Consider the following 56027-nt stretch of genomic DNA (forward strand, 5'->3'; position numbering starts at 1 on the left):
CAAGGAAAATCATCCGCGAATTCCGTCCGGACATAGCCGTCGGGGTCGGAGGTTACGCCAGCGCGCCCATACTGTGGGTAGCCCAGAGGCTGTCCGTACCTACACTCATACAGGAACAGAATTCATACGCAGGACTGACCAACAGGCTTACCGGCAGGAAAGCGGACCGGATATGCGTGGCATACGAAGGAATGGAGAGGTTTTTCCCGAAGGACAGGCTCGTAATGACCGGGAATCCTGTCCGGAACAACATACGCCGCCCTACCTCCGGGGAGAAGGCCGAAGCATTGAAGCACTATTCGTTCGACCCGGAAAAGAAGACCATATTGGTGCTCGGAGGCAGCCTCGGCTGCGCCACCCTCAACAACACCATGAAGAAGTGGATTGCGGACGGACAGCCTGGAGGAGAAGGGATACAGATACTCTGGCAATGCGGGAAAGGATACTATGAGGGGGTAAAGTCATTCATGGAAACCGCCTCTTGCAAGGACGTGGTTTATTCGGGCTTCATCGACAGGATGGATTATGCTTATGCGGCCGCCGATCTTATTATCTCACGTTCCGGAGCAGGAACGATTTCAGAACTCTGCGTTGCGGGAAAGGCGGTAATTTTCGTACCTTCCCCCAATGTCACCGAAGACCATCAGACACATAACGCGATGGCACTCGTAGAGAAAGGAGCGGCAGGAATCGTCAAGGACTCCGAGGCTATGGAAACGCTCATGGGATACGCCACCGCCCTTGTAAAGGACGAGGCTACGGTCAGGACCCTTGAAAACAACATATCGGCACTGGCCCGCCCGGATGCCGCCTCCGCCATAGCCGAAGAAATATTTTCCGTATGTAAAAACAGAATATTATGAAATACAGGAACATATACATGATAGGGATAGGCGGAATCGGGATGAGCGCCATCGCGAGGTATTTTCATGCCAAAGGCCATGAAGTGAGCGGATACGACAGGACCCCGTCCGAAATCACCGCCTCACTGGAGGCAGAAGGCATTGCCGTACATTTCGACGAACGTCCGGAACTGATTCCAGGCGCCCCGTCCGACACCCTCGTCATATATACCCCTGCAATCCCGGCCGAAAACAGGGAACTGGTTTTCGTCAGGGAAAAGGGATACCGGCTGCTCAAAAGGTCGAAGGTACTCGGAGAGATAGCGGAAGGGAAAAAGACGATAGCGGTCGCCGGCACGCACGGAAAAACCACGACGAGCACGATGACAGGCCACATCTTCCAGGCATCGGGAACGGGCTGCGATGCCTTCCTCGGTGGCATATCGAAAAACTACGGCACCAACCTGCTGCTCGGCGACAGCGGCATAGTCGTGGCCGAAGCGGACGAATTCGACCGTTCCTTCCTGCAACTGTTTCCCGATACGGCCATAATCACCTCCATCGATGCCGACCATCTGGACATATACCATGATTACGCCCATGTACAGGAAGCATTCGGCGAGTTCGCCGCACAGACCGGAAGATGCCTGATACTTAAAGAAGGAGTGGATATCGGCCCGGCTCCCGTAAAGGCCACGGTATACAGATACTCCTACGACAATGCCAAGAGCGATTTTTACGCATCCCGCATACGCACGGAACCTGGGGGATATTTCGTATTCGACCTGAATTATCCCGGAGGGACCGTGGAAGATTGCAAAATGGGGGTTCCAGGAAGGCTCAACGCCGAAAACGGAATCGCTGCGGCCGCGGCTGCGCTTCTCAACGGGATATCCCCGGAAAAGGTAAAGGAAGCCCTCGGCACATTCATGGGCGTAAAAAGGAGGCTCGACATGCACCTCAACACCGCAAAGACGGCCTATATCGACGACTACGCCCACCATCCGAAGGAAATAGAAGCGGCCATAAGGTCGATTCGGGACATTTTCCCGGGCAGGAAGCTGACCGCCGTTTTCCAGCCGCATCTGTACACGAGGACAAGGGATTTCGCCGAAGGTTTTGCCGAAGCCCTTTCCCTTGCAGACAGGATTATCCTGCTTGACATATACCCTGCAAGGGAACTGCCTATAGAAGGTGTCACCTCGAAAATCATTTTCGACAGGATAAAAACCGGGGAGAAAAAACTGATAACACGCACAGAGCTGATGTCCTGCCTTGAAAATGAAGACATCGACGTCCTCGTGACCTTCGGTGCCGGAGACATCGACAGATTCACGGAGTCCATAACGGAAATGCTTGAAAAAAGGAGCGGAAAATGTTGAAAGCAGTAAAATACATATTCTTCGTATTGCTTGTGACGATACTCGCCGCCTATTTCGCCATAGCCGGACGTCTCAACGCTAACGAGCGGGAAGGGCTCGCCTGCAAAGGGACCGCCATCACGATAATCAACGGAGACGAATGCGACTTCATCCACGAGGACGACATCCGCGGAATCCTCGGCGAAAAATACGGGGACTGCACCGGCATGCTGATCGACGAGCTCGATTGCGACAGGATTGAAAAAGCCATCGAGGAGATAAGCGCCATCAAAAAGTGCGAGTGCCATACCGACCGGACAGGGATGCTGAACATCGACGTATACCAGAGACATCCGGTGCTAAGGCTCGACACCGGGAACGGGGGATTCTACTGCGATGCGGACGGTTTCGTTTTCCCGATACACGGCTCCAGCACCCCCGAAGTGACGACCGTATCCGGGAACATCCCTGAAATCGGGGACTCCGGGGAAACCGGCACCGCCGGAAAAAAATGGCTTGACGGAATCCTGAGGCTGAACGGATACATCACGGGCGACGGGTACTGGAAAGACATGTTCAAAAGAATCGAAATCGCCGGTAACGGGGACATACTGCTCATTCCGGAAGTCGGGGATTTCAAGATAATTTTCGGAAACCCGGAAAACATAAAAAACAAATTTTACCGTATTGAAAAATTTTACGAAACCGTTTATCCCGGCGCCGAAAGCAAGTACGGGACGGTATCCGTAAAATACAGGGACCAGATAATCTGCAAAAAGAAAAAATAAGGATATGGAAGAAAAATTCATAACGATAGTTGATATCGGTTCATACCGGACAGCTGCATGTACGGCGAAAATCGAAGGCCGGAACATCGACATCGCCGCATACAAGGAAGCTCCGTCAGACGGAGTAAGGCACGGCAGGGTATTCAACCCGCTGAGAGCCTCGACCGTGGTAAAATCATTGCTTACCGACATCGAAAGACAGTTGGGGATAAAGATTTCGAAAGTGGTTACAGGCATTCCGGGTTATGGCATAAATACGCGGAGCATTACACTGAAAAACGACAGGACCTCTCCCGACGACTTCATAACATCCGACGAACTCAATTCCATGACGGAACTCGCCTACTCCCGGACAGAGGACGAAAACGAAAGGGTATATTGTGTCATCCCGCAATCGTACAGAATCGGGGACGCCATGGAAATACCATACGATGACGCCATCGGAATGTCGGGCCCGTCAATCGAGGGGAAATACCGCATTTTCGCCGGAAACAAGGCCGTATTCGACAGTAACGAAAAGACATTCAAGGCAATAGACATAGAAATAGCGGGAAAATACCTGTATCCTATGGCAAGCGCTGAATCCACGCTGCTCGGCCAGGAAAAACAGAACGGGGTGGCATTGATCGAGTTCGGAGGAAATACGACAAACCTTGTCATATATTATAAAAACATAATAAGGTACATGTATACCCTGCCTTTCGGAGGCAAAAACATAACTGACGACATCGCCAACGAATGCAAAATCACGACTTCCCTGGCAGAAAGCATAAAACGCGACTTCGGAAGCGCAATGCCCGAAAAACTCTCGATAAATGCAGAGAAATCCCTGCAAATCAAGAGCCGTTCGCAGAGGGACATCGAAATCCCGATAAAATACCTTTCCGAAATAATCGAGGCAAGGTGCAAGGAGATATTCGACGCCCTCCTTTATAAGATAGAGGAATCCGGATATGCAGACCTGCTCAGTTCGGGAATAGTCCTTACCGGAGGTTCCGCCAATCTGCTGAACATATCGGATTACCTGAAGACCGCATCCGGCTACTCCGTCCGCAGGGCCATGCCGGTAGGAAAATTCAGTTATACCGGATTCCCGAAACTTTCAGACTTCAGTTCTTCGGCAATCTCCGGCCTGCTGGCCCTTGCCTGGGAGGACTGCATCGGTTTCGAGGATTCATACAATACCGCCGGCACAACGGTCGAAGACATCCGCACGGTGCGGGAACCTGATACTGCGGACAATGCCGGAAGCAATGAAGAAACCTGTGAAAACGGGGAAACCGCCAGAAACGACAGTTCCGAGAACAGCGGGACTACCTGGATAAAAGGGCTGTTCGGCGGCATGAAAAAAGACAAGGTTGACAAGAAAAAGGACAAGGGCGACAAGAAAAAGGAAGACAGAAAGAAAGACAACAGGTTCTCGGGGTTCTCGGGAATCCTCTTCGAAGACGACGACAACATATAAAAGGACTTGAAAATGGACAACAACGAAATAATAGCCCCTTACGATTGGGAAAAATCCACTAACATAATAAAGGTAATCGGCGTAGGCGGAGGCGGATGCAATGCCGTCGAATACATGTACAGGCTCGAAGACATAAAAGGAGCCGACTTCATCATCTGCAATACCGACAAGCAGGCACTGGACAAGAACGAAGTACCGGCCAAGATACAGATCGGGGGCGGACTGACCAAGGGTCTCGGCGCCGGCTGCGACCCTCTGAGGGGAAGAAAGGCCGCGCTTGAATCCCAGGAGACCATCAAGGCTGCTTTCGGAGGAAAGACCGAAATGGTTTTCGTTACCTGCGGAATGGGCGGCGGGACAGGCACAGGAGCGGCACCGGTAATAGCCGACATAGCCCATAAGATGGGACTCCTGACAGTCGGAGTCGTTACCGTACCTTTCGAAGACGAGGGATACGAGTCGATGTCACGGGCGATAGAAGGCATACACGAAATGGAAAAATGCGTGGACAGCCTTCTGATTATCAACAACCAGAAACTTTACGAAGTATACGGAGACCTCCCTATCCACGAAGCCTTTCCGAAGGCCGATGAAGTACTGGCCACGGCCGTAAGAGGAATCACCGAAATCATCATGGACACCGGCTATATAAACGTGGATTTTGCCGATGTAAGGAATGTCATGAAAGGCAGCGGAATGGCCCTCATGGGAAGCGGCCGCGGAACGGGCGAAAAGCGCGTGGAAGAAGCCGTGGAACAGGCCCTCTCCTCCCCTCTGCTCAATGACTTCGACCTGAAGACAGCCCGTAACGTACTTATCAACATACGTACAAGTCGCGACAAGAGCGGACTTTCGGCCAAAGAACTCGGCCATGTGGCCCAGTGCATCCAGAAATACACGGGAAACGCACAGAATTTCAAACGCGGTGTCGTCTATGACGAAAGCGGAAAACTGAACGGTGACCTGTGCATAACCATCATTGCCACCGGCTTCAGCATGAGCCTGCTTCCGCAGATTACGAAAAGGGACCGCGGCAATGTCATCATCATCGATGAGGATTATGTAAGCTCTACCCTGAAAGAATACGAAGGAAACGAAGAAGAAATAGTATCTTTGCAGCCGATAACGGTCGAAGAGGCCGGAAGGCAGATCATAGGGAAGACGGCCAATACCAGCATACGCAACTTCCATTTTGAAGAACCTCCGGTACTTGCTGTCAATACCGGCAGCGACATTTCCGAGATGGAGAACACTCCGTCGATACGCAGGTGCAACTGGACAAAGCCTGTAGAGGTAGCATGATTTTACCGGCCGCAACAGTAAATTTTTACATGACAATATGGAAAGAAGGACAAGAGTAAGATTCGCACCGTCCCCTACGGGACCCCTCCACATGGGAGGAGTGCGTACCGCATTATACAATTATCTCTACGCGAAACAGCACGGGGGAGATTTCATAATCCGCATCGAAGACACCGACTCACAGAGATTCGTACCCGGGGCGGAACAGTATATAATCGACTCCCTCAACTGGTGCGGAATCATACCGGACGAAGGTGTGGACGAAAACGGAAAGGTCGTCGAGACCCCTTCTGAAAAACACCCACATGCCCCTTACAGACAATCGCAGAGGAAAAGCATTTACAGGAAATATGCCGAGCAGCTTGTTGAAAACGGCTACGCATATTATGCTTTCGACACCTCGGAAGAGCTCGCCGCAATGAGGGCCGAAGCGGAAGCGAAAAAGGAGACTTTCATCTACAACCACGAGACAAGGGGAAGGCTCAAAAACTCGCTTACCCTTCCGCGTGAAGAATGGGAAAGACGGCTCAAGGAAGAAACTGGCTGGACAATCCGCTTCAAAATGCCGGAAAACCGCATCGTCGAAATGGACGACCTGATAAGGGGGCACATCGAAGTCAACACAGGCATTCTGGACGACAAGGTACTGTGGAAAAGCCATGACGGACTGCCTACATACCATCTGGCGAACATAGTGGACGACCACCTGATGGAAATCACCGAAGTCATCAGAGGCGAAGAGTGGCTGCCTTCACTTCCGCTGCACTATCTCCTCTATGAAGCATTCGGCTGGACGGACTCGATGCCGAGATTCGCCCACCTGTCGCTGCTCCTGAAACCGGACGGTAAGGGAAAACTCAGCAAAAGGGACGGAGACAGGCTCGGATTCCCTGTTTTTCCGCTGCAATGGATAAACCCTGAAGGGGAAATCACCCGGGGATACAGGGAAGAAGGCTATCTTCCCGAAGCCTTCGTGAACATGCTCGCAATGCTCGGATGGAACCCTGGAGACGACAGGGAAATGTTTACGATAGACGAGCTCGTTGAAACATTCTCTCTCGGGAGGGTGATAAAATCTGGGGCCCGTTTCAATCCGGAAAAGGCGAAATGGTACAACCGCGAATATTTACGCAGGATGCCGGACGAAAAGATTGCCGGCGAATTCAGAAAAATACTCGACAGCCACGGCATAGACAGGGAAAAATTCGATGACGCATACGTGCTCAAGGTCATCCGCCTCACGAAAGAGCGCGCCACATTCATAAAGGATTTCTGGGACATCGCCCATTATCTTTTCACCGCGCCGTCATCATTCAACGAAGCCGATGCAAGGAAATTCTGGAAACAGGAAAACGTGGTTCTGATGAAACAGGCGGCAGAGTTCATCGGGAACTTCGAGCCTTTCACGGAAGAAGCGCTCGAACCAGCCCTCAGCGACTACATACATTCCAACGAATGGCCTATGGGCAAGGTGATGAACACACTGCGCCTCGCACTGATAGGCTCTTCAAGCGGACTCGGAATCGCCGCCGTCGCGACCATTATCGGCAAAGAAGAAACGGCGGCCCGTGTGGCATTCGCATGTAAGACTTTAGGCGAATGACGGTGCAAACCGCTGATTTGACGGATTTATGCAACAGGACTTCCTAACCCTATCGATAAAAGACAGGCCTTCCCGGGAAATCGAAGATTTTCCGGGAGGCATTGTCATTCCTTTGGACAAACCGTATCTGTGGACATCGGCCGATGCGGTCAGGAAAATCAAATTCCGCCTCCAGCACTATTTTCAGAAAAAGAACCTCAAGGTAGGACATGCCGGCACCCTAGACCCGCTCGCCACAGGGCTCCTGCTGATATGCACAGGCAAGGCGACCAAACTCGCGGAAGAGTTCCAGGCCGGTGACAAGGAATACATAGCTGACATAGTCTTCGGCGCCACGACACCGTCATACGACCTTGAAAAGGAAATCGACATGCATTATCCATACTCGCACATAACCGAAAAGGCAGTGCAGGAAATACTTCCGTCTTTCCTTGGAGAACAGGAACAGATAGCCCCTCTGTTTTCCGCCAAATCCATAGACGGGGTAAGGGCATACGAGATTGCCCGCAAAATGCTCAAACACGGCGAGACTTCGGCAATAGCCGAAGCCAGGGAGGCAGGGATACGTTCTTCAACCATACGCATCGACAGGCTCGAAATGCTCGGGTTCGGATACACTGACGGTACCGGTATCCCTTCCGGAACCGGAATCACAGGACCGGAAGGTACTCACAGGAGCATAACCGCGAAAAGATACGGCCACGAACTGCCTTGCGTACGCCTGCTTGTCTCATGCAGCAAGGGCACATACATAAGGGCACTGGCCCGCGACCTCGGGGAAGCACTCGGGAGCGGAGCCCATCTGGCTTCCCTTCGAAGGACACGCTCTGGCATTTTCAGTGTCGACGAGGCCCTTTCGATAGAAAATGTCATGAATATTTTCAATATTTGAAACAAAATCGGATAAAAATCGTATAATATTTTGTTTGACTAATCATTCAGGGTATTATATGAAACTTTCTCAATTCAACTTCGAACTCAAGCCCGAACTCATCGCCCAGAACCCTACGTTTTTCAGGGACGAATGCCGCATGATGGTACTGCATAAGGACAGCGGAGAAATCGAGCACAGGCTGTTCAAGGATTTCATCAATTATTGCGACGAAGGGGATCTTGTCGTACTGAACGACACAAAGGTTTTTCCTGCAAGGCTTTACGGCAACAAGGAAAAGACAGGGGCCGAGATTGAAGTTTTCCTTCTGCGGGAACTGAACCGCGACCAGAGGCTTTGGGACGTGCTTGTCGACCCGGCGAGAAAAATCCGCATAGGCAACAAACTGTATTTCGGGGAGAACGACGCCCTTGTGGCGGAAGTCATAGACAACACCACATCGAGGGGAAGGACGCTCAGGTTCCTTTACGACGGGCCGTACGAGGAATTCAAGGATACCCTGTACAAGATGGGCGAACTGCCGATTCCGAAATGGGTAAAACCGAAAGTCGAGGAATCGGATTACGAAAATTACCAGACCATCTATGCGTCCAAGGAAGGGGCCGTCGCCTGTCCGGCAGCCGGCCTGCATTTCAGCAGGGAATTATTCAAGAGAATGGAAATAAAGGGTGTGGATACGGCTTTCATTACACTGCACATGGGACTGGGCAATTTCAGGAGCGTGGACGTGGAAGACCTATCGAAACACAAGATGGATTCCGAGTCCCTCAACATTCCGGAAAAGACGGCAGACCTTGTAAACAATGCCAAGCGCAACGGCAAGAGGGTTTTCGCCACGGGAGTGACAGTGCTCCGCGGCCTGGAAACATACGTGACCACTACCGAGGAAATAAGGGAATTCGAAGGATGGACGAACAAATTCATCTTTCCCCCATACAAGGTATCGATACCGACCGCACTGATTACAAACTTCCACATGCCTTGCTCCACGATGCTGATGTCGGAATGCGCTTTCGGAGGCTTCGAAAATGTAATGAAATGCTACAAGGCGGCTACGGAAGAGGGCTACAGATTCGGACCTTACGGAGATGCGATGCTTATCATCTAAGGCCGGAACAACGGAAAACATCAAAAAAACATATTTTCAATCCCCGTTCGCCACAAACGGGGATTTTTGTTATCCGTGGCGGATTCGGCAATGTATTTTTGCGGAAAAAAGACATGCCTGCATACACGAAAGACAAAACATTGTTCTGTGCGCTCAACCGTATTTTCGGCTTCAAACCGTCCGGAATAAAGGCCTTGATTGAAGACGGGGCCTCCCCTGAAAGCCTGCTTCCCGACGATGAGGCACGGAAAGGCATAATCGGATGGGCGGAAGACGAGATATCAAGATGCATCGGGCTGGGAATATCGGTAGTGACGATTGCCGACCCGGAATACCCAGCGGCACTGAAAGAATGCCCCGACGCACCTTTATTATTATATATAAGGGGTACCTGGCCGGAAGGGAAAAGGGCCCTTTCCGTAGTCGGCACAAGGCATCCGGACGAATACGGGCTGAGGATGTGCGACAGAATCATAGATTCGGTCCACAGCACCGGAAATCCTCCGGTCATCATAAGCGGCCTTGCATACGGGATAGACGTACAGGCACACAAAAGGACCTTACTGAGACAAGGGATTACCGTGGCGGTCATGGGGACGGGAGCGGACAGGATTTATCCCAAAAGCCACGAATGGCTTGCGGAAAAGATAATGGAACACGAAGGCTGCCTGATAAGCGATTTCCCTTTGGGCGAAGCCCCGCTTCCGGTCAATTTTCTGAAGCGTAACCGGATTATCGCCGGACTGTCCGAATGCACCGTGGTCATCCAGTCCCCTAAAAAAGGTGGCAGCATGGTCACTGCCACACAGGCATTTTCATACGGAAGGGACGTTTACGCAATCCCCGGAAGGCTCGACGACTGCAAGAGCGAAGGCTGCAACTATCTCATCGCGGCCGAAATGGCCGGCTGCATCTGCGACACGGACAGATTTTCCCTGTATTTCCGGGACGGGAAAGACATGACGGCCAGCCATACCGGGGCAGGCGGAAGCCACAGGCCCGGAGACTGCATCTGCTACGGAGAAGACGGAGACAGGGGCAAAATACTCCGGATATTGTCTGACAGAGGCGGAAAAAGCACCGAATCCCTGCTCTCGGAAACGGGCATGGCCATAGAAAATCTGACCGCCGCCCTCACAGAACTGGAAATCGACGGGAAAATCTGCAAGGAAGACGGTTTCAATTGGAGTATAAAAATAAAATGATTATTTTTGCGCGCCAATCAATTGCAGGATGTCCCGATTCATCGACACACACACCCATCTCTATGATGAGGCTTTTGCAGCGGATTTCGAAGAAACCGTCGCGAGGGCGGTTGCAGCCGGAGTCGTTAAAATGGTCTTCCCCGACATAGACAGTTCTTCAAGAGAAGCCATGCTCGCCTGCGCCGCAAAGTTTCCGGAAAACATTTTCTGCGCCGCGGGGCTCCACCCCACCTCGGTCAAGGAAGGCTGGGAAGAAGAGCTTGAGGCCGTAGGAAAATGCCTTGAAGACAAAAGGGACTGGGTAGCCGTCGGGGAAATCGGAATGGATCTCTACTGGAGCAAAGAATATCTGGACGGCCAGAGGACGGTCTTCGACACGCAGCTTTCGTGGGCGGAACGTTACGGACTGCCAGTAATAATACATTCGAGGGAAGCTACGGCCGAAATTTTCGACATACTCGAAGCCCATAAGGGAAGAGGGCTGCGCGGGGTATTCCACGCCTTCGGAGGAAGCATCGAAACATTCAGGAGATTCGACAGATACGGCGATTTCATGGTCGGAATAGGCGGCACCCTGACCTACAAAAATTCCAGGCTGCCCGACACAGTTGCCGGAATCGACATTTCGAGGATACTGCTTGAAACCGACTCCCCGTACCTTACACCCGTACCACACAGAGGTGAAAGGAACGAAAGTTCCTACATCCCGATCATAGCAGGGAGAATCGCCGGAATCAAAGGCATTCCGGCTGAGACCGTCGGCGAAAGGACATCGCGGAATGCAGAAACGCTTTTCGGCCTGCACACGGAAAACCACAAAGGAGGAAAATCATGAAAGACACGTCAATACTGGTCATTTACACGGGAGGCACCATAGGCATGAAGCAAGATCCGGACGACCTTGCCCTCAGGCCCTTCAATTTCGAACAGATTGTAGAGGAGGTGCCGGAACTGCGAAAATTCGGGTGCAGGATAGACACCTTCACTTTCGACCCCATCATAGACTCATCCGACGTAGACGTGGACTTCTGGAAGCGGCTTGCCGGAATCATTGAAGAAAAATACGCGGAATACGACGGTTTCGTAATACTCCACGGGACGGACACGATGTCGTATTCGGCCTCAGCTCTCAGTTTCATGCTGGAAGACCTGGAAAAACCGGTGATTTTCACAGGAAGCCAGCTCCCGATAGGAATGCCGAGGACCGACGGGAAGGAAAACCTGATTTCAGCCATAGAAATAGCCTGCGCAAAGGACGGCAACGGCAATGCGAAGGTTCCCGAAGTATGCATATTCTTCGACTCCGCCCTCATGAGGGGAAACAGGACGACAAAATACAGTGCGGAAGAGTTCAAGGCGTTCATCTCCCCGAATTACCCCACCCTTGCCGAGGCCGGAATCAACATAAAATACCACGACCCGTTCATTTACAGGCCGCAGGAATGGGGAAAAAGGCTTAAAGTCCATAAAGACCTCGACCCTGGAGCGGTCATATTGAAAATCTACCCTGGCATCGCTCCCGGAACAATGGAAAGCATACTCGGAATGCCCGGACTCCGCGGAGTCGTACTGGAAACTTTCGGTTCCGGCAACGCACCGTCCTCGGAGTGGTTCATCGACAGCATAAGGAAGGCCTCCGGAAGAGGTCTCGTAATAGTCAATGTCACCCAGTGCATGACCGGCTCGGTAAACATGGGGGTATACGCCACAGGAATAGGACTGAAGAGCGCAGGAGTGCTCAACGGGTACGACAGCACGACCGAAAGCGCCCTTGCCAAATTATTTTTTCTAATGGGTCAATATCCTGACAACAAAAGGGTTAAATGTGAATTCGAGAAAAACCTCAGAGGAGAAATTTCAAAATAATTGTTTGCATCTCAATATTAATTGCTATATTGCACGGAATTTTTGAATTACTATAACTATTTAATACATTAATTTAACATTTAAACATTCAAAAACAGTTATGAAAAAGTTTTTCATGTTTTTGGCAGTTAGCGGTCTTATGATCGTGTCTGCACAATTCGCAGCAGCTCAGGAGAACGACGGAGCTGCAGCGGCAGCTACCGATACTACTGTCGAAGCGGCAGCTACCGAAGCTACTCCAGTATCATCCGAGCCTGCAACATTGGCAGAGATGACGGCTGCTCAGCCTGAGATGCCAATCCACCAGCAGCTCAAGACAAGGTTCATCGAAGGTGGTGCAGGATTTATGGCAACAATCCTCGCCTGCTTCGTATTGGGTCTTGCACTCTGCATCGAGAGGATTCTTTATCTTGGACTTTCAAAGACCAATACCAAGAAACTTCTCAACAAAGTGGAAGAAGCTCTCAAGAACGGCGGTGTTGAAGCAGCCAAAGATGTATGCCGCAATACCCGCGGACCTGTCGCAAGCATCTTCTACCAGGGTCTCCTCCGTGCAGAACAGGGTCTGGAAGTTGTAGAAAAGACAGTCGTTTCCTACGGTTCCGTACAGATGAGCCTCATGGAAAAAGGCCTTTCCTGGATTCAGCTCTTCATCACCATCGCCCCTTCGTTGGGATTCTTGGGAACAGTCGTTGGTATGATTCAGGCATTCGATGCTATCCAGGCAGCCGGTGATATTTCCCCTAACGTTGTCGCAGGAGGTATGAAAGTTGCTTTGATCACCACCGTCGGCGGTTTGATCGTAGCCGTTATCCTTCAGCTCTTCTACAACTACATCCTTTCAAGGATCGACTCCCTTTCAATTGAAATGGAAGACGCATCAATTTCACTTATCGATATCTTGGTTAAGAACCAGAAATAATACAGCACGACACTATGTACGCTAAAATAATAAAAATCATTTCATACGTCTTGCTCGTAGTAGGTATAGTCCTGAGCTGCCTTGTCCTCTTCGGAAATGTGAAGATGGGACAGAACGAAAGCCTGGTCGACCCTCTGCTCTATTGGGCGTATGTATTGGTTGGCGTAGGTCTCGTAGGTGCGATTATCAGCTCGATTATCGGCATTCTCGACAATCCTAAAGGTCTGAAAAAATCAATTTTCACTCTCGTAGGAGTCATTGTCGTGATTGGCATCGCATACCTGCTTGCACCTGGGACACCTGTCGAGATTGTCGGCATGGAGCCAACCCAAGCTACTCTTAAAATGACGGATACCCTCCTCAACCTGACTTACATATTGCTCGGAGGCGCAATCCTGTCGATAATTGCCGGATATATCATAAACGTAGTTCGTCGATAGACATAATATTTTTTAGTATGGCAACAAGAGGACCAATGGAAATCAACTCAAGCTCGATGGCGGATATCGCCTTCCTGCTTTTGACGTACTTCCTTATGACAACCACGATGGACCAGAACTATGGTTTGCGCCGTCAGCTCCCTCCGCCTGTAACCGGCGAAGTTGAGAACCAGCAGATTAACGAGCGTAACATCATTATCGTGCGTATCAACTCTCTTGACAGGTTGTTCGCAGGTGGCCAGGCGATGGATGTCTCCATGCTGAAAGATAAAGTCAAAGAATTTTTACTTAATCCTACCGACGACCCTAAGCTTCCTGAAAAGAAGATGACTTACATCGAAGGGTACGGTGACTACCCCGTTTCAAGCGGTGTGATTTCCTTACAGAACGACCGCAGTACCACATATAAAGCCTATATCGAGGTACAGAACGAGATAGTCAAGGCCATAAACGAAATCCGCGACGATTTCTCAATCAAGAATTGGGGAATGCCTTATGCACGTCTGGACGAAGAAAGACAGAGAATCGTCCGTGACGCCATTCCTCAGCAGATTTCCGAGGCCGAGCCTAAGGATGTAACAGGTGGAAGATAATAGGAGGTAACAGCATGGCAAAATTTGGAAGAAAAGACAAGAACAAAATGCCAGGGGTCAATACTTCGTCACTCCCGGACATCGTATTCATGGTACTGTTTTTCTTCATGGTCACTACGTCCATGAGGACTACCGAAATCAAAGTACAGGTACGTCTCCCGGAAGCAAGCGAAGCAGTGAAGCTGGAAAGGAAGGACCTTACATCCTATATTTACATAGGAACTCCTATCCTCAGCATGCAGGCCCAGTATGGTAATGACGTTCGTATACAGCTCAACGACTCATACAAAACGGTGTCGGATATCGGTGACTTCATCGCATCCGCACGTGAATCAATGAGCGAAAGCGACAGGCAACTCATGACTACTGCCCTCAGGGTGGATGAATATGCCCGCATGGGTACGGTAACAGACGTGAAGCAGGAGCTTCGCCGCTGCTACGCACTGAAAATCCTTTACTCTGCAAGAAGGGTACAGTAATCTAAATTGTTAATCCGTATTATAAAAACGGCCCGGGATTCTGACTTCGGGCCGTTTTTATTTTTATACACCTCCTTATTTTTCTGCACCTCTTCATTTTTTTGCACCACCCGCCCTCCCTGGTGCAGGCACTCGACTTTGCCCGCATGCAGATGCGGGCGCACAGCACACAGATGTCCCGGGTTTGTTTGCATTGCTCCCGGCTTCTGCGTATTTTTGCATCCGAATATATTGTTCAGGAAATTTAATGTCACATACGCTTTAATGTAATAGGTACATGCTTACTTTCGTCATATCTATCGCGCTTCTTGTCGCGGCATATTTCATTTACGGAAAATTCGTGGAACGTTATTTCGGGGCCGACCCTTCGAGGCAGACACCTGTGCAGAAACTTGCGGACGGTGTCGACTACAAGGAAATCCGTCCCTGGAAAGCCTTTGTGATACAGTTTCTGAACATTGCTGGCCTGGGCCCGATATTCGGAGCCATTCTCGGTGCGGCATACGGCCCGGCGGCTTACCTGTGGATAGTATTAGGATGCATTTTCATGGGAGCCGCACACGATTATTTTTCCGGAATGCTGTCGATGCGGCACGATGGAATGAGCCTTCCCGACATAGTCGGGCAATATCTCGGCAAAACTGTGAAGAAGATACTCCTGTTTTTCGTGAGCCTCATGCTGCTTGCCGTAGGAGTCTCTTTTGTCGTCGGCCCGGCGGACTTGCTCGCAACGCTTACATCCTGGCCTAAGGAAGTATGGTTGTACATAGTTTTCGTTTATTACCTGCTTGCCACTTTGCTCCCTATAGACAAGATAATAGGCACCATTTATCCATACATGGGAGCAGCGCTTCTGTTCATGGCTGTCGGAGTAGGCGGAATGATGATTGTCAAGGCGGTCTCGGGTGATATAACCATGACCGAACTTACCTTGGAGACATTGAAAAACTACCATGCCGATCCGGAAAACAATGTGCTTGTCCCAATGCTTTTCATCGTGATTTCATGCGGGGCGATTTCCGGTTTCCATTCCACACAGTCCCCTCTGGTCGCCCGCTGCCTTGTGAACGAGCGCTACGGACGCCCCGTATTTTACGGAGCCATGATCTGCGAAGGCATAGTCGCAATGATATGGGCAACGGCGGCCATGGCATATTTCGGCGGACCGGAAGGACTGAATGCGGCCGCGACCGAAGGGATAATGATTGATGGCGTACTTACCAAGGTTACACCGGCCATAGCCGTGGATCTGATTTGCCGTTCATGGCTCGGGAAAATAGGTGCTGTCATAGCCATCATCGGAGTGATTGTGTGTCCTATAACTTCCGGCGACACCGCTTTCAGAAGTCTTCGCCTCACATTGGCCGACGGGCTCAAATACAGGCAGAAGCCGCTGCTGAACAGACTGATTGTGGCAATCCCCGTTTTTATAGTAGCATATATCATGTGCAAAGTGGAGTTCTCCACAATATGGAATTACGTTGGCATAGGCAACCAGGTCCTTGCCATGACGACTTTATGGGCGGGGGCGGCATATCTTGTCAAGGCAGGAAAGAATCATCTGATACTCTCGTATAATCACAAAAACGAAATGCGACAAAATTAAAAACGAAATGTGATTATTTGTTAAAAAACGAAATGCGACAAAAAAAACGCACTCTCATATAGTGCGTTTTTTTAATATCCTCAATCAACCACCTTTTCCCCACCGTATGTCTTATTATACAGTATCTGCTTTCTTTGAGCCCCATTGAGTTTGTGTGAAAAATGCACGAAGGTGGGATAAAGTATCATTTGGTCGTATGGAAGTCCGAGATCGTATGCCAGCTGCGCGAGTTTTGCCGGTTCGGCACAAGCGATATCGGCTGCTTCGCCTTTACAGTGCTGACTGGTAGCCACGCCACCGACGGCCTCATTCAATTTCTGGCATCGGTATCCGGAATTTACATGAAGCGGCTCACCCCAGGCATCCCGCAACGGTTGCAGCACATCAAGTACAAGAGCCTTGATGCCGTCCCTTATCTCTGATGTGCCGATTACATTAATTATCCCGAGCCTTTTTGCGGTGTCGGATTGTTCGAATTCTCGATAATCGAAGTTCTTGCTAATAGTTCCCATATTTTATGCGTTTAATCTGTGGTAAAAATCAAGTTTGATATTGTCATAAACGGCTTTCACATTCGTATAAGCGCGACCGTTGTTCTCGCCTGCCTCGTTGTAGAGTTCCCCCTCGACGACATCGGAAACCCATTCTATCCATTCGGGATTGGTATAGGAAGACAACGATTTCCCTTTATATTTAAAGCCATCGAAACGGCTGTTCCTGTCCTCGTGGATGTTGGTCAGCAACGTGTGTATCTTCTCCGCCGTAGCCTCACGGTCCGCTATGTGGTTCTCGCTCCTGACTTTCTTGATGATGCGGCACACCTTCTCCACTGCAAGGTCGAAAAAGGCGGAGGACATGTTCTTTATCCGCAACTGAGTTTCCGGAATCAGCCCCTCCGCTATGCGTTCCATCACCCTGTTGTTCTCCTCCAGCTGACTGTTCAGGTTGCCCATCTCCCCGGTAAACTTCAGCAGGTCGTCAAGCGACTTCTTAAACCACTTGAAGCAGGCTATCATCAGCGATGCCGACAGCAGCAGGAACACGGCGCATATTATTATCATTATGCCGTATTCGCTTATCCCCTGCGCCATTTGCAGGGCTTCGTTGGCAGTATCCATTTTATCCATACGTTTATGCGCGTTTCACTCCTCCGAGCCTGTCGGCCCATTTCTCGGTAAAGAACCGGTAGTATCCGTGAGGGTCCGACGGGTCGTACCTGTAGAATGCGGCCCATATTAGGGATGGCAGCCCTACTACTATCAGGTACAGGGGCCCGAGCATGTTCGACTGCCTCGTATGGCCGTACTCATGCATTACGGTCTTCGTGTCAGTGTCCCCTACGTACACGTAGAACCCGAGCGATATCCCTCCCGGAAAACGCGGACAGTAGCGTATCTTCCTGTCCTTGTGCCGTATCGTCCTGTCCTTCCTGTAAAAGGGCATGATTGCGAGGCCCATGAGGTTCTGCGGCAGCTGCCATATCCACAGCAGCACATCCATTATCCTTTTCATGATTTCGGTTTTAAACAGGGGAGGGACACGCCCTCCCCTGAAGAAGATGAAAACACTTACAACCCTAAGCCTGCCCCTTCTTGAACAGGCCCGCGATTGCCTTGACCACATCGTAGAACCCGCATCCGGACAGTCCCGCCGCCAGGCCGTACAGCAGCACCTGCCACCATGCGGAACCGACAAGAAGCGGCGATATCTTAAGCCCCCAGGCGGCGAAGCATACCACTATGCCGACACCTGCCGAAATGCCTATTTTCGCCAGCTTGCTGCCCTGTATCTTCGGCACCAGCTTCAACAGCTGCGTTACGATTGCGGAGATGAGCGCGACGATTCCCGTGAAGGTGGTAAGGTCTATTACGAAGCCAGACCCTTCAACGGGTGTCTCCCCGGTCTGTGCCATGAGCGTTACGGCGCCCATGGCGAGCATCAACAACGATGCGATGATAAAAACGATTCTTTTCATACTAACCAATGCTAATTCAATAATTTAAAAACTTCAAGTCCTTTTCAGAACGAACGTGCCCAAATTAATGGAATTGCCTCCGGCATCCTGAGGGGTCCAGCCGAACACGTACGATATGTCCTGCGGTCGTAGCGACCCAGGCAGTGCCGGCACGAGCAGGCGTATTTCCCACTCGTAGGCCTCGTACCTGCCACGGTATGAGGCTATGTTGCCGATTTCAGCATTTCCCGGCTCCCATTCCAACGCCTCCTCGCCGTTGATGAGCATCGTGGCGGATGGCGTTGCGGAGAGTGAAACATACCGTATGAACACGCAGGTTGAATTGCTCCTGCCCTTGATGGATATCGTACCCTCCTGCAACTTCGGGAAGCTGTACGTCGGAAGCACTTCCGTCTCCACTTCGCAGAACTCCTGCGCACCGCCCTGCGACAGCTGCGGCCCTTCTACGTTGGTGTCGGCATCGCCGATGAGCCATTTCCCGCTCTTGTCGGACCAACCGGTATTTTCCGGCCATTGCTGTATAAGGAGCTCCCATTCGTAGGCTTCGTCCACCCCCGGGTCGTCGGGTATGGGGTATACCTTCCCCGACTCGGTCAGCTCTACCGTCTTCACCGTACCGCTCGACTTGCCCGTCACCGTCAGGGTCGCCTTCATCGCGGCGCCGGAAGTAAAATTGGAGCCAGAGGCCGGCAACAGCCCGATGCCTCCAATGTTGCCCTCCCCGTACAATCTGGCCGGGTACTTCCCGTTGGCATTGATGCTCAATGACGGCACTTTGTCGGCGCGTGTGATGAACGGCGAGGCGCCTTCCTGCGACAAGCGGACAAGACCGCTTTTGTTGGAGGAAGGTATAATCGCCGCATCGGCTACGGAGAGCGTGCCCCGGATTTCGGCCCTGCCGAGACGTTCCGGGAACGTCATGCCGTAGCGGAATACGTATTCGGCATCCGCACCGGGGTCGCCTTCGATTTGTACTGGATTGAAAGGGTCCTCCAAATCGGTGCTGTAGCTGTCCGCAAGAAGGTTCACGCGGGATGGCTCGGGCATTGCCCCGGACTCAAGCTGAAGCATCAGCGCAACGGCATTGGACATGCCACCCAACGCCACACTTCCACCGGAAGCAGGGACCGTCAGTACTCCGGAGGTAAGCACGGACACGTAGGCGGACTTGCCCTCCTGAATGACCTCCAGCGTATCCGGAGTCCCGCCATCGGGCGTGCCGGAGACTGTAGCGGACCGTGCCTCCCGCCCGGTATGTTCCTGGGCGGAAAGTTCCAATACCGCGTCCCCTTCACCCGATGTGGGAACGATTTCAAGCCATTCCGGAAGAGCCATGATACGCTACGATATGTTCCAGGTGGTATTGGATTCGATATTGACGGATACGTTGCCTCCGGCTTGCGGTATAGTGATGCTTTCCTTCGCGAAACGGAAGTATGCATCTCCTGCCGCCTGCTTTATGACTATCTGCTTCGATATCGACCCCCCGTTGTTTACCTGGAGCGTGAATTCCCTTTCCTCTATCGTGCCGTTCTCCGGAAGTGTCACTTTCACGGAAAACTCGTATTCGGCAGAGGCACCGGGGTCTCCGGCTATGGCCTGCCCGTTCGCCGTGGACTTGCCGCCGGCGGTGTAGTTCTCGGCGATATCCAGTTCGCCACTGCCTCCTACCTGGGAGAAAGAGAGCTTCGCGGAGTTGGATTTTCCCGTTACGGTGACTTCGCCGCCGTCTTTCTGTGCAGCCATTTCGGCTCCGTCGTTAAATTGTATGAACTCGGCCTTGCCGGCTTGTTCCACCTGATAGGTATCAGGGGTCTCCACACCCGTCGCGGTACCGGTGACGGTCGTTTCACGCGACTCTCGTCCTGTGTGCTCCTGTGCGCTGTTGTTCAGCGATTCGTTTCCCGAGCCCGACATCGGGCTCACGGTCAACCATGATGCTTTTGCCATAATTGTAAATAGTTAGTGGTTATTATTAGTGGTTATTAAATATGGTTAAAAATCAATTGCAATCAATGTGTCTCATTCTATATTCCAGTCCGTATTGCTCTCGACTTCGTTTGTCGCCGTCGAGCCGTTGGTTGGCGCGAGCCATACGATTTTTCTTTTGAAACGGAAGTATTTCTTTTCCGTCCTTGGCCATACCAATGCGCCTCCCACGTATACCCTCGACACCTTCCGCGTGCCGATGCGTATGTCCTTAATGTTGTCCAGCAGCATCCCCCGTATCCTCCGTTATAACGTACATCGTGTTCCCGTCCTTGACCTCCAGCGCATCGTATTCCGACTGTGTGAGGGGAAGAATGGTGCGGATTTGCTTAGATAAAACATATTGTTCATTCATTCTTATCCATTCTTCCTCTGTGCCTTCGTAACCGTGCAGTACCGCTATCTCGTATGCTGAAAGCCCGTTTGCGGGAACTACGATGTTGCTTTTGACCGCAAGCGTGTTGTCATTGCAGGTGTCGACACACCCGTACGTAAGACAAAAGGCATCGCATGCCTCTATTGTAACCATTCCCTCCCCATCCTGATTTTCAATTAGCTTCAGTCCGTATTTCCCTGCTATTTTTTGTGCTGCGCCTTCAAACACAAAGCGGATCACGTTGTCCTGCACAAGGTAGTCTTTGATTTCCGTGTCCCCGTAAATGTTAGTCAGAAAGACCTTCAACTCTTTCCCAGCCAGGGTTTCGGGCTTTCCAAGCCGCTTAACGGTCCATTCTATAGGGAGGTCGTTTTTTATTCTGAATATCTTCATAATATAATGGCGTAAAATTATTATAAAGAGCTTCAAATTGTGTTCAAACGTGTTTCGAACGTTGATTGAATACCAGATGGAAGCAGCAATCCCAGTTCCGGCACGTCTGGAGCTATCTGCATCTTCATACTCACGCCGTCATCCGAGGACGACAACGATATCACAAGCGGCACCACGTATCCTCCAATATTGCCTATTTCTATCGGCTGTGACAGGGCGAGCGGACAATAGGTCTTCCCCGCATTGATGCTGCCGGATAACAAGGCCGATTTGTCCTTGTCTTCAAGGACGATATTGACATTGTCCGCCAGGATGCTTGTCACCGCCGTTGTCGTCCTGAAGGAAGCAGTGATATGATACGCCCCGTTCTTTCTTGTGATTTTTCCCGCCATGCTGACCCCGGACACATCGGAGACGAACGTCGCGAGCTTCTTTTCCCCAGTGTTCATGCGCGGGAACTCGGATGAATATCGCCATTTGGACAATACGGTCGTAAGGACTGCTTCCCTTTTCTCGTAGCAGTTGTGTGACTGTCCGTCCTTGAATATGCGTTCTCCTTCCTGCGGATATGATTTTTGTACGTGGAAGTATATGTTAGGGAGATGGGGAATCCGGATGCTGATGCTTCCAGATTTTATCGGCAGTATTTCCCCGTCAAGTGCCACCACGCCGTCCGTCCATGCATATGTGGGTTCCTGCACGGAACTGCCGGATACCGACACCTCGCATCCGGAGAGGATGACGGAATCGTATCCGGTCATCGCCCTTACGAGGTTTTTCAATGTGCTTCCGACAGCTTCTTGCATGAAGTCGAAATCCCCGAGCCACATAGGCTGCAAGCCTTCGAAAGTCAAAAATTTATCCATTTCAATATGTTTTTATTATGTATTTCACCCCTGCGAACTTGTAATAGTCCACCCATTTGCCGATGTCTCCTGTTTTTCCCGAAAGGGATTCCGGGATATTTACTATGAATCCTCCAGATATCCTGTCAGGTTGTTCTGAAGACAAATACACCGGAGGGTCGTATCCTTCTTCTCCTGATATTCCGACATAGACCGTGTCCAATGTCTCGTCTTTGTACGACATGTAGAAAAAATCCTCGTCGGCATAATCCGTTATGTATATTCCGCCTCCGAACAATTCGTTCAGGAACCGTTCGAGATAGTTCGTGAACGCGTTGTAGCTCAGTTTGCGAAGCGTGCCGTCCGCATAGGAGGACATCCTGTCAGACAGTGAGGACAGCGGCATTGCGAGCGCATCAATGAGCGCCAGCAGGCCCTTCCTCCTCAATATCGGCGGAAGCAGCCACCTTGCGAGCTTTGACGTATCAAAGTTGTAATACATACGTGATTCCCTCCCTCAGTTTTTCAGTTTTGAACGCCCCTCCGACGGCGGTATAGTTGTTCCCCGATATCGACACATAAGATGCCGATGCGGCCGGCCTCACGGCGACGTCCTGCAGCAGTACGTCCACCACTCCATCGGCGGACTGTACGGCATCCACGAGTTTTGTCTTGTTGAAAGTGCCGCCGTACTTGATGGAGGACAGATATCCCTCTATCGCGGTTTCCACCGGATAATCCGTGCCGCTTATCCTCTTTCCGTCCGTCTCCAGCATGAGAGGGTCGTATTGCACATACAATGACATGCTGATGCAGTCGGGGTCATAGCTGAACACATCGACCAGCACCCCTGCCGGTTTGCGCCTTCTGATGTACTCCTTGAATGCGTCCAGGATGTCGGAAGAAAGCGCTTCCGGTTTTCCTTCACCGTCCATGCCCGAGACCAGGATCAGCACGCCCCCTCCGCGGTCGCTGCATGCGGCGAATTTCACCACCCTTTTCGAATCGTCCTCGTCAGGGTAACGGTAGGTTTTTGTGGTGTCGTCGTATACGAGTTCGTCCCCGTGCTGGTATTCAAGGCAAATGGAATAATACCACGGCAGCGATGCCACGACCGCGGTCCTCGACTTTTCGTCCACTTCGGACCTCAATGCATCGAACATCGATTCGAGCACATATATGGTTGAAGCGACGATGAAGAACAGTATGTTCTCGACACTTACTTTCGAAAAGACGTCATCGAAAGCCCCGTCCCCTTCAATCCCGTACTTTTCCCTTATGTACGGATCGGAAATGAACATGTCCGTCATTTCCCTTTTTATTTCACTGATGCTTCGTGCCATGATTATGTGTTATAAGTTGTCCTCTGTCGCCGTAGCGGGCGAAACCTTTTGATTTCTCACGTATTCCTGCATGTATTTGTCGAAAACCGTTTCCGGACATTCCAGCATCGTCCCGGCAGGGACGTCATGCGTTAGCGGCAGATTGTTCGCATCCGCCAATGTGACGATTGCCCGTATGTCCCCGTACACCTGCATCGCCATGTCGGCCAACGTCTGTCTCGGCATCACTTTCGTCTTCATCTTCCTGACCGTTTTAATATTATCGCCATTGCGGCGGCCGTTGCGGCACACGCAATCAGGATCCATGTCAGTCCGCCGCCTGTCGCAGGCTCCCTGCTCGCATCCATGGATGACTCCTCGGACACCGTTTCGTCCGTGGCCGACGTACGTCCGGACAGGCTGTCCGTCCTTTCCGAAACCGTCCCGGACTTTGCAGACATTGAGCCGTAGGCCCCCGTCTCCTCCGTCTTTATTTCAGCCTGTATCCTTTCAGTCACATGCTGGCTTCCGCTACTGTCGGGTTCGGAATATTTTTCCTTTCTGAATATGATGTCGCGCGACTTCATGAGCGCAAAAGCCTCTGAGGCGTAATCGTCCATGATGCGCCTTATTTCTCGCTGCAGCATGGTGGAATCCTCCTGCAACGCAAGTGTCCGGGACCGGGCCTCCTGGGACGACGAAATGTTCTTATGTGCGCCGCAGGAGTGCAGTCCCATGCAAACAAAAACAATTATGATGGTAACTATTGTCTTATTCATAGCTCGCTTCTATCGTTATGCCTTTGTACGTAATTGCCACGCCGGTGACGGTCTGTCCGTCAAGTTCCATCTGTTCCCGAATCTCGCGCTTCCACAGTTCGAGGTTCTCGTCAAGGAGCATGTCGCTGATGCCAACCCCTATCGACGGGTCTTCCTTCCACTCGCCCTTGTGCGTTTGCAGTATGAGTGCCTGGTTCTGCGACAGGATGTCCCCGATGACAAAGCCGGAGGCTATTTTCCCGTAACCGTCTTTCATTACATGTATGTCGATGTCGTACTCCGACAGCCGTATCCCGTTCATTTCCTCAATGTCTGATGTTTGTGTCCTCATAGTCGTCCTTGTCGAACCGGTCCGCCTTGCCTGCCGTCGCGGCCGCCGTGCCGGTCTGCGATGCGGCGGTTCCGGTAGTGGAAACCTGGTGCGTATGCCTGTTGAAGGCATCTACGAGGGCGTTCAGTTTTTCGGTGAGCGTTGCGATGTTGATCAGCCCTCCGAGTCCCCCGCCGTTCATCTCTATGCGCTCCACTTCGTCCACCTGCAGTACTGCGAGCGAGGAAAGGTCGCCCGACAGGCTTCCGACTATGACCGCGCTGCCTATGCGGGGAATGATGAGGGCCTGCCTGTCCCGTTCGGACAGCGATGCCCGCAGACGTATGCCGGATACCTCGGTACTGCCGAAACGGCAGGAGCATGTGGGGCCGTCTTCGTCTACGGAGGTGACTATGCCCTGGTATAGCGTGATTGACATCGGCGCCATGACCTTTTTCAGGTTTTCGAGCAGTCTTCTGTTGTTGTCCATGTTTTCTACCTTAACTTAAACGGAATCCGAGTGTCACCTTCCTTGTAGCGCCGCCGCTGCCGAACTCGGTATCGACAGAAGTGACGAAATATTTTCCATCCTTGTATCCATAGTCCCTGTCGTGCAGTACCGCACCGTCCCCTGCGGCCACATGCGGCACGAGCCACGTGGTTATGTCCCCGTCGTAGCCGTCGAACGACAGGCGCTTATGCTCGCTTTCGCCACGCAGCCGCATCGATTCGTCATCGGAAGCCGCAGCCCTGACCTCGACCTTGTCGCCTCCGGTGCTGCCTATCTCCATTTCCTTTACGGAGCCGTCGGGAAGCAAAGCCTTGACCACTACCCGCACTTTCCTCTCATCGGCGTTCCTGTATTCGAGATTGCAATCCTGCACGTTCAGGGAGAAATCATACAGCACGTCCTTGCCGACCTTTTCCCCTGGAGCATGCACATGCAGGGTTTTCCCTTTCAAATAGACGTCGGCCCCGCATTCCTCCTGTATCTTTTTCAATACGTCGTATGCCGTGGCCGTGCTGACAACGAATTTGTCGTATGTCCACGAGTAGCTGCATTCGAGTGAATATCCCCCGCCCGTTTCCTCCAGCACGCCCTTGAGCAGGTCGGACAGACGGACGTTTTTCATTTCCCTGTCGGCAAGCGGGACACGCAGTTTGAAAAGGTCGTCCTCGCATTCGACCGTGATTGCGCCGTTGTCCGTACCGATGCGCTGCACCCATCCGGAGAATTCCTCCGCGAGCCCTGTTTCCCCGTAGCCGAGACGGATGGACACCCTGTCGCCGCGTTTTATCTTGCCTTCGACATCCAATGCGGAATTGTATTGAGTGCCAGGAAGGGTGATGACCGCCGTATCGGCCAGCAGCTCAACTGAGCTGTGTATCTCGACCTTTTCCATCATACCGACCTTGTAATCGCCTATTTCTATGTCATAAAGCAACGTGAACATCTCTCATAACTGTTTTAAATCGTCCTTTTTCAAAAGCAGCCTGTATATGTCGTCGGAACTGGCGGCAATCCTGTACGCCTGGTTATGACGTCCCGAAGTGAAGGGGAAGGAATAATCCTCTATCACCATCCTGTTGATCGAGAAGACCTCGAAAAGCGGGCATGCGACTTCGACCGATGCAGCTTCGCAGTGTTCCTTCAGCCTTCTTACGTCGTCATACGGGTAATCATTGCCGGAAAAATCAGTGAGTATGCCTTCGATGCTCAGCTGGTAGTCCCCTTGTGTCCATCTCTCCTTTATCGATCCGCGCACCTTGCCTTTTGAAACCTGCTTCTTAGTGATGACGTTTGTGCCGTTGATGGTAATCAGCGGTTCCAGCGGCAATGTCCACCAGTCCTTGCCTTGCATCCTGAGCTGTAGTGGGAACACCATCGGCACGCCGATTGCGTTTGTCTTTACGAGCTCTTCGAGCTCGCCGTAGTCCATCGACTCGATGTCCGTGAACCGGTCCGGCGGAATGTCGGCCACGGCGGTGTCGTCGAACAGGAAATACGGAGGGAGCTTTCCCGGAAGCACCCTTGAAAGTATGTTGCCCAATATGAACTTCGTAATCATCTTGCCGCGCTTGTCGCTATTTCAAGCGATCTGTTTATTGATTCAATTATTATCCTGCTCAATTCGTTCATACCGACCCCGTGCTCGTTTGTCACATTGATATTGTCGAAAAACTTCCCTATGTTCAGTGTTATCTGCGTGTTGCGCGTTCCCCCGGTCGTTATGTCGTTCGCTACTTTCCCTGGAGAGGTGCTTGCCGCCGAAGCATCCAATGCGGGGCCGATGAAATCATCGGCTACACCTGCCGCCGCCTCGGGCTCCTCGATGGCATCCTTGGCCGCCTGCTTGGCGCGTTCCTGCGCAAGCCGGGACTGGTAGTTGCCGGATATGCCTCCGAAAAGCTCTTTGGCCTGTTGAATGTTCCTCGCCTTTCCTTCTGTGTCGATGAACGCCTTGCCTGCATCCTTGACAGACTGCCACGCCCCGTCGAAATCGCCTCGGAAGAGCTTCCCGATGGCCTCGCCGACCTTGCCTATGGCATTGAGCAGCGACATGATGTTGCCGACCACGACGTCTTTGATCAAAAGGGCGAAACCCTTTATCGTGTCCCATACGGTGAGTATGACGGCACGGAATCCGGCGAACTTGTTCCAGCACACGATAACGGCAGTGACAAGAGCCGCTATTCCGGCTATTATGAGTCCTATCGGGTTTGCTGTCATTGCTGCGTTGACGAGCCATTGGGCCTTCTCGACGAGCAGCAACGCCGCATAATGCGCAAGTTCCGCTATCTTCCATCCTTTCAGGACGGTCGTATTGATTGCCATCGCCACGGTATATGCTCCGATTGCGGCCGCAGCGGCCAGGACGACGGGATTTCCTTCCCTGAAAAGGTTGAAAAGCCAGTTGAAGGCGGCCGCAATGCCCTGTACGACAGGAATCAGGACTTTTTCCATTATCGAAGACAACGCGTTGAATGCCGGGATCAGGAGAGGTTTCATTATCTTGTAGATTTCGAGCAGTACTTTTGAGGCCACGCCCAGCATTTGCTGGAACGCCCCTCCCGAGGTTTGGGCAAGTTTGTCCGTCATGCCGTTGAACCGTCCTCCCGCCGAGGTGGCCTTGATTATTGCCTGCCTGAAAATCTCGTAGGATATGGTCCCCTTTGACATCTCCTCCCTTACTTCGGCCATGGTCTTCCCTGTGAGTTCGGCGATATCCTGGAGCGGGTTGTATCCCGCATTGATGAGCTGCAACAGGTCCTGGCCTTGCAGCTTCCCGGCCGATGCCACCTGCCCGAATACGAGCGCGAGCGACTGTAGCCTCTGCTTGTCGCCCATGGCTATGTCGCCGAGCCTTTGAAGGTCCGAGACGACCGTGTCCGCCGATACGCTGTAGCCGAGCATGGTCTTCGAGGCTTCGAGTATCTCCTTACGGCCCCAGATGGTATCGTCCGCGTATTTGTTGAGTTTCTCGAGCATCGATGCCGATTTCTCTTCCGAGCCTACAAGTACCCCGAACGAAGTGGCTGTCATGTCGGCCTCCATGCCGAGCTTGGCCACCGTGCCTATTCCTGCAGTCATCGCCACTATCGGGTTGGTGATGAATTCCGCACCTGGCAGCGACATGAAAGCGGACTTCAGCCGTCCGCCCACGCTTGATGCGAGGCGTGCCGCGGACGAATCCGCGGCATCGAGCCTCTGCTGGAGGGCTGCCGCCTGTGCCGCCACGGCGTTGCCGCCTTTCGCGGAAAAGTTTATTATGAATTGCAGGACCTTGTTCATTTCCTTTTACCTGATTCCCTTTGCCTGATGTCTCCAAGTTGCGCCAGCATCGTCGCCCATTGCTGGTCCGACAAGGTGTCCGGATCCACGTGCAGGTAATACCTGAGCAACGTGTCGGAATATCCGATGAAATCCGCCCCCGGCGAGCCGTCGGCCAGCTCTACAGCTTTTTTATTTCCGCCTTCTTCGTTTCCGCAAGCGCCTCGAGCGTAGGGACTGCTCCGAGGAAGTATTCATCGTCGTCCATTATCTCCTTGTCTCCGTCCACCCAGCATTGCCGCAGCAGGATTTCCGCGAATTTGAGAGCATCCTTGCCCTGCGAACTGCCGGCCGTGGCGAAGGACAGGTCCTTGCGGCCCGGCTTCCTGACTATTGCCAATTTGTCTTCCACCTTGATTTCGAAAAGCATCCCGTGCTTTTCCTTCCATTTTGAAAGTTGTTCCTTTGTGTATTCGAACATGTCCGTAATTTTAAATGTAATTCCTTTTGACATCCATCATTATGATTGGAATCTCTATTTCCATGAATTTGTCGTTCTGCGCCATCCCTTTCGGAATCTCGGTGATTTCGACCCCGACGAGGAGGTCCGTCTTTATGACATCGCCCCTCAGGGGGTTCCCATAGGCTACGACGACGTTGAAAGATATGTCGAGCGCATCACCGCCTGCGGCCGTCTCCAGGGCTTCGAGCTCCGATTGCAGCAGGGTGATGGTCCCTGAGTACGACTTGTTGCCCCGCTGTATGCCGTGCGGCTTGTTACCCTTCGCATAAAGCGGCTCCTTCTCCTGCGAGGGAGAGTATTTCACGGCGCGTATGCCGGTTACGTCGCGCCCTGCCATGATGACTGATACGTCAGCCCATTCGTATTCCCTTGAATTGAACATACAACTTTAGTTTGATGAAGACAATAAAAATCCTATCGACACGTTGATGAAACGTGCGTATCCGTAGGGCCTCACTTTCAGCGTTACGTTTATTCTCGAAGTGGATACGACGTTCTGCGAAGGGTCTATGCTGCATTTGCATCCCGACCCGTCCGTCCCGCTCAGTTCCCCTGCCGAGGTCATCTGTGTGTCGATTGCGCCTTCCACCTCTGCCTGCCAGCTTTTGATGACACCCTGCTGCATGGTGCCGTCTTCGTTGGTATCGATCTCCCCGAGCAAGTAGTCGAGCAACGTCGAATACGCTATCCTTGCGGCCTTATCGATGGTGCGCCTGTTCGTGAGGTGCGCATAGTCGTCCGTAGGATCGCACGCCATCCTGTCGTCGGTGAAGAAATATCCGGTACGTCCCACATACGTGCGCGGACAGATGTAGCCCTTGTCGTATATGGCGGTTATGTCGTCAACGCACTCGTCGACCGGCTTGCCGCCGACATACATCTTTTCAGGGTATAGCGCCCCGTCGGCAACGCGGCCTATGTTCCGATGCACGGGTACGGATGCGACCTTGCCGGCGAATATGCCCATCGCCGCTCCGTCCCCGTCGTCGGACGTGCCCCCTATGACCACGCAGCACCTGTTGTATCCGAGGTCGCTCAGGTCCTTGAGGTCCGCGGCATCGGTGAACCCCTTCCCCTCAAGCGCCACGAATATCGGGGCGTACAGTTCCGAGGCCGAATAATCGGCAAGCTCCTGCGCCTTGGGCAATGCGGAAAACACGTCCGCATCAAGGCCTTCAGCACCTTCCTCCGCTTCGACCGCCGAAGCGAGCACTATCCCCCTGAGCTCCCCTTTCTGGGCTTGCAATAGGGTACGGAGCTTGCCGGAAGTCTTGTCGCAAAGCCCGGACATGGTATCCGTGGACGGATAGCCGACGACCACGAGCTTCGTGCCTTCGTCGGCCGTGGAATAGAACTGCGACACGAGCGAATGCAGGCGCGCATTGTTTTCCTGTGTCACGCCGAGCCCGTCGAGCGACTGCGGACGGTATATCGTGTACGGATTGCCGAGTGCGAAAGTTGCGCCGGCCGCCGTAGCCCCTATCACGGCAAGGGCGAGAAGGCCGTCCTGTGATTCAGGCACGGTCCCGAGCTGGCCGTTAAGGTATTCTATCGTTATCTTTGGCAGTGCCATGGCTTTTGTTTTTTTAGTGATTAGCCTGCCGACACTGCCGACTGAACCAACGCATATACTCCTTTCTTGTCGTTTCGGCGTATCGCTCCGCCGCACCTAACAAGGAAACTGTATATGTCCCCGTAATAGAGAGGGTTGTCCATTGAATCGAACATCTTCACTTCGCCGAGTGCGCGCGACACGGAAGCTTCGTACCAGGCGAGTCCCGCCGCATTGTCGGCGGCCGCACCGGCCTTGTCGAATTCAAGCAGGGCGTTGGAGGAGTTATACCGGAGCACCTGGCTTCTTTTCATGACCTCGAAGCCGTACAGGCCTCCCACTATGCCGCGTTTGACGTCCGCCGCCTGGAAGAAGCCTATGGCATCCGTCTCGGTCATGTCCGAGAGCAGCTGCGCGTACATCTGCGCGTCAAGGAGAAGGTACCTTCCGCGCTGCGGTATGTTGTCCTTGTCGAACTGTGTCATCAGGGTCAGCACGTCGGCCTTGGACAGGCCCTTCCTGTTTCCTGTAGCCAAAGCGGTGTGTGCTGCCACGCTCTTTCCCGTCGTAGGCACCATGTGGTTCGAATCGGGGGCCCATCTATATAGCAGGTTCTGCCTTGCCACTTCGAACAGTTGAGCCCTGTCCTGCGATATCACCGAATTGCGCTTGTCATACGACAGCTCTATGGTCTCGGCATAAGGGATGTGTACCGGGTCCGTGGTGAACTCGTCCAATGCGTATTCTACATCCGTGTCCGTCCTCTTTGACACCGTTGCCGGAACAGTACTCCTGTTTTTCTGCACTTTGGAAGGCGCGCCGGCGTTGGGTATGTGTACTTTCTTGCCCTCGTTCACGTACTGGTCGTCGTTGACGGCCTTCGCCGCGAAGGTGTCGTCGGCGAAAAGGTTTTCGACTATCGTCCTTAACCAGATTTCTTTCTGTATAGCCATATCTGTACTGTTTTATTTGGTTGTCATTTACTGAAAGTCTCCTTGAACTTCCTGTCATAAAGTTCGGGATGGTTCTCCTTGAGCTCCGCGAGCCTTCCGGCCTTGTCGATTTCGTCCCAGGTCATCCCCGCAAGTTCCGCGGACCTGTCAGAGCCGCTACCGATAAAGTCGTTTATGCGCCCCTTCTTTTTAGGTAACGAGTCAATGAGTTTTCTCGCATTCGCCTCGTCTGATTTCATGAGGGCCATGAACGTTGCTGTCTGCTCCTGCGTTATCCTGCCGTCCGCCACGGCCGAGTCTACGAACGCCTTCCTTGCGGCCTCTGCGGCCTCGTCGCGTTCCTTTTCGAGCGTGTCCACCCGTGCCTGCAATGCCGGCACCTTGGCCGCATCGTTTTCCAGTTCCGCCACGCGCCGCATGACTTCGTCGTCGTTTGCGACATTCTTGAATGACGGCCTTTTCCTGATTTCTTCTAAAAGTCCCATGTCTTTATCATATTTTGCACGCCTGTCAGCCAGGCTGTTGGTTAATTCGTAAATTTCCTCCGCGGAAGGATTGTCATTGCGGTCGGCCCCTTCCATGTCATATATGGAATCGGCCAGGCCCATCTCCAACGCTTCCTGCGCGTTTATCCAATGGTCGCCGCCTGAAAAATACCGTGATATTACGTCCTGCACGTCCATCTTGCACTTCCCGGCTATGATCTGTGCAAGTATGACCTGCGCCTGTTCGGCCTCCTGGGCCGCGCGGCGTATCTCCTCCGATGTGCCGTATGCGCCCCCGGACACCTGGTGCAACATGAGGCGGGCGAAGCGGGACATGTGCAGCGGTTTCCCGCACAAGGCTATGACGGAAGCTATTGAAGCCGCTATGCCGTCCACGTATATGTTGATTTCAGAAGCGGAATTCCTCAGGGCGTTGCAGATAGCGATGCCGGAAAAGACCTCCCCTCCGTAGCTGTTTATGCGCACGTCTATGCTTCCGTACTGTTCCTGCAGCGACAGCAGTTCCGCCACCACGTCGGAGGCGTCGACCCTCTCGTGTGTCCCGATAGGTCCGTAGAGCAGTATGCAGGCGCTCCCTCTGCCTGGTCCCGGTATGACATTGAAAAATTTCCTTTCCATCCTTGAAATGTTTGTGCAAAGATGACCGATTGCCGCAAACCGTCAAAAACTTGATTTAATGACACTTCGATTTTTGAAGTATCACACTCCGATTTTCGCAGTGTGATAAAAACAGAATTTCACGCACCGCCCGCAACGGGTGATATTTGCAATAAAAAAAAGCGATGGCGCCATTGAAAAATGAACAGAAGAAGTCCCTTGCGAGGGAAATATACCTCCTCGGCTCGTACACCCTTGAGGAGATTGCCTCCAAGGTGGGCACGACGAGGCAGACCGTGGGCCGCTGGGCCAAGTCGGAAGGGTGGGACGAGCTCAAGGCGGGCATGACCATAACCCGCGAACAGATACTCAAGAACATGTACCGCCAGATTGACGAAATCAATTCCGGCATATTGCAACGCGAGGCCGGGCAACGCTTTGCCAATGCCAAGGAGGCAGACGTGCTTGCGAAGCTCGCGGCGGCCATCGACAAGATGGAACGCGAGGCCGGACTTGCCGACATGGTGTCGGTCGGCATACGCTTCTGCGAATGGGTCCGCAAGACGGACATCGATATGGGGAAACAAGTGGCCTCCCTATGGGATGCCTTCATCAAGGATGCGATAAACTGACCATGGCATACGGAATACCATACAAAGGCTCGAAGAACAAAATTGCCGGATGGGTGGTGTCCCATTTCCCAGAGGCGGAGCATTTTTACGATGTCTTCGCCGGAGGGTGTGCGGTCGCCCATGCGGCAATGCTTTCCGGAAAATTCAAGTCGTTCCATTTGAACGACATCCAGGAACAATATCCCCGCATGTTCGTCGATGCCGTACGTGGCAAGTTCAAGGACGGCGCGGCTGCCGTCACCAGGGAGGAATTCCACCGCATGAAAAACACCGACCCATACGTGGCGGCATGCTGGAGTTTCGGGAACAACTGCAGGAATTACCTGTGGGGGAAGGATATCGAAGAAATAAGATATGTGGCATGCGACATGGTGCTGAACCCTTCATGGGAACGGCGCTTCGAGTGCTACAAAAAACTGATGAAAACTCCCGGGCCTTTGCCCAAGTTGGATCCCGTGCAGCGTTTGAAGCGCCTGCAGGTTTCCGGGGTTCCGCCGGTGGAAATCACGGTTACCGGGCTCGATTATGCGGATATCGCCTTTGAGAAAGACAGCGTGGTATATTGCGATCCCCCTTATTCGGGGACCGATGGCTATGGGATGGAATTCGACCACTGCCGGTTTTACGACTGGCTCCGTGAGCTTCCCTGCCCCGCATTCGTGTCCGAATATTCGATGCCCGATGATTTCACCGAAATAGGCTCGATAAGCAAAACATGCTCATTACCAGCGCATGGGGGGGGGTAAGATGACAATAGAGAAGTTATTCATCCATAAAAAATGGAATCCATGACAGCCGAGGAAAAATTAAAGATCAAAGAGTGGGAGGCATACCTTGAAGGCATCCGAAACAGCACTCCTGTGGAAAACGGGCTTGACGAGGCCGCAAAAAGACGGAAACTCGCATGGCTCGAAGCGCACCCGCTTGAATGGATAACGTATTTCTTCCCCGTATACGCCAGGTATCCGTTCGCGGAATTCCATAAAAGGGCGATAAGGCGCATCCTGTCCAATGACGAATGGTACGAGGTGCTCAGTTGGTCGCGCGAACTCGCGAAAAGCACCGTGGTGATGTTCTGCGCCATGTTCCTCGCGCTGACCGGGAGGAAAAGGAACTTCATCCTCGCTTCGGCCACCGAGACGTCGGCGGAAAAACTGCTTGCGCCGTACAAGGCCAATTTCGAAGCCAACGGAAGGCTGAAGCAATTCTACGGGGAAACGGCCGTTCCCGGAAGCTGGACATCGACAGCCTTCAAACTGAGGAACGGCGCCGCTTTTTATGCGATAGGCGCCGGGAACGCCCCGCGAGGCATGCGCAACGAGTCCGTCCGCCCTGATGCTATCATAGTGGACGATTTCGATACAGACGAGGACTGCCGGAACACTGTGACGTTGGACAAGAAATGGGACTGGTTCGAAAAGGCCCTGTACCCGACCCGTTCAGTCAGCAAGCCGACACTGGTGATATTCTGCGGGAACATCATAGCCAAGGACACGTGCGTGGCCCGCGCCGGAAAGATGGCCGACCACTGGGACATCGTGAACATCGTGGACAGGGACGGGAACAGCACGTGGCCGGAAAAGAACACCCCTGAGAAAATAGACAGGATAAGGATGTCGATATCGAAAAAGGCGTTCCAGGGCGAATACATGAACAACCCGGTAAGCGAGGGGAAGATATTCAAGAACCTGCCTTACGGCAAGGTGCCCGCTCTCAAAAAGTTCAAGTTCCTCGTGGTTTACGGCGATCCGGCCTATTCGAACAGGAAGGACAAGAGCGATTCGATGAAGGCCGCATGGCTCGTGGGCAAGATTGGCGGGAAATACTACGTGATAAAGGGCTTCCTCGCAAGGGAGACGAACGCGAACTACATAGGGTGGTTCTACGAGCTCAGGGATTACGTGGGAGGGAGGACGGCGGTCTATCTCTACCAGGAAAACAACAGCCTCCAGGACCCTTTCTTCGAGCAGGTGTTCAAACCGCTGATCCGGCAGGCGAACGGGAAAAGGCACGACAGCCTGTTCATCAGCCCCGACAACCGTGCCAAAATCGACAAGGCCGCGAGGATAGAGGCGAAACTCGAACCCCTTGACAGGAACGGCTCGCTGGTATTCAACGAGGAGGAGAGGGACAATCCCCACATGGCGGAACTGCATGACCAGTTCGGCCTTTTCGAAATGTCGCTGCCCTACAACGCCGACGGCCCGGACTGCATCGAAGGAGCAGTGAAAATCATAGACGACAAGATGCTGGAGGCTTCTTCGGCAATAGACACCATGCCGTTTTCATCGTTCAGGGACAAATCAAAAAGGATGTGAAATGGAAAACTATAATTTTATAACATTGAGGGATTACGACGCCTCGATACACAGGGACATACTCGATTCGCTCCTCCGCGGCGATGCCGCTTCGGACGGGGCAATAATAGAAGTGTGCGAGGACCGGGCGGTAATGGAGATGCGCTCGTACCTCGGAAAATTCTACGACTGCGACAAGATTTTCTCGCAGACCGGGGAGGGGCGGCACCAGCTGGTGCTGATGATGGCCGTGGACATCGCGGTGTACCATCTCTTCTGCATCCACAACCCGTACAAGATGTCGCAGGTCCGGAAGGACCGTTACGACAGGGCGGTGGAATGGCTGAAGGCCGTATCGCGCGGGGACATCACCATCGACGGCGCGCCCAGGCTTCCGGACTACACACAGTCGGCCAACAGCCCGTGGCAGATAACGGGCAACCCGTTAAGGGAAACGCATTTTTAACCGTTCAAACAGCGTTCAAACACCAGACATACCATGAATGAATACAGGAAAAAAGGCCGCCCGGCAAAAGGGCGCAAGATAACTTCCGGGGGCGTAACGCAGCTCTCGGAGGAAAGGACGAGGCTGGACATCGTGCTCCAGTCCCCCGAAATATTCCATTTCGACATGCAGTCGTACATGTCGTCGCTGTCATCCGCCACGGCCATAGACTTGTACAGCCGTTCGAGGCTTTACGACATATACGCCTCCGTCCTGCTCGACCTGCACCTGACGGGGGTGATCAACAAAAGGCTTGCCGGCGTGTCCCGGATGCCGATAGAGTTCCGCAGGGACGGGAAGCCGGACGACGGCGTGAACGCGCATCTCCGCTCGCCGTGGTTCAGGCGTTTCGTGAAAGACCTGATGTGGTCCAAATTCTGGGGGTTCACCCTCGTGCAGTTCCGCAGGGACGGCAGGGGATGGATAGACTACGACCTCATAGACCGCAAGCATTTCGACCCGGTGAAAAGGGAGGTGCTGCGCTACGAGTCCGACACGTCCGGGGTGCCGGTCGGGGAATTCTCCGATGTCCTGTACGTGTCCGAGGGCGACAGGGAACTCGGGATGCTCGCAAAGATAGCACCGATGGTGCTGTACAAGAGGGGGAACATGGGAGACTGGGCCGAGTTCTGCCAGGTGTTCGGAATGCCCATACGCGAATACACCTACAACGCCGGGGACGAGGAAGCGAGGCTGAGGCTGTTGAAGGATGCCAGAAGTCAGGGCGCGAACGCGGTGTACATACATCCCGACAACAGCACCCTGAACCTCATTGAATCCTCGAACAAATCCGGCACGGTGGACCTGTACGAGCGTTTCGCGAACATGTGCAACACCGAGATATCCATAGCGGTCCTCGGCAACACGCTGACGACCGATGCCAAATCGACCGGGACACAGGCGCTCGGCACCGTGCACAAGGAGGAGGAAGACCAGCTCAAGGAGGACGACAGGGATTTCATACTCGACGTCCTTAATTACGACATGGCGGACATCTTCGCCTCCCTCGGGGTGGATGTGGCCGGAGGGGAGTTCTGCTATGTCGAAAAGAAAAAAATAGACAAGACCGTACAAATCAACGTCGTGGAGAAACTTTCCGCAATGGGCCTGCCGATATCCGACGGCTATCTGTACGAGACCTTCGACATTGACAAGCCTGAAGACTACGAGAAGCGCAAGGCGGACATGGAGGAGGAAAAACGCCTCAAGGCCGAACGCGCCGCACTGTTGGAGAAGCGGCTGAAGGACGGCGGCGTTAAAGGGAACGGGGGTGAAGGAAAATTCATTGACAGGCTCAAGGGTTTTTTCGCCGCGGCCCCGCAGGACGGGGCTCCCTTGAAGTACTGATCGACTCCCTTTACGGCCACAGGTGCGAATCTTGCGGCGGACTGTACGGCGATGCCCGGCAGGAAATATCGTTCAGTCCCGAAGCACTGGCCAAAGGGCTCAGGGAGATATGGTCCGGCATGGATGTGCGCAGCCGCATACAGCGGGACATCTTCGAGGAGACCCTGAGGCTGTTCGACAAGGCGGCGGCCGAGGGGCTTGCCGAGTCCGGGAAGGCCGCCGACGACATGTTCCTTGACGAAATCAGACGGAACAACGCCGTGTTCTCGGCGTTCCGCACGCACAGGATGCAGAACGACCTGGCATCGAGGCTGCTGGACGGGGACGGCAACCTGAAAAGCTTCGACCGGTGGGTGCGCGACGTCCGGGGCATGACGTCGCACTATTGCGGAAGCTGGCTCCGGACCGAGTACGACACGGCCGTCATCAGGGCGCACCGCGCCGCCGACTGGAGGCACTTCGAGGACGAGGCGGACGTGTTCCCGAATGTACGATGGATGCCCACGACCTCGCCGAACCAGGACCCGCTGCACCGCCAGTACTGGGAAGCCCGGCTCACCCTGCCCGTGAACCATCCGTTCTGGAACGACCACCGTCCGGGCGACAGGTGGAACTGCAAGTGTTCATTGCGGCAGACGGACGAACCGGCAGACGATTCCGTGATCCGCAAGTTCTACCCCGTCAAGGCGCAGCCCGGCCTTGACAACAACCCCGCAACGGACGGCAAACTGTTCTCGGATTCGCACCCTTATTATACCAAGGCTTACCCTGGCGCGGAAAAGGCCGCGGAAACCATGGCGCTTAAAAAGCAAATCAAGGGAATCATCGTACAGGTCAAGGAGACATTCCCGACCGGACAGGCCGTCAAGATAGGGAATCTCGACAGGTCCGTGCTGCGTTTCATTGAAAAACGTGGGATAACCCCGGTATCGGACGAAATCTTCGTGACCGACCATAGGATAAAACATGCCATTCGCGAGAATAAGACAGACAAAGGGAAGACTGTCAATCCGGATCATTTGGCCGATGCCCTTTCCGACCTTGGCAGGCTGGAAGTGTATTGGGACGAGAAGCAGAAAGGCCTGTGGTACGTGGAGACAGTGGACGGTATCACGAACAAATACGTGTTCAGAATAAACGAGAAAATAAAAGCGGACGGACAAAGAATCACTGTGAATTCATTCGTCACAGCCGGAATCATAGATAAAAGTACCTTGAAAATGATTGAACTTATAAAAATAAAATGATTCTCATACGGTAAGGACTCGAACCTTACAATATAAGGGGTTTTAAACCCTTCCGCCTACCTGATGGCGGCATCGTATAAGAATCATTTTATAGCGCGAATATATTAAAAGTTTTTTACAAAACAAAAAATATCATAAAAAATGTCACCGGAACTTGAGAAATCAATAAACCTGCTGCTGAAGAAACTTGAACGCGTGCGCGACAGGGAACTCCCGGTGCGTGTCGGCAGGGCGGTCGTGAACGGGATCAGGGACAATTTCAACCGGGGCGGATTCTACGGCAAGCCGTGGAAAACGCCGATAAGGTCGAAAGCAGGCTTCAGGGGAGCCACGGGGCGGTACGGGCCGCTGCTGTCCGGTACCAACCACCTGAGGGATTCGACCGACTACATCCCAGGTACCGGGCGCGTGGCAATCCGCAACACCGCCCATTATGCCGGAACGCACAACGATGGGGCGGACATCGCCGTGACCGCCAGGATGAAGAAGTTCTTCTGGGCGAAGCATTACGAGGCCGCAGGGGATGTCCCGGTGCTGAAAAGCGGCAGGCCGTCGCGGAGCAGGAAGGCCGATTCCATACGCGGGGAAGCCGCTTTCTGGCGCAACATGGCCTTGAAGAGGACAGGCAGCAAGATAAAAATACCGCAAAGGAAATTCATGGGGGAATCCCCGGAAGTGGGAAAGGCCGTAGAGGCCGAAACCATGAAGGCGCTGCAAAGGATTATCGACAACATAAAATGATTGGAATATGGAAGAGACATTGCTAATGCCGCTGATACGGCATCTGTCCGAAAACATGAAAGGCGTGGAACTCGTCGATGAGGATTACGGACAGCTCGAGATGATAGACGATGAAAACCGGGACACATACCCCCTCGTGTTCCCGTCCGTACTCGTGGATGCCCCCGACACCTCATGGGACAACATCAAGGGGCTTTCGCAGAAAGGCCTGGCCACGGTCAGGGTACGGCTCCTCGTCGACTGCTACGACGACACGCACGCATCGTCCGGGACTGTCAGGAGGATTGAGGAACGGGAAGTGCTGAGGCGCAGGCTGCACTCGCTCGTGCAGGGGTTCCGGGCCGAAAGCTGGACTACCGGGCTCGTGCGCGTTTCAAGCAGGTTTTACACCTACAATCATGGAATCAAGGTGTACGAGGCCTCATACACGGCCGAGGTCACGGAAATGCTGCGGCCGGACACGGCGGCAATTCCCGGATCGTCAGTCAGGATAACAATTGAAAATGGACGGATGCCGTGAAGGTTCCGTCCATTTTCAATATATTCCGCCTATGTCAGACATCCTCTTTCCCTGACAGTTCCCGTGTGAACAACGCCAGCTGTTCCGCCGTGATCTTCGGGCAACGGGGACGGCGTATCTTCACGGGAACGCCTGTGCGGGACATCTTTTTAAGAATCTGCAATATGGTGCTCTCGCTCAGAAAGAACTCGTTTTCCGCCAACTGCCTTATGGCATCGTCCGTCCGGAGACGTTGCTGTTCCGTCCAGTAGTGGAACCTTACCGCGACCATGCGGTCGCGGCGTTCCAGCAGTCTTCGCGAGCGCCCCCGTGACATGGCTACGCCTCCGTCATGCCGAGCGGGATGCAGACCCACTCGTTGTTGTCGCCCTTTATTTCCGCCTTGATGTAGGTCTTTGAAACGGCGGGCTGGTATGCCTCCTCTATGATGCGCACGCCCTCGATGAAACGCGGGTCTCCGTTTTCTTCGGCTATTTTGCGCAGCTGGAGGATGCGCGAAGCCTTCAGCGTGCCCTTGTTGTCGCGGGACAGCAGCTTCATTACCATGGACACCAGGGAACGGGTCCTGTCGTCCCCGGCGAGCGACTCGATGTATTCGCGCACTATACGTACCCCGTCCTCGGCAGTGTCCCTGTAGCCGTCCGTGGTGTAGACCCCGAGGGTTATCCTTTTGTTCCCTTCGGAGTTGGTGAAGGTGTGCGACCTCTGGTCGTCCTTCGTCAGGTGGAGGATTTCGGATTTCATTTCAAGTATGGCCTTGAAGTTCTCCAATACGGTCCTTTTGACCGTCTTGATGTCCCTGGACACCTGCAGCAGTTCCGGTATCGCCGAGTCGATTTCATTGTCAACCATCTGCCTGTAGGCCTCCCTGTCGGATTTGGCCTTCTCGGCAGCGGCCTTGCGCTGCCTTTCGGCCTGGAAAGCGCGGAACTCGGCAAGTTCCGCCTCGCTGATTTGTAATTGTCCCTTTTCCATTTTTACTCCTGTTTATTGAATTTTTTCCTCAATGATTCTATGTGTTTCCAGAATTCTTCCGCCGACATGGTCAGAAGATCTTTTTCGTGATTATGCCTGCCCCCGTCTCCCGATTCCGGCGTTATGATACCGAAATTCACCACCGCATTGTTTATCCTGTCCATCACGAAAGCCATTTGCTGTCCTTGTAGAAAACCGGCATCACGGCGATGTCGCGCCTTTCCGGCCGTTCCTGCTTCAGCCCGCCCTTGTGCAGGATGCTTTCGAGTTTCTTGACGAGCGCCTCCAGCTCGTCGGTGCCGAGCTGCGCGAATTTCTTCCCCGCTATCTTCGGGGACATGCAGAAGGCGTCGATGCCGTCCCAGTTGTCCACAGTGTCCAGTCCGAGCCTCGCAAGCCTCAGCAGCACAGCCGAACGTGCCTTCTTCAGGCGTGTCCGGTCTTCCGCCCCGTGAGGGCTCGTACCCCTTTCAAGGTCACGGCACATGGCCTCGTATTCCGCCGAACTCATCTCCCTTAGGGAGGAAGTGCGCCCGTCGGTGTATTGCAGCACCAGGGATTCCTTGTCCGCGTAAGGGTTGGCCTTCAGCAGCGAATAGAACCATGCGTAGTTTTTAGTTTTCTTTTCCATGATGACAATGTTTTATTCTTCTTTTCCCCAATATTTTTCCGCCCCTTTCGCCCAAATGACGGCCTTCCCGGTCTCGCCGATGAAACGGCCCTTGCTGAATGCCACATGCCCCTCGACCCATATCTTCAGCCCGGCGTCGTACTCCACGCTCCTTGCCGCACGCCCGGCCGGCCTCTTGCCGTCCGCGTGGCTGACGAATATCAGCATCTTGTTGCGGTGCCTGTCCCTGAACGCCGAGTACTGCCTGTAGCTGAGGTGCATGTACTGGAAGGAGTCCACCACTATGAATTCCGGCGACCTCGGGCGCGAGAGCCTTTCGTCGAGCTCGTCAAGGGTGCAGGATTCCAGCAGCTGGAACCTCGGACCGCACTCGGCCATGTTGAACCGCCTCAGCGTGTTCTGGAGGGAAAGGCTGTAGCCTTCCTCCAGGGACAGGTACAGCACCTTGCCGAACGCCGTGAGTTCCCGGCAGAGGCTGACGACCGCGGAAGTCTTCCCGTTGCCGGAGTTGCCCCACACGAACACCACGCAGTGCCGGTCGATGTCCCCGAGGCATCCCGCCCATTCCCCGCCGGGGGATATCTTCTCCCTGCGGATTTCAAGCACCTGCCTTGCCGATAACGATTTTGCCATTTGAACGATGTTTGAACGGTTTTCAGTTGTTTCTCAATGAAAGTTTCTTCAGCTCCTTGTGTACCGACTTCTTGACCCTGCGAAGGTCGTTCCCGCATTCGGCCGCCTCCTTGCGGACGGTGCGTATCGCCGCCTTGTCGGAAAGCCCGTTGGCGACGCATATCGCCTCCACCTCGTCCCCGCTCACCAGGTCGAGCTGGACGAACCGGCGGCAGATGCGGCTGTCGAGTTCGTCATACCCCTTTTTCGCCCTGCCGAGCCCCTTGCGCATCCTCTCCCTTATGTAGTTGGTGGAGAGGAACACCATGCCGCATTTGTCCTCGAGGGCGTTGTACAGCGATATGTAGTAGTACAGCACGCTGTCCGTCAGCTTGTCGCCCTCGTCGAATATCAGCAACGGGGATTCCATCTTCACAAGCGAGTCTATTATCGCGGAGAGGGTCTCCCTTACCGTCATCCCGGTCGCCCGCACGCCGATCTTGGCCGCAAGCTCCTTCACGAAATCGGACTTGTGCATGTCCTCCGAGCATGTCAGCAGGAACACGTTGCGGTTCGACTTCGAGAACTCCCCGGCCGCGGTGCTCTTGCCTATACCGGCGGGGCCGACAACCCACATGACGTTGCTTTCGTCCTTCGCATCCTTCATGTACAGCATGAGCGAGTTGTAGGCGGAAGTGCCGCACAGCCTCCAGCCGCCGGACATGTCCAGCTGGCTTTGGATTTTCATCCACATGTCGTCGCTGATGCTGTCCCATTTGCCGTTCAGTATCGACGACACCGTGCCTTGCGAAGTTCCCTTGAGGGAATTGACCGCCTTGTTCTGGGAGGGGTAGCGCCTTACGTATTCTTCAAGCTTAACCCTGATGAGTTCTTTCTGTTGTAGTGTCACCATATCGTTTTTGTTTTGTTTGTGTTTACAGTTTGTCGTATGCCGCTATCTGGTCGAAGGTGGAGTTGCTCTGTGCCTTGTTGAACTGCCCGACGGTTCCCGGGGCGGGTTCCGCGGCGGCCGTTTCATTTGCCGCCTCTTCGGCCATTATGATGTCCGCGTAATGCTCGTATTCCTTGTCGGTGATGCCCTGGGGCCTCGGCGTGACGAGGCCGTGCTGTTCCGGGGCGGTGCCGTACTTCATGTCCAGCCTCATGCCCTCGAGGTGCCTGCGGACACGTTCCTTCTTGTTTGCATCCTCCATCTGCCGAATGAACGCGCGTTCGCCTTCCAGCTGGTCCTGCAAGGCCCTGTGGACGACGGCGTAGGTGGCGGCTTCCGCCACGAGGCGGTACCCGTACCCGTCCTTGGTGCAGAGCCGCACCCTCGACATGTCGTGCGGGTCGTACTGCACATGGAACTTCTCGCCGGTATGGTCGCGCCTGAAGGCCATGTCCGGAAGCCCGTCCCTGCCATAGACGTCGTAGGTGTATTCCTTTCCCCTGACGGTGATTTGCAGCCCCCTTGCCGTGAACCGGCATTCCTTCGGGGAGGTTATCCAGAACAGTTCGCGGAACGCCGCCTCGCCGACTTCCGGGGATTCCGGATTGGACGAGGACTCGTACAGCTCGATGCGAGGCCTGCCGTATTTAGGGTGCGGCATCGAGTTCCATTCGTCGCGCATCCCTGCGTACAGGGCAAGGGCCTCCTCGTATGTCGGAAGGTTCTCGAGGTTGGCCATGACGAACTCCATGTTGGGCCTTGAGGATGCAGACTTCGTCGTGACGTTCATGCCAGTGAAGGCGAAATGCCCGTGCATCACGCCGCTCTGGAAACGGTTGAAGATGGACTCGATGGTCTTGGATGCCGCGTTGTACGGGGCTGTCGGGCGGCTGCACCGCACCGACACCTTTGCGAGCCATTCCTTCGCATCCGCCCTTTTCGTGCCGCCCTGGTTGTCATATACGAGTTCCACTGGAAGGTGCCGGTTGTTTGTTATCGCCATGCGCACCGCCTCGTACATGGACTCGAAGCATTCCGTCTCCGATACGTGGTAGCCGATGAGGCACTCCGAGTACGCGTCGACGACCTCCACGACCTGCACCGACGACAGGACATATCCTTTTTGCGTGTATCTCTTGAAATAGAGGTTGAGTTTCGTCCCGTCCATGTACCAGAGGGCATCCCGTGTCTCCGGAAGGACGGTGACGTGCTGCCAGTTGTAAAGCCTCTTCGCCTCCAGTTCCCCGTGCGCCGCCGCGTACCAACGCCCCTTCACGTCCGGGCGGTTCAGGAACTGCGTGAGCATCGTAAGCGATTTGAGCGGCTTCCAGCCGGTCTCCGCGCATTTGGCGTTGTATTCCGCCAGTATCTGGGAGTTGGTATAGACGGGGACCATCGACCGCTTCAGGGCTATGATGTATTCCCCGGCCTCCGGGGTGATCTTCTGCGCGTTGGTGTTCAGGAGCCTTCCGGACACCAGGCATGCGTAGCCCTCGCGCCTGTACTGCCGCATCTTCTCGCGAAGCCTCGCGGCATTATGCGGGAGGGTGTGTCCGTATGTGTCCCTCAGCGACTCGCACTCCGCATGGATGCCCTTCCAGTTGATCGGGGTGGAGTTGCCGCACCGGTGGCGCGCCGCCCTCTGCTCGTCGGCGCGGCGCAGAAGCAGGTTCAGTACCGAGGCGTTCATGACGAACTCCGACTGCTTGCCCGACTTTATCCCCTTCCCGTCCGGAAGGATGTACTCCGCGAAGAACTCCTTCGCCTTCATGTCGTATTCAAGCATGCCTTCGTCCTTTTTCAGCATCTTCTCCGGGTCGCCGTATTTTTCCATGAACCTTTCCTTGAACCTCGCGGGGATGGAAGACCATTCTATCAACGCATAGCTGCCGAGGCCTCTGCCGGCGCGGACTATGTTGATGCGATGGCGAGAGGCTAACTTCTGGTAATTGTCGTAGCTCATCACCTGCACCCCTCCGTCGTCGGCCGTCAGTTCGGCCACGGTCACGCACAATATGTCGTTGAATATTTCCATCCTTCGCATTCCTGGCTCCCGCATCCGGACTCGAACCGGAGACACTTCCTCCTGCAAGGGCAGGGTTGGATTGCTCTGCCAACTGAGCTATACGGGAAATCGCTAAATTTGTACTTGAAAACTTTAAATATTAGCGTTATGGTACCTGCATGTTTCAAATTCATTTTTCATCTGCCGAATCGCCTCTTGCTTGACGATGCAAGAAAATCTTTCGGAGCGATTCTGAAGAAACTGAACCTGAGATACAGAAGCGAGACGAATTGGAATCCGTATGGATCAGTATCGAATGGCAACGAATGCCATTGGGAACTTGAATTCTCATTAACCCTGCAAGGACGGCAGATAAAAAATCATTTGGAAACAATTCGACATCTGATAATGACAGTCGTTCCTGAATTTGAAACATCTCATCCCGAACTGGGAATGGTAACCATTTGTAGGAATGTGATAGATTATCCTGGTCTATGTCTATTAACGTCGGATTGGTGGCAATGATCTTTTGCTCTAGGGCACTATATTTCAGGAACAAGTCCGACAGGGTGTCTATATCCCTGGATTTGTCCGACTCAAAATGGTCTGACCATTCCTTGAACCCTTTTTTCTTACGTTTCATGGCCTACTGCATTATGGTTTCGATTTCGCCGGTCTCCGACAGCCGCTGCGCCCTGTCGAGGATGTTGCCCCACGTGCGGAGAGTGACACCTGAGTAGGACTCCATCTCGTTCCCATGCACGAATATTTTCGCCGTGTCCCCCTCGAGCAGGACCGCCACGCCGTTTGAAAATGCTTGGCTGATCTTGCCTTTCCCGAGGTGTTCCGTGCGGCAGTTGGGCACGAAGCCCTCCTCGATCAGCAGGCCGCCCCATTTGAGGGCGTCCCTCCTGATGCCTTGGGACCTCTCGTTTTTCGTGATGAATGACAGGGCCTCCCATACCGTCTTCTTTGTCACCCCGTACTTCCCGGACAAGCGTGCCCGGATTTCTTTCGTTACCTGGATATACCTTCTCATAATTGTGATGTTATTGATTTTGTTCTTAACTTTGCCCGTAACTGTATTACGGTTTTGCAAAAGTAGGGAAAATTTTCCCTACTTCAAAATTTTATGAAGAAAATTTTCTACTATTATGAATGATATTTTAAATAGAATTCAGCAGATAATTAATAATGAGCATATTACTGTTGGTAAAATGGAACAATTGATAGGAGCAAGTAAAGGTGTACTATCAAAAGCTTTCATAAAAAAAACCGATATTCAAACCAAATGGCTACAGCGTATAGTAGAAAATTTTCCCCAATATTCGGGTGATTGGTTGTTGTCCGGAAATGGCAGTATGCTGAAACAGGCAGCCGATGTTCAACTTGCAAATACCTTTCTTTTGCGAACTGATAGAAAGATAGAGGTTCAGGACATACCTTTATATGACACGAGTGCGACTGCCGGACTGTTGGCGATTTTCAACGAAAGCAACATTAGCCCAGAAGACTACTTGCGGATTCCGAATATCCCTCCCGTCGATGGGGCAATCTATGTCAGGGGAGAGTCGATGACACCGCTCCTGAAAAGCGGGGACATTATTATATATAAGAAACTGGAACTGTCGTTAGACAGCATCCTCTGGGGGCAGATATACCTGTTGTCTTTCGTCGCAGGGGGCGACACGTTCACGGTCGTCAAATACATCCAGAAATCGGATCAGCCGGAATGCATACGCCTTGTCAGTCACAACGACCGTTTCGAGCCCAAGGATATCCCCCTCGGCAGCATACGCGCCCTCGCCATAGTCAAGGCATCCATCACCTTTCATACCATAGAATAAAAAAGGCCGACACCTCCCATCGTGCCGGCCTCACAGTCCTATATAAAAACTTTAGAATTTTGTATTGTCCATCAAATCTTTGATTATATCATCAACAGAATCCTTATATCGTATCGCATTGATGGCAGTATAAATCACATATACCAATGCAGCTATCCAGCATAGAAAGAAAAATGTCGAAATCTGATCGGCGCTTACTTCCAATCCGAAGATAGGTTTCACTGAAAATTCCGACAGAAAATAGGTTAATGTAAACGGCACAAAGAATATCAGTGCATTAATCCATTCCTTACTCTTTTTTACCTTGTGCAAATGGTGATTTAAAATGTTTCGCGCACTGCTTTCTGGGATTTGAATAAGAGTAACGATCACTTCATTTTCCACTGAAATGGTTATAGGCTGTTTTATTGTTCCCATCTCATTCTCCCCCTTTTATCTGATACTGGACATTTGTCTGATATGTCAATTTGCCATTTGACTGAACCGGCATTACTTCAAACGAAACATACAATCCCGTATTTTCACCCGCAACCGATGATTTTTTGCCGTATGTACCTATCTTTATCGGAGGCGTTCTTCTAACCCCCGAACCTTTCTTTATGGTCAAAATGAGCGTGCCATGAGCATTATCCTCTGGTACAAATTTTATTGTGCCGTCACTGTCATCAGATTCCTTAATGAGAAATTTGAAATACATATCCACATCGCCACTATCCTCTATGAACATCTGCTCAGATGCTTTGAAAGGTTCCAGCCTTAATCTAAAATCCTTTAAAATGCTAAACTTGTTATCGCACATACTAAAAATAACCAATTTTCATACAAAATTACGCAAAAATAGTGCAATTAATGGCGCACACACACTTTTTTCGCGTGTATTTTGGGGTAAATACACGAAAATCAGACAGTTAATTTAAATTTAATTGCCTTTTTTCATGTCATAAGGGGTGTCTTAACCGCCTAAAATCAGCATTTTTTAGCCTTTTTATGTCATTATCCCCCTATCCAAAGGGGTATTTTTTTACAAAAAGTGTCCGCCCTAATGTCCGCCCTACGCGCACATTTCGTTTTTTTGTCACACTATTTTGTCCGCCCTAATGTCCGCCCAAGTGTCCGCCCTAACTGATTTTCCACAATTTTATGATTTAACAAAAAGGGTGTGAGAAGGGATGCGATATAGGCACAAAAATAAACCGCCATAAATGGCCAAAATAGCCTTTATAGCGGTTTTCAAGCGCGATTTATGTGCATTTGATAGTTTCTTTGTGCCGATGTTAAATATTCATTGAACAGCGCGTTCAAAATCGGGCTAAATGTTAAACGAATGTTATGTTTATGCGCATTTCGTTTTTAACCTCTTTCTGCCTTCAAGGATGTTTAAAGTTCGTTTACTCATGAAGTTATACCACTCATCACTTTACTCTAAAAAATCACATTTCGTTTTTACCCCCTTACTCGTTGCCGGCGACGTTCCTGACTTTTGTCTGTGTGAGTTATTTTCTGATTGCACCTTATCCGAGCGGAGGCCTGGATTTGAATCCTGTCATAGGCTACGTTGCCGGAACGGTTGCGGCCCTCGCGCTGTTCGTATGGAGGATAGTTTCGGCAAGAAAGGCTACTGGCTATTGCGCCACGAAACGATAGACGATTTCTCCGGTCTGCTTGGAAGGAGCCGACTCGGAAGCCTTGAAAACAGACCTTTTCGCCGCCTGTACGGCGTATTTCCACAGGCATTCGTCCGGTTCGGAAACTTCGGCGATTACGTCCGCATCTATTACCCGGCCTGAACGGTTTACCGTAATGACGACGGAGACATCCCCGCCCCCGATGCATTTGTAGGCCGGAATTTCCAACGTCACCGCCTTCCTTCCGTCCAGACTGTAGGATACGACGGAAGGGCCTTTATAAGATATTTTTTCCTCGCTGTCATCTTTCCTGCTCCTGCCTCCACTCAAATCAACGGCGTCCTCTTCGAATTGCTCTTCGAGTGCGGCATTCCTTGACGCATCCAATTTTCTTTGCAGTTCCCTTGCCTGATCGTATACGTCATTGGCACCACGGTCGTCGCGCAGCTGTTCTCCCGTACGCGTATCATTGGCATCCACTGCTATGTTACGGATATTGGACCGGTTCTGCGACGCCGAGGCACTGGCAATCATTTCATCAAGCTGCGCACTTATGTCCGCCTTGAATTCCTCCTGCCTACGCTGTTCTTCAGCTTCTTCCAGACCGGTAAAATCGAGGACGAATGACTGCTCTCCTACTGTAAGTCTGGTGATTTTGCAGGAAAGCAGCACTATGACCGCCGTAAGATGGATAATTACGGTGAGGTATAGTCCGGCCATGTTTTCTTTCCTGAATCTCATCTTTCAAGCAAGACGTCTTTTCTATTTTGCAAGCGTTTTTTCTATCATGGCAGTGAGGACGTCTATTGCCACTTTGTTATGCCCTCCCTGCGGAATGACTATGTCGGCATATCTCTTGCTCGGCTCTATGAACTGCAAGTACATGGGTTTTACCGTCTTGGTATACCGCTCTATGACCTGTTCGACGGTCTTCCCCCTTTCCTGGATGTCCCGCGTGATTACCCTCATGAGCCTGTCATCGTCATCGGCATCGACGAATACCCGTATGTCCATCAGATCACGCAAGGCCTTGCAGGTAAAGATAAGTATACCTTCGATGATTATCACGCTTGCAGGACGTACCGTTATGGTTTCAGTTTTTGAACGGGAACATGTCAGATACGAATATACCGGCTGCTCGATGCTGTTTCCCCTCTTCAGCTCATCTATCTGCTCTATCAGCAGGTCGAAATCTATCGATTCCGGATGGTCGAAATTGAGTTTCTGGCGTTCTTCCAAAGCAAGATGGCTCGAATCCTTATAGTAAGAATCCTGAGGAATAACGACTACCTGCTCTTTCAGGTTTTCTGTTATGTTTTTTACAACGGTCGTCTTGCCTGAACCCGAGCCGCCGGCTATGCCTATCACGAACATGACGGAAAATTTTAAAAATCAGCGTTTTTAGGTGTTCTCGGGAATGGGATGACATCCCTTATGTTAGCCATTCCGGTGACGAAGAGCAGCAGCCTTTCGAAACCCAGGCCGAATCCGCTGTGCGGCGCCGAACCGAATCGTCTCGTATCGATGTACCATTGCAGGTTCCTTGTGTCCATTCCCAGCTCGGCAATCCTCCTGTTGAGCTTGTCCAGATCTTCCTCACGTTGCGAACCTCCTATGATTTCTCCTATTTTCGGGAAAAGCACATCCATGCCCCGCACTGTCTTGCCGTCATCGTTCTGTTTCATATAGAAGGCCTTTATGTCCTTAGGATAATCGGTAACTATGACAGGCCTCCTGTAGTGCTCCTCGACAAGGTACCTTTCGTGCTCGCTCTGCAAGTCGACTCCCCACGATACCGGGTATTCGAAATCCCTTCCGGATTTGAGAAGGATGTCGACTCCTTCGGTGTAGGTAATCCTCGCAAACTCAGTGTTTATCACGCCCTGTAGCCTGGAAATCAGTTCTTTGTCGAACATGTCGTTCAGGAACCTGAGGTCGTCCATGCAGTTGTCGAGCGCGTATTTTACACAGTACTTGATGAATTCTTCGGCAAGATCCATGTTGTCCTGGATTTCGTAAAACGCCATTTCAGGCTCGATCATCCAAAATTCGGCAAGATGCCTCGGGGTATTGGAGTTTTCCGCCCTGAATGTCGGGCCGAAGGTATAAATCTGCCCCAGGGCCATTGCCCCAAGCTCGCCTTCGAGCTGTCCGCTTACCGTAAGGGAAGTCATCCTTCCGAAGAAATCCTGCGAATAGTCGATGCTTCCATCGGCATTGCGAGGCGGATTGTTCAGATCCAGGGTAGTAACCTGGAACATTGCTCCTGCGCCTTCACAGTCGGAAGCCGTAATCAGCGGAGTATGAAGGTATACGAATCCTTTGTCATTGAAAAATTTGTGTATGGCGAATGCCATGGCGTGCCTGATTCTGAGGACTGCTCCGAAAGTGTTGGTCCTCGGCCTCAGGTGCGCTATGCTTCTAAGAAATTCGAGTGTGTGCCCCTTCTTTTGCAGAGGATAGGTATTCGGATCCGCCGTACCGTACACGAGGATATCCTTCGCCTGTATCTCCACTGCCTGGCCGCTGCCGACGGACTCCACCAGATCCCCCTGCACCCTCAGGCAGGCTCCGGTAGTGATTTTCTTCATCATCTCCTCGTCGAATGCCTTCATATCGCACACGACCTGTATGTTATTGATGGTAGAACCGTCATTCAGAGCTATAAAGTTTATATTCTTGTTCCCTCTCTTTGTCCTGACCCAGCCTTTTGCCACGACTTCCGCTCCCGGCTGCATCGAAAGCAGCTCCTTGATTTTGGTTCTTTTAATCTCTTTTTCCATCTTATTGATTTTTTTGTTCAAGATGCAAATTTACGAAACTTGCATTGATAAAATGCAGAAGCTGTTTAAAATTTTCTGAGAAAAAAATTTCAAGCAACTTCGCAAATTACTGTAAAAATTCACGGCAGATGCGTCCACACATCCGCCGTTTGTCTTTCATTATTCCAAGCAAATCAGCATACTTGGGAGACTTCGTTTCAAAATAAACGCGCCTGCCTTCAGATTCATAAGTGTACCCATATTCAACTGTTCCGCTGATTGTCCCATCCGTCCAGAACTCAAATACCTGTGCTTGGAAGATAGTCTGGAGCACACCACCGATAGAACAATCTATTTATATACAGCTGTGTATCAATCGATTAACAATAATATAAAGAAAACACGGTGTGGATTCTGAGGTATTTAAAACCCGGCGAAATCCACAGCCCTGTCTCACATCGCCGGTATAACGTATTATATATCAATAAATTACACAATAAATTCAATTTTCAAGTGTGCGCGCAACTGCATCATACCTGCCGCATAACTGCATCATACCTGTCATCGCAACCACATTCCGCCTGCCACCTTGCCACTGCTTGCCGGCATCCGTCACCATCCGCTGTCCTGCACTGCCTGGGAGAACCACATTCCGCCTGACACCGCGCACCGGCATCATACCGCCACCGCACACCACTCCACACCTGCCGCTCCGCACCAAAACAAAACAAAACAAAACAAAACAAAACAAAACCGCTGCACCCGGGATGGCCTCCATGGTACAGCGGCTGTATTTAATTATGGCTTACAAAATTCGTTGCAAAGATAGTCCGGCCGACGGCCGCCCGCAATAGCAATAAATAGGTAAAATTCCGGTTAAAAGCCAAAAACCGTCACAATATATTACTACTCGGCCCCATACGGCCACCCTACCCCTTGCAACAGCAGACTATCTTGCAAGCCTTTTGTAAGACTCAAGCCTTATTTTGGCGTACTCCTCCGTCTTTGCGAAAAGTTCTTCAGCCTCGGCAGGGAAAGCTTTCATCAGCGAAGCATAACGCACTTCGCCCCTGATGAACGCCTGGAACTTGCTCCAGTCAGGCTCCTTGCTGTCGAGAGTGAACGGATTTTTGCCCTGTCCGGACAGTTCCGGATTGAATCTGTAAAGATGCCAGTATCCGCACTCGACTGCCGCCTTTTCCTCCGCCTGGCTCTTGCCCATGCCGGCCTTCAGACCGTGGTTTATACATGGGGAGTACGCTATTATCAGCGACGGGCCGTCGTATGCCTCAGCCTCTTTTATGACGGAGAGGAACTGTGCTTGATTCGCGCCCATGGCTACCTGCGCCACATATACATAGCCGTAACTCATGGCCATCATTCCGAGGTCTTTCTTGCGGACACGTTTTCCGGCCGAAGCGAATTTCGCTACTGCGCCGGCAGGAGTCGACTTGGAAGACTGGCCTCCGGTGTTGGAATATACTTCGGTATCAAGGACAAGGATGTTCACATTCTCTCCAGATGCAAGCACATGGTCGAGTCCGCCGTATCCTATGTCGTATGCCCAACCGTCACCGCCGATAATCCACTGCGAACGGGCCGGGATGAAATGCTCATACTCGAGAATCTTACGGCACACATCACAACCGCACTCCCTCATCATCGGCACGAGTCTGTCGGCAATCTTTCGCGTTGCCTTGCGGTCATTCTTATTTTCAATCCATTCGGCAAACAGGGCCTTCATCTCTGCCGTACAGCAATCGCATGCAAGGCCTTCCTTCATCAGCCTTTCCACATAATTGCGCACGCAATCGGAACCGATTTTCATTCCAAGCCCGAATTCGGCATTGTCCTCGAACAGAGAATTGGCCCAGGCCGGACCATGTCCGTCCGCATTGGTACAATACGGAGAAGAAGGGAACGAAGCGCTGTATATCGAAGAACAGCCTGTCGCATTCGCCACCATCATGCTTTCCCCGAAGAGCTGCGAAATAGCCTTCACATACGGAGTTTCACCGCAACCGGCACATGCCCCGGAGAACTCGAAAAGCGGCTGCGCGAACTGGGAAGCCTTGACATTCTGCTCCTTAGGAAGAATATTGTCCTTGTAACCGACTACTCCATGCAGATAATCGAATGATTTCTGCTGCTCCGTCTCGGTCTCGAACATGGACATGACAAGGGCTTTTTCCTTGGCAGGGCAGACATCGGCGCAATTGCCGCAGCCCGTACAATCCATAGGTGAAACCTGCATCGTGAAGAAATAATCTTTCAGCTGAGCCTTTCCAGCCGCCTTTTTCACGGAAGCAGGAGCTTTTGAAGCCTCCTCAGGAGTCATGACGAACGGACGGATTGCAGCATGAGGGCAGACGTATGCGCACATATTGCACTGGATACAGTTGTCCGGAATCCATGAAGGGACTTTTACCGCCACTCCCCTCTTTTCGTATGCGGCGGTACCCGAAGGTATGGTACCGTCCACACCGTCACCGGCGAAGGCGCTTACAGGAATCCTGTTTCCTTCCTGCGCATTGCATACATCGGCTATGTTTTTAACGAAATCCGGAGCGAGCCTGTCCTGGTTAGGATTCACGAATCTGTCGGAAGCTATATTTTTCCAAGACTCCGGAATTTCCACCTTTACATACTCGGAACCCCTGTCCACGGCGGCATAATTCATCTTGACGACCTGTTCTCCCTTCTTGCCGTAGCTCTTGTCGATTGCCTGTTTCATGTATTTTACCGCATCCTCATACGGAATGATACCGGTAATCTTGAAAAAGGCCGACTGGAGTATCGTATTCGTACGGCCTCCGAGACCTATCTCTGCCGCAATCTGTGTCGCATTAATTATATAAAGCGTTATGTTTTTCCTTGCAATGACTGCCTTTACATTGTCCGGAATCCGTTCAAGCGTATCCTCGACAGACCAAAGGCTGTTGAGCAAAAACGTTCCGTTCTGCTTTATCCCGCTCAGCACATCGTATTTTTTCAAATACGAAGGCACGTGGCAGGCTACGAAATCAGGGGTCGAAACCAGATACGGGGCCTTGATCGGAGAATCTCCGAAACGGAGGTGCGAACAGGTATAACCTCCAGATTTTTTTGAATCGTAATCGAAATATCCCTGGCAAAATTTGGATGTATGGTTGCCGATGATTTTAATAGTGTTCTTGTTGGCGCCTACCGTACCGTCGGAACCGAGGCCGTAGAATTTACATTCCGCAGTACCCTGCTTGACGATACTGATTTCTTCCTTGAGCGGCAACGACTTGAAGGTCACATCGTCCACTATGCCGACAGTAAAACCGTTTTTCGGTTCCGCCAATTCAAGATTGTCATAGACAGCGACAATCTGTGCAGGGCTTGTGTCCTTAGAAGACAGTCCGTAACGGCCACCTACGATGAGAGGGGCGTTTTCCTTCCCTTCGAAAAGCGCCTTGACATCCATGTACAACGGCTCTCCGAGAGCTCCCGGTTCTTTCGAACGGTCGAGAACGGCGATTCTTCTGACAGATTTCGGGAGGACCTTGAGAAAATATTTTTCCGAGAACGGACGGTACAACCTGACCGTAACGAGTCCGTATTTCCTGCCCTGGGCATTGAGGTAATCGATTGTCCCTTTGATTGTCTCGCACACGGAACCCATGGCGATTATAATGTTCTCGGCCTGAGCGTCTCCGTAATATTCGAACGGCCTGTACTCACGTCCGGTTTCTTCGCTTATTTCTCCCATATAACGGGCCACTATGTCCGGAAGTGCATCGTAGTAAGCATTGGAAGCCTCGCTGGCCTGGAAATACACGTCAGGATTCTGGGCCGTACCCCTTATCACCGGAGCATCCGGATTGAGGGCACGTGCGCGGAATGCGGCCAGGGATTTTTCGCTCAGCATAGAGCGGAGTGCATCCTCGTCTATGAGTTCTATCTTCTGTATTTCATGCGATGTCCTGAATCCATCGAAAAAATGCACGAAAGGGACACGCGACTTTATGGTTGCAAGATGGGCGACCGCCGCCATATCGAGAGCCTCCTGCACACTTGCGGAAGCCAGCATCGCAAATCCGGTCTGCCTTACGGCCATCACGTCCTGGTGGTCTCCGAAAATCGAAAGCGCCTGTTTTGCAAGGCTGCGGGCCGAAACATGGAAGACACATGGCAGAAGTTCGCCAGCTATCTTGTACATATTCGGAATCATCAGCAGGAGTCCCTGCGAAGCCGTGAAAGTGGTTGTCAGCGTACCGGCCTGCAAAGAACCGTGCACGGCACCTGCCGCACCGGCCTCGCTCTGCATCTCAGTCACCTTTACGACCTCACCGAAAAGGTTCTTCTTTCCGGCAGCGGCCCACTCGTCCACATATTCGGCCATCGTAGACGAAGGCGTAATAGGATAAATCGCGGCATGCTCGCTGAACAGATAAGCTATATGTGCGGCGGCATAGTTGCCGTCGCAGGTAATGAATTTTTTCTCTTTAGCCATAATATGTAAAGTACACGTTATTATAAAAATTTATGCAATCGAAATCGCATTTGCACCCGGAATGATTTTCTTTACCAGCCCCTGAAGGACGGTTCCAGGCCCGAGTTCTATAAATTCGTCGGCACCTGCGGCTGCCATGTTTTTGACAGTCTGGGTCCATCTTACCGGAGAAGTGAGCTGTGAAAGCAGATTGGCTTTTATGACAGCCGGATCGGTACTCGGCTGTGCGTTCACATTCTGGTATATCGGGCATACAGGAGACGAAATCGAGGTTTTTTCTATAGCCTGGGCAAGTTCGGCCCTCGCCGGTTCCATTAGCGGGGAATGGAAAGCGCCGCCTACCGCAAGCATTACCGCCCTTTTCGCTCCGGCAGCCTTCAACTTGTCACAAGCCCTCTGTACGGCCTCAATATCACCGGAAATTACGACCTGCCCGTCGCAATTGTAATTTGCAGGGACAACGACACCGTCAGTCTCTTCCTTGC

The 56027-nt window shown here is 52.3% G+C and carries 66 protein-coding genes and 1 tRNA gene (2 of these 67 cut by a window edge); 26 read left to right on the forward strand and 41 right to left on the reverse strand.

Features of this window, described 5'->3' with window-relative positions; translation table 11 throughout:
• From murG to B5F83_RS00940, 16 genes are all read left to right on the forward strand, one after another.
• Nucleotides 1-863, forward strand: partial view of an undecaprenyldiphospho-muramoylpentapeptide beta-N-acetylglucosaminyltransferase gene (gene murG, locus B5F83_RS00865; protein ID WP_087275835.1) — the 3' portion only. The gene continues 250 nt to the left of window position 1, outside the view; the window shows 863 of its 1113 coding nt (coding positions 251-1113); its start codon lies off the left edge, out of view; the stop codon is at nt 861-863.
• Nucleotides 860-2224 (forward strand): UDP-N-acetylmuramate--L-alanine ligase, encoded by a 1365-nt coding sequence (gene murC / locus B5F83_RS00870; RefSeq protein WP_087275837.1) that lies wholly within the window; start codon nt 860-862, stop codon nt 2222-2224. The genes murG and murC overlap by 4 nt, the downstream gene beginning before the upstream one ends.
• Nucleotides 2218-2991, forward strand: a complete 774-nt coding sequence (locus tag B5F83_RS00875; RefSeq protein WP_087275839.1) for a hypothetical protein — start codon at nt 2218-2220, stop codon at nt 2989-2991. The genes murC and B5F83_RS00875 overlap by 7 nt, the downstream gene beginning before the upstream one ends.
• Nucleotides 2992-2995: 4 nt before the next feature.
• The gene (gene ftsA / locus B5F83_RS00880; protein WP_087275842.1) at nt 2996-4456 is read left to right on the forward strand and encodes a cell division protein FtsA; all 1461 of its coding nucleotides are present in this window, start codon (nt 2996-2998) and stop codon (nt 4454-4456) included.
• A 12-nt stretch (nt 4457-4468) separates the two neighbouring features.
• On the forward strand, nt 4469-5758 hold the full coding sequence (ftsZ, locus tag B5F83_RS00885; RefSeq protein ID WP_087275844.1) for a cell division protein FtsZ: 1290 nt from the start codon (nt 4469-4471) through the stop codon (nt 5756-5758).
• Between the two features lie 37 nt (nt 5759-5795).
• Complete coding sequence (gltX, locus tag B5F83_RS00890) at nt 5796-7361, forward strand: glutamate--tRNA ligase (RefSeq protein WP_087275847.1); 1566 nt, start codon at nt 5796-5798, stop codon at nt 7359-7361.
• 28 nt (nt 7362-7389) lie between these two features.
• A complete protein-coding gene (gene truB, locus B5F83_RS00895; RefSeq protein WP_087275850.1) occupies nt 7390-8253 on the forward strand; it encodes a tRNA pseudouridine(55) synthase TruB in 864 nt (287 codons plus the stop codon).
• Between the two features lie 58 nt (nt 8254-8311).
• Nucleotides 8312-9361 carry a tRNA preQ1(34) S-adenosylmethionine ribosyltransferase-isomerase QueA gene (gene queA / locus B5F83_RS00900; RefSeq protein WP_087275853.1) on the forward strand — a complete coding sequence of 350 codons (1050 nt, stop codon included), beginning with the start codon at nt 8312-8314 and terminating at the stop codon, nt 9359-9361.
• Nucleotides 9362-9474: 113 nt separating this feature from the next.
• On the forward strand, nt 9475-10566 hold the full coding sequence (gene dprA / locus B5F83_RS00905; protein ID WP_158094117.1) for a DNA-processing protein DprA: 1092 nt from the start codon (nt 9475-9477) through the stop codon (nt 10564-10566).
• 28 nt (nt 10567-10594) lie between these two features.
• Complete coding sequence (locus B5F83_RS00910) at nt 10595-11401, forward strand: TatD family hydrolase (RefSeq protein ID WP_087275859.1); 807 nt, start codon at nt 10595-10597, stop codon at nt 11399-11401.
• Complete coding sequence (locus B5F83_RS00915) at nt 11398-12432, forward strand: type I asparaginase (RefSeq protein ID WP_087275862.1); 1035 nt, start codon at nt 11398-11400, stop codon at nt 12430-12432. Before B5F83_RS00910 ends, B5F83_RS00915 begins: the two co-directional genes overlap by 4 nt.
• A 100-nt stretch (nt 12433-12532) precedes the next feature.
• The gene (locus B5F83_RS00920; RefSeq protein WP_087275865.1) at nt 12533-13354 is read left to right on the forward strand and encodes a MotA/TolQ/ExbB proton channel family protein; all 822 of its coding nucleotides are present in this window, start codon (nt 12533-12535) and stop codon (nt 13352-13354) included.
• Between the two features lie 14 nt (nt 13355-13368).
• Complete coding sequence (locus B5F83_RS00925; RefSeq protein ID WP_087325198.1) at nt 13369-13794, forward strand: hypothetical protein; 426 nt, start codon at nt 13369-13371, stop codon at nt 13792-13794.
• Nucleotides 13795-13811: 17 nt separating this feature from the next.
• Nucleotides 13812-14387 carry a biopolymer transporter ExbD gene (locus tag B5F83_RS00930; RefSeq protein WP_087275871.1) on the forward strand — a complete coding sequence of 192 codons (576 nt, stop codon included), beginning with the start codon at nt 13812-13814 and terminating at the stop codon, nt 14385-14387.
• Nucleotides 14388-14401: 14 nt separating this feature from the next.
• The gene (locus B5F83_RS00935) at nt 14402-14866 is read left to right on the forward strand and encodes a biopolymer transporter ExbD (RefSeq protein WP_087275874.1); all 465 of its coding nucleotides are present in this window, start codon (nt 14402-14404) and stop codon (nt 14864-14866) included.
• A gap of 277 nt (nt 14867-15143) precedes the next feature.
• A complete protein-coding gene (locus tag B5F83_RS00940; RefSeq protein ID WP_087275877.1) occupies nt 15144-16472 on the forward strand; it encodes a carbon starvation CstA family protein in 1329 nt (442 codons plus the stop codon).
• An 80-nt stretch (nt 16473-16552) separates the two neighbouring features.
• On the opposite strand, the gene B5F83_RS00945 is transcribed toward B5F83_RS00940, so the two are convergent.
• From B5F83_RS00945 to B5F83_RS01055, 23 genes are all read right to left on the reverse strand, one after another.
• Nucleotides 16553-16984, reverse strand: coding sequence for a D-Ala-D-Ala carboxypeptidase family metallohydrolase (locus B5F83_RS00945; RefSeq protein ID WP_087275880.1), 432 nt, complete (start codon nt 16982-16984; stop codon nt 16553-16555).
• A 3-nt stretch (nt 16985-16987) separates the two neighbouring features.
• On the reverse strand, nt 16988-17599 hold the full coding sequence (locus tag B5F83_RS00950; protein WP_239383789.1) for a hypothetical protein: 612 nt from the start codon (nt 17597-17599) through the stop codon (nt 16988-16990).
• Between the two features lie 4 nt (nt 17600-17603).
• Nucleotides 17604-17984: a hypothetical protein gene (locus tag B5F83_RS00955; RefSeq protein ID WP_087275886.1), complete on the reverse strand. Its 381-nt coding sequence runs from the start codon at nt 17982-17984 to the stop codon at nt 17604-17606.
• A gap of 64 nt (nt 17985-18048) precedes the next feature.
• On the reverse strand, nt 18049-18447 hold the full coding sequence (locus B5F83_RS00960; protein ID WP_087275888.1) for a hypothetical protein: 399 nt from the start codon (nt 18445-18447) through the stop codon (nt 18049-18051).
• Between the two features lie 33 nt (nt 18448-18480).
• A complete protein-coding gene (locus B5F83_RS00965) occupies nt 18481-19782 on the reverse strand; it encodes a BACON domain-containing carbohydrate-binding protein (protein ID WP_087275891.1) in 1302 nt (433 codons plus the stop codon).
• A 6-nt stretch (nt 19783-19788) separates the two neighbouring features.
• The gene (locus tag B5F83_RS00970) at nt 19789-20397 is read right to left on the reverse strand and encodes a BACON domain-containing carbohydrate-binding protein (RefSeq protein WP_087275894.1); all 609 of its coding nucleotides are present in this window, start codon (nt 20395-20397) and stop codon (nt 19789-19791) included.
• A gap of 72 nt (nt 20398-20469) precedes the next feature.
• Complete coding sequence (locus B5F83_RS00975; RefSeq protein ID WP_087275897.1) at nt 20470-20667, reverse strand: hypothetical protein; 198 nt, start codon at nt 20665-20667, stop codon at nt 20470-20472.
• Nucleotides 20648-21205, reverse strand: a complete 558-nt coding sequence (locus B5F83_RS00980; protein WP_087325201.1) for a hypothetical protein — start codon at nt 21203-21205, stop codon at nt 20648-20650. The genes B5F83_RS00975 and B5F83_RS00980 overlap by 20 nt, the downstream gene beginning before the upstream one ends.
• A gap of 32 nt (nt 21206-21237) precedes the next feature.
• The gene (locus tag B5F83_RS00985) at nt 21238-22071 is read right to left on the reverse strand and encodes a hypothetical protein (RefSeq protein ID WP_087275903.1); all 834 of its coding nucleotides are present in this window, start codon (nt 22069-22071) and stop codon (nt 21238-21240) included.
• A gap of 1 nt (nt 22072) precedes the next feature.
• Complete coding sequence (locus B5F83_RS00990) at nt 22073-22552, reverse strand: hypothetical protein (RefSeq protein WP_087275906.1); 480 nt, start codon at nt 22550-22552, stop codon at nt 22073-22075.
• Nucleotides 22536-23393, reverse strand: a complete 858-nt coding sequence (locus B5F83_RS00995) for a hypothetical protein (RefSeq protein ID WP_087275909.1) — start codon at nt 23391-23393, stop codon at nt 22536-22538. The genes B5F83_RS00990 and B5F83_RS00995 overlap by 17 nt, the downstream gene beginning before the upstream one ends.
• A 9-nt stretch (nt 23394-23402) precedes the next feature.
• Nucleotides 23403-23633 (reverse strand): hypothetical protein, encoded by a 231-nt coding sequence (locus B5F83_RS01000; protein ID WP_087275911.1) that lies wholly within the window; start codon nt 23631-23633, stop codon nt 23403-23405.
• Nucleotides 23630-24151 (reverse strand): hypothetical protein, encoded by a 522-nt coding sequence (locus B5F83_RS01005; protein WP_143822428.1) that lies wholly within the window; start codon nt 24149-24151, stop codon nt 23630-23632. Before B5F83_RS01005 ends, B5F83_RS01000 begins: the two co-directional genes overlap by 4 nt.
• Nucleotides 24144-24482 carry a hypothetical protein gene (locus tag B5F83_RS01010; protein WP_239383790.1) on the reverse strand — a complete coding sequence of 113 codons (339 nt, stop codon included), beginning with the start codon at nt 24480-24482 and terminating at the stop codon, nt 24144-24146. The genes B5F83_RS01005 and B5F83_RS01010 overlap by 8 nt, the downstream gene beginning before the upstream one ends.
• A complete protein-coding gene (locus tag B5F83_RS01015) occupies nt 24457-24951 on the reverse strand; it encodes a hypothetical protein (protein WP_087275918.1) in 495 nt (164 codons plus the stop codon). Before B5F83_RS01015 ends, B5F83_RS01010 begins: the two co-directional genes overlap by 26 nt.
• Nucleotides 24952-24961: 10 nt before the next feature.
• Nucleotides 24962-25915 carry a hypothetical protein gene (locus tag B5F83_RS01020; RefSeq protein WP_087275921.1) on the reverse strand — a complete coding sequence of 318 codons (954 nt, stop codon included), beginning with the start codon at nt 25913-25915 and terminating at the stop codon, nt 24962-24964.
• Nucleotides 25916-25918: 3 nt separating this feature from the next.
• Complete coding sequence (locus tag B5F83_RS01025) at nt 25919-26530, reverse strand: DUF6046 domain-containing protein (RefSeq protein ID WP_087275923.1); 612 nt, start codon at nt 26528-26530, stop codon at nt 25919-25921.
• Complete coding sequence (locus tag B5F83_RS01030; protein WP_087275926.1) at nt 26527-28254, reverse strand: tape measure protein; 1728 nt, start codon at nt 28252-28254, stop codon at nt 26527-26529. Before B5F83_RS01030 ends, B5F83_RS01025 begins: the two co-directional genes overlap by 4 nt.
• 160 nt (nt 28255-28414) lie before the next feature.
• Nucleotides 28415-28714 (reverse strand): hypothetical protein, encoded by a 300-nt coding sequence (locus B5F83_RS01035; protein WP_087276206.1) that lies wholly within the window; start codon nt 28712-28714, stop codon nt 28415-28417.
• Between the two features lie 10 nt (nt 28715-28724).
• Nucleotides 28725-29138 (reverse strand): hypothetical protein, encoded by a 414-nt coding sequence (locus B5F83_RS01040; protein WP_087275929.1) that lies wholly within the window; start codon nt 29136-29138, stop codon nt 28725-28727.
• Between the two features lie 6 nt (nt 29139-29144).
• On the reverse strand, nt 29145-30329 hold the full coding sequence (locus tag B5F83_RS01045; RefSeq protein ID WP_087275931.1) for a DUF2586 family protein: 1185 nt from the start codon (nt 30327-30329) through the stop codon (nt 29145-29147).
• 20 nt (nt 30330-30349) lie between these two features.
• Nucleotides 30350-31261 (reverse strand): hypothetical protein, encoded by a 912-nt coding sequence (locus tag B5F83_RS01050; RefSeq protein ID WP_087275934.1) that lies wholly within the window; start codon nt 31259-31261, stop codon nt 30350-30352.
• Between the two features lie 23 nt (nt 31262-31284).
• Nucleotides 31285-32385, reverse strand: coding sequence for a head maturation protease, ClpP-related (locus B5F83_RS01055; RefSeq protein ID WP_087275937.1), 1101 nt, complete (start codon nt 32383-32385; stop codon nt 31285-31287).
• A 164-nt stretch (nt 32386-32549) separates the two neighbouring features.
• Between B5F83_RS01055 and B5F83_RS01060 the strand changes: the two genes are divergently transcribed.
• The 8 genes from B5F83_RS01060 to B5F83_RS01095 all read left to right on the forward strand — a co-directional run bounded on the left by B5F83_RS01060 (nt 32550) and on the right by B5F83_RS01095 (nt 39653).
• Nucleotides 32550-32996 carry a DUF1804 family protein gene (locus B5F83_RS01060; RefSeq protein WP_087275940.1) on the forward strand — a complete coding sequence of 149 codons (447 nt, stop codon included), beginning with the start codon at nt 32550-32552 and terminating at the stop codon, nt 32994-32996.
• A gap of 2 nt (nt 32997-32998) precedes the next feature.
• Nucleotides 32999-33742, forward strand: coding sequence for a DNA adenine methylase (locus B5F83_RS01065; RefSeq protein ID WP_158094118.1), 744 nt, complete (start codon nt 32999-33001; stop codon nt 33740-33742).
• Between the two features lie 33 nt (nt 33743-33775).
• A complete protein-coding gene (locus B5F83_RS01070) occupies nt 33776-35314 on the forward strand; it encodes a hypothetical protein (RefSeq protein ID WP_239383791.1) in 1539 nt (512 codons plus the stop codon).
• 1 nt (nt 35315) lies between these two features.
• The gene (locus tag B5F83_RS01075; RefSeq protein ID WP_087275943.1) at nt 35316-35759 is read left to right on the forward strand and encodes a phage protein Gp36 family protein; all 444 of its coding nucleotides are present in this window, start codon (nt 35316-35318) and stop codon (nt 35757-35759) included.
• A 33-nt stretch (nt 35760-35792) separates the two neighbouring features.
• The gene (locus tag B5F83_RS01080; protein WP_087275947.1) at nt 35793-37145 is read left to right on the forward strand and encodes a DUF935 family protein; all 1353 of its coding nucleotides are present in this window, start codon (nt 35793-35795) and stop codon (nt 37143-37145) included.
• 119 nt (nt 37146-37264) lie between these two features.
• Nucleotides 37265-38392, forward strand: coding sequence for a hypothetical protein (locus B5F83_RS01085; protein WP_087275950.1), 1128 nt, complete (start codon nt 37265-37267; stop codon nt 38390-38392).
• Nucleotides 38393-38533: 141 nt separating this feature from the next.
• A complete protein-coding gene (locus B5F83_RS01090) occupies nt 38534-39133 on the forward strand; it encodes a phage virion morphogenesis protein (protein WP_087275952.1) in 600 nt (199 codons plus the stop codon).
• A gap of 7 nt (nt 39134-39140) precedes the next feature.
• Nucleotides 39141-39653: a hypothetical protein gene (locus B5F83_RS01095; RefSeq protein WP_143822429.1), complete on the forward strand. Its 513-nt coding sequence runs from the start codon at nt 39141-39143 to the stop codon at nt 39651-39653.
• 34 nt (nt 39654-39687) lie between these two features.
• On the opposite strand, the gene B5F83_RS01100 is transcribed toward B5F83_RS01095, so the two are convergent.
• From B5F83_RS01100 to B5F83_RS01140, 10 genes are all read right to left on the reverse strand, one after another.
• A complete protein-coding gene (locus B5F83_RS01100; protein WP_143822548.1) occupies nt 39688-40008 on the reverse strand; it encodes a transposase in 321 nt (106 codons plus the stop codon).
• Nucleotides 39972-40628: a DUF3164 family protein gene (locus B5F83_RS01105; RefSeq protein WP_087275961.1), complete on the reverse strand. Its 657-nt coding sequence runs from the start codon at nt 40626-40628 to the stop codon at nt 39972-39974. Before B5F83_RS01105 ends, B5F83_RS01100 begins: the two co-directional genes overlap by 37 nt.
• Before the next feature lie 2 nt (nt 40629-40630).
• Nucleotides 40631-40804: a hypothetical protein gene (locus B5F83_RS10605; RefSeq protein ID WP_158094119.1), complete on the reverse strand. Its 174-nt coding sequence runs from the start codon at nt 40802-40804 to the stop codon at nt 40631-40633.
• Nucleotides 40792-41259, reverse strand: coding sequence for a hypothetical protein (locus B5F83_RS01110; RefSeq protein ID WP_087275964.1), 468 nt, complete (start codon nt 41257-41259; stop codon nt 40792-40794). Before B5F83_RS01110 ends, B5F83_RS10605 begins: the two co-directional genes overlap by 13 nt.
• 12 nt (nt 41260-41271) lie before the next feature.
• A complete protein-coding gene (locus B5F83_RS01115; protein WP_087275967.1) occupies nt 41272-41892 on the reverse strand; it encodes a hypothetical protein in 621 nt (206 codons plus the stop codon).
• Nucleotides 41893-41914: 22 nt separating this feature from the next.
• Nucleotides 41915-42784 carry an AAA family ATPase gene (locus B5F83_RS01120; RefSeq protein WP_087275970.1) on the reverse strand — a complete coding sequence of 290 codons (870 nt, stop codon included), beginning with the start codon at nt 42782-42784 and terminating at the stop codon, nt 41915-41917.
• Nucleotides 42785-42806: 22 nt separating this feature from the next.
• Entirely contained in the window at nt 42807-44858 is a 2052-nt protein-coding gene (locus tag B5F83_RS01125) for a Mu transposase C-terminal domain-containing protein (protein WP_087275973.1), read from the reverse strand.
• 12 nt (nt 44859-44870) lie between these two features.
• Nucleotides 44871-44955, reverse strand: a tRNA-OTHER gene (locus tag B5F83_RS01130).
• Nucleotides 44956-45018: 63 nt separating this feature from the next.
• Nucleotides 45019-45471 (reverse strand): hypothetical protein, encoded by a 453-nt coding sequence (locus tag B5F83_RS01135; protein WP_087275976.1) that lies wholly within the window; start codon nt 45469-45471, stop codon nt 45019-45021.
• 3 nt (nt 45472-45474) lie between these two features.
• Nucleotides 45475-45867, reverse strand: coding sequence for a hypothetical protein (locus tag B5F83_RS01140; RefSeq protein WP_143822431.1), 393 nt, complete (start codon nt 45865-45867; stop codon nt 45475-45477).
• 367 nt (nt 45868-46234) lie between these two features.
• Between B5F83_RS01140 and B5F83_RS10515 the strand changes: the two genes are divergently transcribed.
• Nucleotides 46235-46675 carry a S24 family peptidase gene (locus B5F83_RS10515; protein WP_143822432.1) on the forward strand — a complete coding sequence of 147 codons (441 nt, stop codon included), beginning with the start codon at nt 46235-46237 and terminating at the stop codon, nt 46673-46675.
• Nucleotides 46676-46726: 51 nt separating this feature from the next.
• Here the strand turns inward: B5F83_RS10515 and B5F83_RS01150 are convergent, their stop codons facing one another.
• Together B5F83_RS01150 and B5F83_RS01155 are read right to left on the reverse strand one after the other, a co-directional pair.
• Nucleotides 46727-47092, reverse strand: coding sequence for a hypothetical protein (locus tag B5F83_RS01150; protein ID WP_087275984.1), 366 nt, complete (start codon nt 47090-47092; stop codon nt 46727-46729).
• A 1-nt stretch (nt 47093) separates the two neighbouring features.
• On the reverse strand, nt 47094-47474 hold the full coding sequence (locus B5F83_RS01155; protein WP_087275987.1) for a hypothetical protein: 381 nt from the start codon (nt 47472-47474) through the stop codon (nt 47094-47096).
• 689 nt (nt 47475-48163) lie between these two features.
• On the opposite strand from B5F83_RS01155, the gene B5F83_RS10610 reads away from it, so the two are divergent.
• Complete coding sequence (locus tag B5F83_RS10610) at nt 48164-48319, forward strand: hypothetical protein (protein ID WP_156455340.1); 156 nt, start codon at nt 48164-48166, stop codon at nt 48317-48319.
• Here B5F83_RS10610 and B5F83_RS01165 read toward each other — a convergent pair.
• From B5F83_RS01165 to fabD, 6 genes are all read right to left on the reverse strand, one after another.
• Complete coding sequence (locus B5F83_RS01165) at nt 48298-49041, reverse strand: hypothetical protein (protein ID WP_087275993.1); 744 nt, start codon at nt 49039-49041, stop codon at nt 48298-48300. The genes B5F83_RS10610 and B5F83_RS01165 overlap by 22 nt on opposite strands.
• Nucleotides 49042-49062: 21 nt before the next feature.
• Nucleotides 49063-49674: a uridine kinase gene (udk, locus tag B5F83_RS01170; RefSeq protein ID WP_087275996.1), complete on the reverse strand. Its 612-nt coding sequence runs from the start codon at nt 49672-49674 to the stop codon at nt 49063-49065.
• Nucleotides 49675-49685: 11 nt separating this feature from the next.
• A complete protein-coding gene (gene asnS / locus B5F83_RS01175) occupies nt 49686-51083 on the reverse strand; it encodes an asparagine--tRNA ligase (protein WP_087276214.1) in 1398 nt (465 codons plus the stop codon).
• Between the two features lie 481 nt (nt 51084-51564).
• On the reverse strand, nt 51565-51798 hold the full coding sequence (locus tag B5F83_RS10615) for a hypothetical protein (protein WP_158094120.1): 234 nt from the start codon (nt 51796-51798) through the stop codon (nt 51565-51567).
• A 213-nt stretch (nt 51799-52011) separates the two neighbouring features.
• A complete protein-coding gene (gene nifJ / locus B5F83_RS01185) occupies nt 52012-55542 on the reverse strand; it encodes a pyruvate:ferredoxin (flavodoxin) oxidoreductase (RefSeq protein WP_087276002.1) in 3531 nt (1176 codons plus the stop codon).
• A 30-nt stretch (nt 55543-55572) separates the two neighbouring features.
• Nucleotides 55573-56027, reverse strand: partial view of an ACP S-malonyltransferase gene (fabD, locus tag B5F83_RS01190; protein WP_087276005.1) — the 3' portion only. The gene runs 454 nt beyond the window's last position; 455 of the gene's 909 nt are visible here — the last part of the coding sequence; its start codon lies beyond the right edge, outside the window; the stop codon is at nt 55573-55575.

Origin of the sequence: Muribaculum sp. An289, assembly GCF_002159555.1 — a bacterium.
In the GTDB taxonomy this organism is placed as follows: domain Bacteria; phylum Bacteroidota; class Bacteroidia; order Bacteroidales; family UBA932; genus Merdivivens; species Merdivivens faecigallinarum.

Bases quoted from the DNA above. Each gene is read 5' to 3' on its own strand.
- B5F83_RS00920 (WP_087275865.1), top strand. From the start codon at position 12,533: ATGAAAAAGTTTTTCATGTTTTTGGCAGTTAGCGGTCTTATGATCGTG.
- B5F83_RS00950 (WP_239383789.1), bottom strand. From the start codon at position 17,599: ATGGATAAAATGGATACTGCCAACGAAGCCCTGCAAATGGCGCAGGGG.
- B5F83_RS00875 (WP_087275839.1), top strand. From the start codon at position 2,218: ATGTTGAAAGCAGTAAAATACATATTCTTCGTATTGCTTGTGACGATA.
- B5F83_RS01105 (WP_087275961.1), bottom strand. From the start codon at position 40,628: ATGGAAAAGGGACAATTACAAATCAGCGAGGCGGAACTTGCCGAGTTC.
- B5F83_RS01110 (WP_087275964.1), bottom strand. From the start codon at position 41,259: ATGGAAAAGAAAACTAAAAACTACGCATGGTTCTATTCGCTGCTGAAG.
- B5F83_RS01000 (WP_087275911.1), bottom strand. From the start codon at position 23,633: ATGAAGACGAAAGTGATGCCGAGACAGACGTTGGCCGACATGGCGATG.
- B5F83_RS01015 (WP_087275918.1), bottom strand. From the start codon at position 24,951: ATGGACAACAACAGAAGACTGCTCGAAAACCTGAAAAAGGTCATGGCG.
- ftsZ (WP_087275844.1), top strand. From the start codon at position 4,469: ATGGACAACAACGAAATAATAGCCCCTTACGATTGGGAAAAATCCACT.
- B5F83_RS01045 (WP_087275931.1), bottom strand. From the start codon at position 30,329: ATGGCACTGCCAAAGATAACGATAGAATACCTTAACGGCCAGCTCGGG.
- B5F83_RS01150 (WP_087275984.1), bottom strand. From the start codon at position 47,092: ATGGGAACAATAAAACAGCCTATAACCATTTCAGTGGAAAATGAAGTG.
- B5F83_RS01010 (WP_239383790.1), bottom strand. From the start codon at position 24,482: ATGAGGACACAAACATCAGACATTGAGGAAATGAACGGGATACGGCTG.
- B5F83_RS01030 (WP_087275926.1), bottom strand. From the start codon at position 28,254: ATGAACAAGGTCCTGCAATTCATAATAAACTTTTCCGCGAAAGGCGGC.
- nifJ (WP_087276002.1), bottom strand. From the start codon at position 55,542: ATGGCTAAAGAGAAAAAATTCATTACCTGCGACGGCAACTATGCCGCC.
- B5F83_RS01060 (WP_087275940.1), top strand. From the start codon at position 32,550: ATGGCGCCATTGAAAAATGAACAGAAGAAGTCCCTTGCGAGGGAAATA.
- B5F83_RS01040 (WP_087275929.1), bottom strand. From the start codon at position 29,138: ATGTTCAATTCAAGGGAATACGAATGGGCTGACGTATCAGTCATCATG.
- B5F83_RS01020 (WP_087275921.1), bottom strand. From the start codon at position 25,915: ATGTTCACGTTGCTTTATGACATAGAAATAGGCGATTACAAGGTCGGT.
- B5F83_RS00995 (WP_087275909.1), bottom strand. From the start codon at position 23,393: ATGGCACGAAGCATCAGTGAAATAAAAAGGGAAATGACGGACATGTTC.
- B5F83_RS00955 (WP_087275886.1), bottom strand. From the start codon at position 17,984: ATGAAAAGGATAATGGATGTGCTGCTGTGGATATGGCAGCTGCCGCAG.
- B5F83_RS01135 (WP_087275976.1), bottom strand. From the start codon at position 45,471: ATGAAACGTAAGAAAAAAGGGTTCAAGGAATGGTCAGACCATTTTGAG.
- B5F83_RS10605 (WP_158094119.1), bottom strand. From the start codon at position 40,804: ATGGCTTTCGTGATGGACAGGATAAACAATGCGGTGGTGAATTTCGGT.
- B5F83_RS01050 (WP_087275934.1), bottom strand. From the start codon at position 31,261: ATGGCTATACAGAAAGAAATCTGGTTAAGGACGATAGTCGAAAACCTT.
- B5F83_RS00910 (WP_087275859.1), top strand. From the start codon at position 10,595: ATGTCCCGATTCATCGACACACACACCCATCTCTATGATGAGGCTTTT.
- B5F83_RS01070 (WP_239383791.1), top strand. From the start codon at position 33,776: ATGGAATCCATGACAGCCGAGGAAAAATTAAAGATCAAAGAGTGGGAG.
- B5F83_RS00925 (WP_087325198.1), top strand. From the start codon at position 13,369: ATGTACGCTAAAATAATAAAAATCATTTCATACGTCTTGCTCGTAGTA.
- queA (WP_087275853.1), top strand. From the start codon at position 8,312: ATGAAACTTTCTCAATTCAACTTCGAACTCAAGCCCGAACTCATCGCC.
- B5F83_RS00915 (WP_087275862.1), top strand. From the start codon at position 11,398: ATGAAAGACACGTCAATACTGGTCATTTACACGGGAGGCACCATAGGC.
- B5F83_RS00945 (WP_087275880.1), bottom strand. From the start codon at position 16,984: ATGGGAACTATTAGCAAGAACTTCGATTATCGAGAATTCGAACAATCC.
- B5F83_RS01055 (WP_087275937.1), bottom strand. From the start codon at position 32,385: ATGGAAAGGAAATTTTTCAATGTCATACCGGGACCAGGCAGAGGGAGC.
- B5F83_RS01005 (WP_143822428.1), bottom strand. From the start codon at position 24,151: ATGAATAAGACAATAGTTACCATCATAATTGTTTTTGTTTGCATGGGA.
- truB (WP_087275850.1), top strand. From the start codon at position 7,390: ATGCAACAGGACTTCCTAACCCTATCGATAAAAGACAGGCCTTCCCGG.
- B5F83_RS01090 (WP_087275952.1), top strand. From the start codon at position 38,534: ATGTCACCGGAACTTGAGAAATCAATAAACCTGCTGCTGAAGAAACTT.
- udk (WP_087275996.1), bottom strand. From the start codon at position 49,674: ATGTTCGTGATAGGCATAGCCGGCGGCTCGGGTTCAGGCAAGACGACC.
- B5F83_RS01120 (WP_087275970.1), bottom strand. From the start codon at position 42,784: ATGGTGACACTACAACAGAAAGAACTCATCAGGGTTAAGCTTGAAGAA.
- B5F83_RS00930 (WP_087275871.1), top strand. From the start codon at position 13,812: ATGGCAACAAGAGGACCAATGGAAATCAACTCAAGCTCGATGGCGGAT.
- B5F83_RS01140 (WP_143822431.1), bottom strand. From the start codon at position 45,867: ATGAGAAGGTATATCCAGGTAACGAAAGAAATCCGGGCACGCTTGTCC.
- B5F83_RS00990 (WP_087275906.1), bottom strand. From the start codon at position 22,552: ATGTATTACAACTTTGATACGTCAAAGCTCGCAAGGTGGCTGCTTCCG.
- B5F83_RS00975 (WP_087275897.1), bottom strand. From the start codon at position 20,667: ATGCTGCTGGACAACATTAAGGACATACGCATCGGCACGCGGAAGGTG.
- B5F83_RS00960 (WP_087275888.1), bottom strand. From the start codon at position 18,447: ATGAAAAGAATCGTTTTTATCATCGCATCGTTGTTGATGCTCGCCATG.
- B5F83_RS00935 (WP_087275874.1), top strand. From the start codon at position 14,402: ATGGCAAAATTTGGAAGAAAAGACAAGAACAAAATGCCAGGGGTCAAT.
- B5F83_RS01155 (WP_087275987.1), bottom strand. From the start codon at position 47,474: ATGTGCGATAACAAGTTTAGCATTTTAAAGGATTTTAGATTAAGGCTG.
- B5F83_RS01125 (WP_087275973.1), bottom strand. From the start codon at position 44,858: ATGGAAATATTCAACGACATATTGTGCGTGACCGTGGCCGAACTGACG.
- dprA (WP_158094117.1), top strand. From the start codon at position 9,475: ATGCCTGCATACACGAAAGACAAAACATTGTTCTGTGCGCTCAACCGT.
- B5F83_RS00965 (WP_087275891.1), bottom strand. From the start codon at position 19,782: ATGGCTCTTCCGGAATGGCTTGAAATCGTTCCCACATCGGGTGAAGGG.
- B5F83_RS00985 (WP_087275903.1), bottom strand. From the start codon at position 22,071: ATGGATAAATTTTTGACTTTCGAAGGCTTGCAGCCTATGTGGCTCGGG.
- B5F83_RS01095 (WP_143822429.1), top strand. From the start codon at position 39,141: ATGGAAGAGACATTGCTAATGCCGCTGATACGGCATCTGTCCGAAAAC.
- B5F83_RS01085 (WP_087275950.1), top strand. From the start codon at position 37,265: ATGGATGTGCGCAGCCGCATACAGCGGGACATCTTCGAGGAGACCCTG.
- B5F83_RS00940 (WP_087275877.1), top strand. From the start codon at position 15,144: ATGCTTACTTTCGTCATATCTATCGCGCTTCTTGTCGCGGCATATTTC.
- B5F83_RS01115 (WP_087275967.1), bottom strand. From the start codon at position 41,892: ATGGCAAAATCGTTATCGGCAAGGCAGGTGCTTGAAATCCGCAGGGAG.
- ftsA (WP_087275842.1), top strand. From the start codon at position 2,996: ATGGAAGAAAAATTCATAACGATAGTTGATATCGGTTCATACCGGACA.
- B5F83_RS01075 (WP_087275943.1), top strand. From the start codon at position 35,316: ATGGAAAACTATAATTTTATAACATTGAGGGATTACGACGCCTCGATA.
- B5F83_RS01080 (WP_087275947.1), top strand. From the start codon at position 35,793: ATGAATGAATACAGGAAAAAAGGCCGCCCGGCAAAAGGGCGCAAGATA.
- B5F83_RS01035 (WP_087276206.1), bottom strand. From the start codon at position 28,714: ATGTTCGAATACACAAAGGAACAACTTTCAAAATGGAAGGAAAAGCAC.
- B5F83_RS00980 (WP_087325201.1), bottom strand. From the start codon at position 21,205: ATGAAGATATTCAGAATAAAAAACGACCTCCCTATAGAATGGACCGTT.
- B5F83_RS01165 (WP_087275993.1), bottom strand. From the start codon at position 49,041: ATGAGATTCAGGAAAGAAAACATGGCCGGACTATACCTCACCGTAATT.
- gltX (WP_087275847.1), top strand. From the start codon at position 5,796: ATGGAAAGAAGGACAAGAGTAAGATTCGCACCGTCCCCTACGGGACCC.
- murC (WP_087275837.1), top strand. From the start codon at position 860: ATGAAATACAGGAACATATACATGATAGGGATAGGCGGAATCGGGATG.
- B5F83_RS00970 (WP_087275894.1), bottom strand. From the start codon at position 20,397: ATGGCAAAAGCATCATGGTTGACCGTGAGCCCGATGTCGGGCTCGGGA.
- asnS (WP_087276214.1), bottom strand. From the start codon at position 51,083: ATGGAAAAAGAGATTAAAAGAACCAAAATCAAGGAGCTGCTTTCGATG.
- B5F83_RS01065 (WP_158094118.1), top strand. From the start codon at position 32,999: ATGGCATACGGAATACCATACAAAGGCTCGAAGAACAAAATTGCCGGA.
- B5F83_RS01025 (WP_087275923.1), bottom strand. From the start codon at position 26,530: ATGATTACGAAGTTCATATTGGGCAACATACTTTCAAGGGTGCTTCCG.